Origin of the sequence: Planococcus wigleyi, assembly GCF_014836985.1 — a bacterium.
GTDB lineage: Bacteria > Bacillota > Bacilli > Bacillales_A > Planococcaceae > Planococcus > Planococcus notacanthi.
The window spans coordinates 1-57,671 of the sequence record NZ_JACSPU010000005.1 but is presented as its reverse complement, the minus strand read 5'-3'; the positions used below and the strand labels follow the sequence as shown (position 1 = coordinate 57,671).

The window sequence follows — 57,671 nt, the reverse complement described above, 5'->3', positions numbered from 1 at the left end:
TTCACATCCGTATAGATTAGCCAAAACTGGCCGTCGCTATAGGATAAAGCAGGTGCCCAAACGCCTCCTGAGTTTGGATTTCCGGACATGTTCAATTGGCTTAGGCGATTTAGTGGACGGGAAATCAAACGCCAGTTCTTTAAGTCTTTTGAGTGATAGATGCCGACTCCAGGAAACCACTCGAATGTAGAGACAGCAATGTAATAATCTTCCCCCACACGGCAAATTGATGGATCAGGGTTGAAACCGGTCAAAATCGGATTTTGGATTACGCTCATTCTTCTTCATCCTCCATTCAAATATGTAAGTGCTTACAAACTTTTAAATTTAACTTATATCCGATCATACCTTACTTAGTCTATTGAGTAAACTAAGTATTTGAAAAGTTGACTTAAAAAGATAAAAGGCGCTGCCCTATAAGTCTTTAAAAATAAAACAGCCGGAGAGAAAGAAAGCCTTTTTCTCCCGCTGTTATTTGATGGGGGAATACGTTTTCTGAGAACAGCTGGCTGATGGGAATGGAAGCGGCAGAAGCCGTGCCCGCGGAACGCGTCCGCCGCAATGGACATCTGCCGGGTCTTTCGGGAACGACAAAAGGGCTGTCACCAAAAGTCATTTTTCATGACCTTTTGGGACAGCCCCATAACCAACAACTCGGGTGTGCATTCTTAAACGTTCATGCTAATTTTCTGCTGAATACTGACACTGAGGAAGTTCTCGATAGAAAACGCGGAGGCCCCTAATGCGCTGGAAAACGTACTCAATTCAGAAAAACAGATAGTCAAATCATTCTGTTGGAACCACAGAGCCTGATTGGACACTCGCTCAGTCAATGTCTTATTGAGCCATTTGTAAGAAGAAGCCATTCGGTTGCCGATAATCACTTGCTGGGGGTTAAAGCTGTTGATGATATTATTGATGCCGACTCCAAGAAAATCACCTGCTTGTTCGAACAAAGCAATTACTTTTGGATCGCCTTGTTCGGCAAGGCTCAATAGGTCACTCAGCTCTAATTCTTTCTTTGTTGGAAGAGTCAACTGCATTTTTTCTGCAGCTGTCAACAACGCCTGTTCAGAAGCATACAATTCCCAGCATCCTTTATTTCCGCAACGGCAGGTAGGGCCATTTACTTGAATCGTCATATGCCCAAGTTCGCCTGAAAAGCCGTTTGAGCCTTTATACAATGATCCATTCAAGATTAGCCCGACACCTATGCCAATTCCTGCGCTTACATAAATGATATGCTCGGAATCTTTCCCTGCCCCGTATTTCTTTTCCCCGTATGCGCCAGCATTTGCTTCATTTTCGATAATGACCGGCAGTTGATACTTGTTTTCCAGGATCAGCTTCAAATTCAGGTTCTTCCACTTAAGGTTTGGAGCAAGCAGAATTTCGCCATGATTATCGACGATTCCCGGCACCCCGACACCAATTCCGACAATTCCGTGAGGGCTCTCAGGAGCGGAAGCCATCAAGTAATCGATCGTATTGAAAAGTTGGTTTTCAATTTCTTCATATGAAAGATTTTTAAAAGTGACTTCTTTTTCATGGCAAATCGTGCCGCTCAAATCTGTCAAAACGCCCAGCAGGTAATTGACTCCGATATCAATCCCGATAGAGTAGCCAGCTTTTTCATTGAAAAGCAGCATGACAGGACGCCTTCCGCCACTGGATTTGCCTGGACCGGATTCACAAATCAAATGGTCTTCCAGAAGATCATTTACTAAGGAAGACACTGTCCCTTTATTCAACCCGACTTCCTGGGCCACTGCTGCTCTGGAAATAGGTGAGTGGTTGATAATTTTTTTCAGTACAAGGGATTTGTTGCCTTCTTTGACTACATGATGATTCCAGGTTTTATTTACTCTAGGATTCATGGCCATCAACTCCTTCTGCGCAATTTTTTTAACATGACGATATTCCCCAATCGCGTTGACGGCTACTTCTTCAGAGCGGCACAATAAAAATCAACAATTGAACACGGGAATGGAATTATAAGTTTTAACTATTTCTACTAACATTGTAACGTGATTTCTTTAATTAATGTGAAAAAGCTTACTCTCGCCTGTAGTTTATCATGAAAATAAAACTTTGTTTAGCCACTAGACTAACAAAAATAATTTTGCTACAATGAAACCGCATACAACAATCTGAAAATTGTTGTAATAACAAAATTTGCAAGGGGGAGAGAAATATGGGGAAGAAGAAAACGCTTACACTTCTATCGTCTGCTTTAGCTTTATCAATGTTATTGGCTGGTTGTTCAGATTCTGAAGAAGCAGGGGGATCATCGGGATCGGCTGAAAAAGAGATAAAATTCATGCATTTATGGCCTGAAGGCAGTTCAAAAAAACATTTTGATGTAGTAAACGAAATTATTGCTGAATACGAAGCTGAAAATGAAGGGGTTTCAGTGGATCTTGAAGTATTAAGCAACGAACAATATAAAGATAAACTAAGAGTTCTCTCTACGTCCGGAGATCTTCCAGATGTCGGCTTGACTTGGGCTGCCGGATTCTTGGAGCCTTACGTTGGCGGGAATATGTTTGCGCCACTGGATGATGTAATCGAAGAAGACTTGAGTGACGCTTTTGTACCAGGAACCACAGAAGCTTATGCAATGGATGGCGCAACTTACGGATTGCCATTGGAATTGAACATTGTGTCGCTGTATTACAATAAAGCAATGTTCGAAGAACAAGGCATTACGCCTCCTGAAACCTACGAAGAACTTGAGACGGCAGTGAAAGAGTTCAACGATGCTGGAATCCAGCCGATTGCTCTAGGGAACCGTGATTCATGGACAGGGTCGATGTGGTATATGTACCTGGCTGACCGAATTGGCGGCGCTGATGTTTTGAATAAAGCAATTGACCGTTCCGGATCTTTTGAAGATCCTGCATTGGTTGAAGCAGCTGCAAAAACACAGGAACTAGTCGATATGGATGCTTTCGTCAATGGCTTTAACGGCCTCGCAGATGAAGAAGCTAAATCCATGTTCATGAGTGGGCAAACACCGATGTATTTGATCGCCACTTGGGATCTTCCTAACTTCACAACCAATGAAAGTGTGCCACAGGAATTCAGAGATTCCATCGGCTATCTGAACTTCCCGACTGTTGATGGAGAAGGCGATACAAGCAGCTTTGTCGGTGGACCTGGAGTTGGATTATTTGTCGCTGAGGAATCAGAAGTAAAAGAAGAAGCAAAAGATTTCGCTTCATACTTTGTTAAAGCCTGGGGAGAAGAAGCAGTAACCAAAGCAGGCGTTATTCCTGCTACTAAAGTGGATGCTGGATCTTTAGATCTTCCAGAAATGTATGTAGATATCCTTGATGAATTGAATGGCGCAACGAACATTACATTGTTCGCAGATGTTCAGATGAGCCCGGATGTTGCTCAAGTGCACCTGGATTCAATTCAAGCCCTTTTCGGCAATGAAATAACGCCGGAAGAGTTCGCTAAAAATCATGAAGAAGCTCTGTCGAAAGAGTAATAAAGCTTCTTAAAAAAATCTAATTAAAAAGAGGGGACATATCCTAACTTGTGGAATGTCCCCTTCTATTTTCTAAGATGTGGGGTTGAATGGTATGAACAAAGTAATGTCCAATAAATTCTATATCGCTTTCTATATTGCACCGGCTCTTCTCCTGCTTCTGATCCTCGTTTTCATCCCCTTGGGTTTATCAGGGTATTATGGCTTGATGGATTGGGATGGCATAGGAGAAAAAACCTTTATCGGGTTAGAGAATTACATCCAAGGAATTCAAGACAAGCTTTTCTGGAACAGTGCCTTCCATTCGTTTTTACTGGCAATCTTTTCTACGTTAAGTTTGGTCATTTATTTGACGGTCTCCTTTATATTGGCTTCCAAAATTAAAGGAGCAGATTTGCTGCGCAAAATCTATTTGATTCCCATGCTGTTGTCTTCGGTTGCCATTGCACAACTATGGGTAAAAATCTACAATCCTTCCAATGGTATTCTAAACGTCTTCCTGATGAGCATCGGGGTGGAGAATCCGCCATTGTGGTTAGCGAATCCTTCTATTGTATTGTTTGCCATATTCGTTCCGATCCTATGGCAATATGCCGGCTTTTATATCTTGATCTATTATGCGGCATTAAAGAATATTCCCGAGTCGTTGATAGAGGCTGCCCGAATCGATGGGGCTTCTGCTTTCCAGATTGCGACACGCATTAAGTTGCCGCTGATCAAAGAAGTGGTCAGTGTGACAATTGTGTTAGCCATTGTGGGATCACTGAAATACTTCGATTTGATTTATGTAATGACTGCAGGCGGACCGAACGGAGCCAGTGAAGTTATGGCATCTTATATGTACAAACTCGCTTTCTCCAATTATAACTTTGGATACGGCAGTGCCATCGGCTTCCTGTTATTGATCATTACGTTGATCGTTACACTGATCATCCGCAAACTGACCGAAACCAAAGACAAGCTCGAATACTAAAGGAGGCATGAAAATGCGCCGCATTGGTTATTTCTTTCTTTACCTGGCTTTGATCATCGTTGGATTGTTTCAAATCCTGCCATTGATTTGGCTGTTCCTATTCTCATTAAAAGACAATAATGAAATTTTTGCAGGTTCTCCATTCGCTCTGCCTTCAGAATTCAGATGGGAAAATTACGAAAAAGTCTGGAATGGCGGCATTGGAACCTACTTCTTCAACAGTGTCTGGATTACAGTGCTGGCCATCATTTTGACAGTCCTTTTTGCCAGTATGGCGGCTTTCGCGATTACGCGTTTGAAGTGGAAATTGAGCGGGTTGGTGCTCGGCCTTTTCATGGTCGGCTTGATGATTCCGATTCATTCAGCCCTGATTCCGCTTTACAGCATGTTTTTGAGTGTGGATTTAATCGACAATCCGATATCGATTGTCATTACGTATACGGCATATAATTTGCCCATCACCTTAATGATCCTGTTGGGCTTCTACTACACTTTGCCTCACGAAATAGAAGAAGCTGCCATAATCGACGGTTGCTCCATTCACCGGATGTTTTTCCAAATCATCTTACCGATGACGTCACCGATTTTGGCGACAACTGTGGTCATTAACATGATCTATAACTGGAATGAGTTTGTATTTGTCAATACGTTCATCAGTTCAGAAAAGTACAAGACACTGACAGTGGGAATCCAAAACTTCATCGGACAGTACATGACCGATTGGGGTGCAATTGGAGCGACGTTGGTCATCAGCGTCCTGCCGATCATTGTGGCCTTCATCTTCTTCAGCAATAAAGTGGTTGAGGGAATTTCCTCGAGTGCAGTAAAAGGATAAATGAAAAAGCTTCACACTTTAAGGAAGAGATCCCCTTTGGTGTGAAGCTTTTTTATGGGTTTTTCCGAAGGCATACATCGCCATCCACATGGTCAGAAAAGCGTATAAGCTTCCGCCGAACAGAAAGGCCAGGGCTGGAAACAATCTCATGATAAAGAATAATGGAACAAAGCATAGAACAATGACTGCAGTGGCTACTGGATTGACGAGCATAAGAAGAAAAGCATTTTTGATGACTTGGGGCACCTTGACATCAAAGTGCACAAAGGACGGGAACAGATAAAACAGAAAAAAAGTGAATAGCAGGATGAATGCAAAAAGCGGAACATACGTCCAATCCAATTGTTCATTCGGGCTTGTTTGGATGTAGAAGATATCCAACGCAATAAGCAAAAGCAGTACATTGATAAAGACGCCAAGAAGATTGCTTTTCAGAAACTCTTTCTTATAGAATTCCCAGAAAGAGTTGAAAAGCGGAAGATCCGCATTGCCTTTCAGCCATTCACGGCAAATGGCAAACATGGAAGTAGTGGCAGGATAAAATCCGAACAAGACCCCCCCTAATAGGGTAAAGACAACCCATAGTAAATTCAAATAAGCGAAACGGGTGATCCATTCCAATGCCGTATAGATATAATTGCTTACAGTATTCATTAACAACCGCCTCTATCCTAAATTTCAATGATTTATAAAAGCATACCTCACGTGCCAAAAAAACTCATTTAAAAGCTTACAGAAACTTTGTTTAATCAATAGACAAACTAATTATAACTTGCTATAATCCTTAATGAAAGCCTTTTCACTAACAAGTCTAAATATTAGTACATATTCGTAGAACTAAAATTATATTGGAGGTATGGAACATGGCACATTTCACAGGAATTGAAAAGATAAAATTTGAAGGAGCAACTTCAAAAAATCCATTCGCTTTCAAATTCTACAACCCGGAAGAAAAAATCGGCGGAAAAACAATGGAGGAAACTCTTCGCTACGCAGTGTCTTATTGGCATACATTTACAATGGACGGTTCTGATCCATTCGGTGCCGGAAGTATGGTCCGTTCATGGGATCGTTTACAAGGGATGGACTTAGCAAAAGCGAGAGTTGAAGCTTCTTTTGAATTTTATGAAAAAATGGATGTACCATTTTTCTGCTTCCATGATGTTGACATTGCACCGGAAGGCAGCAATTTGAGAGAGTCCAATAAAAACTTGGACGAAATCGTTGGGATGATCAAAGATTACATGAAAGACAGCAAAGCGAAATTGCTGTGGAATACAGCTAACAACTTTACGCATCCACGCTTTGTTCACGGAGCAGCAACTTCAAGCCATGCAGACGTCTTTGCCTATTCTGCGGCGAAAGTGAAAAAAGGTCTTGAAGTCGGCAAGGAACTTGGTGCTGAAAACTATGTATTCTGGGGCGGGCGTGAAGGCTACGAAACGCTGTTGAATACCGATATGAAACTGGAGCTGGATAACTTGGGCCGCTTCTACCACATGGCTGCGGACTACGCGAAGGAAATCGGTTTTGATGCCCAATTCCTGATCGAACCAAAACCGAAAGAACCTTCTACACATCAATATGATTACGATGTAGCGACAGCACACGCATTTTTGCAGAGCTATAACCTGGACGATAAATTCAAATTCAATATCGAGGCCAATCACGCGACGCTTGCTGGCCATACATTTGAACACGAACTTCATTATGCACGCATCAACAATATGCTGGGATCTGTCGATGCCAACCAAGGCGATCCACTATTGGGCTGGGATACCGATGAGTTTCCGACTGATCTGTGGTCAACCACTTTGGCGATGTATGAAATCCTTAAAAATGGCGGACTTGGGCGCGGCGGCTTGAACTTTGATGCCAAAGTAAGAAGAGGATCATTTGAACAGGACGATTTGTTCCATGCGCACATTGCAGGAATGGACGCTTTCGCTGTCGGCTTGAAAGTCGCGCAGCAGCTGATTGACGATAAAGTGCTTGAAAATGTAGTGAGCAGCCGATACGAAACGTATACATCTGGAATTGGATTGGATATCGTCAACGGCAACACTGATTTCCACCAACTTGAAGATTATGCATTTGGCATTACCGATATCAAGCAAACGTCTGGACGCCTTGAACAGATCAAAGCGACAATCAACCAATACTTGCTGCAGGCTTTCGCAAAATAAGAAAGTTTCCAGAGTGGGAGAGCTGACTTTATGAAATATGTAATTGGCGTCGATTTGGGAACAAGCGCTGTAAAGATTTTATTGGTGGACCAGCAAGGGGCGGTTGTTGAAACTGTATCGAAACCGTACCCGCTGATCCATGAAAAGAACGGCTACAGCGAACAGGATCCACAGCATTGGGTGGATCAGACGGCTGCTGGGCTAAAAGAATTGCTGGGCATCTTCGGCGGAAATGCAGAAGATATCGAAGGCATCAGTTTTTCCGGTCAAATGCACGGACTGGTTTTGTTGGACGAGAACAATGAAGTGCTGCGTCCGGCCATCTTGTGGAATGATACGCGGACAACAGCTGAATGCCAGCAGATTTATGATGTGATTGGACAGGAAAAGCTGCTGGAAATTACAAAAAACCCGGCATTGGAAGGTTTTACTTTGCCGAAAATCCTGTGGGTTCAGAAACATGAGCCGGCAATTTTCAAAAAGGTAAAATCCTTTGTGCTGCCGAAAGATTATTTGCGCTATAAGTTAACAGGCAAACTCCAAATGGAATTGTCCGATGCAGCAGGGACGCTTTTGCTGGATGTCACTCGCAAACAGTGGAGCCGGGAAATCTGTGATTTATTGGAACTGGATTTTTCGATATGCCCTCCGTTAGTCGAGTCGCATGAAGAAGTGGGAACTGTCGTAAGCGAATTCGCTTCAGCTTCCGGGTTGTCCGAATCCACTCGCGTTTTTGCTGGTGGTGCCGATAATGCTTGTGGAGCGATCGGAGCGGGGATTTTAGAAGAAGGCAAAACGTTATGCAGCATCGGGACTTCCGGCGTTGTCTTATCTTATGAAGCGCAAGGAAATAAGGATTTTGGCGGCAAAGTCCATTATTTCAATCATGCTGCACCGAATGTATTCTATACAATGGGTGTGACTTTAGCAGCCGGGTATAGCTTAAGCTGGTTCAAAGAAACTTTCGCGCCGGAAGTGTCATTTGATGAGCTGTTGTCTGACATCGACCAAGTACCGGCCGGATCTAATGGATTGGTGTTTACACCGTATCTGGTTGGGGAAAGAACTCCACATGCGGATGCTGTGATTCGCGGCAGTTTTATCGGAATGGACGGCTCACATCGCCGGAAAGATTTTGCGCGTGCAGTTCTGGAAGGAATCACGTTTTCGCTGCAAGAGTCCATTTCGATCTTCAGAGAAAACGGCAAAACGATTGATACCATTGTATCCATCGGAGGCGGAGCACAAAATGCAGACTGGCTTCAAATGCAAGCCGACATCTTCGATGCGAAAATTGTTCGCCTGACCAGTGAACAAGGCCCAGGGATGGGGGCAGCAATGCTCGCAGCTTTTGGTTGTTCCTGGTTCCCGACATTGCAGGAATGCGCGGATGCATTTTTGCAGGAAGATAAGCAATATCTCCCGATCGAAGAAAATGTTCTGGCTTATAAAAAGCTGTTTCCAATTTATCAGCAAGTTTATGAAAACACGAAAGATTTGAATAGCAAACTTTTGGAATTTCGCAAGTGACTGCCAAAATAGAACCTCAACTAAACAGTTGAGGTTTTTTGGGTAATAAAACCCCAATCTTAAGAAGAGGTGACTGGAATGAACTATCGCGAACTGGGCAAGACAGGCATGAAAATCAGTGAATTGAGTTTCGGGACTTGGGCAATTGGAGGGTCTTGGGGAAATACCAATGATCAGGAATCTTTAAAAGCATTGGAATACGCCATGGAACAAGGTGTAAATTTCTTTGATACGGCAGATGTCTATGGCGACGGACACAGTGAAGAGTTATTGGGAAAAGCGACTAAAGGGAAACACGAAGAAATCCATATCGCCACTAAGTTTTGCCGGGCTGGAGATATTCATGACCCTAAGACTTACTCGATGGAACAAGTTTCAAAATACACTGAAGCGAGCTTGAAGCGTCTAGGGCGTGAGCAACTTGACCTGCTTCAAATTCATTGCCCGCCAATGGAAATTTTACAGGATGGCAGTGTATTTGAAGTGCTGGATAAACTGAAAGTGCAAGGGAAAATCCGTGCATACGGAGTCAGCGTTGAAACCGTGGAAGAAGGGCTTCTCTGTCTGGAAAATCCGAATGTCAGCAGTCTGCAGGTGATTTTCAATTTATTCCGCCAAAAACCCCTGGAAGAACTCTTTCCAAAAGCAATTGAAAAGAATGTCGGCATACTGGCACGTGTTCCTCTTGCCAGCGGATTATTAACTGGTAAATTCAAGGTGGATTCACAGTTTGAAGCTGACGATCACCGAAACTTCAACCGTGACGGCGAGGCGTTCAATGTCGGAGAAACGTTTGCGGGACTTGAGTTTGCTAAAGGCGTAGAATTAAGCGACGAGCTTGCATGGATTGCAGAAGGCCGTGGAAACCGGACGCAAGCTGCATTGAAATGGATCTTGCAGCAGGAAGCGGTCACTTCCGTCATTCCAGGATTCCGAAGTGTTGCGCAGGCAGAAGACAACCTGAAAGCATTGGATGCCCGGGAATATACCCCTGAAGAAATCGACCGATTGGCGCAATTCTATAAAGAACGCGTCCATCCGGAAATCAGAGGCGTATATTAATAGAAGAATCTTACCGCTAAAGGGCAAAAGTCCCTTTAGCGGTTTGTTTGAATACCTATACGTTTAAAAGGAGAGAAGGATATGAAGAAAATTCGATGGGGAGTCCTCAGTACAGCCCAGATTGGAAGAACGCAAGTCATTCCAGCGATTTGCCGCGCTGACAATGCTGAAATTATCGCCATAGCGAGCCGAACCAGCAAAGTGCATGCGATAGCTGAGGAACTGCAAATACCCAAAGCTTACGAAAGTTATGAAGAACTGTTGGATGACCCTGAAATTGATGCGGTTTATATTCCGCTTCCCAACCATCTGCATAAAGAATGGGTGATCCGCTCGGCACAAAAAGGCAAGCACATTCTTTGTGAAAAACCGATCGCATTGTCTGAATTGGAAGCAGATGAAATGTTTGCCGCTTGCAAGGAAGCTGGCGTCAAATTGATGGAAGCCTTCATGTACCAATTGCACCCGCAGCATGCCCGTGCCAAAGAAATCATTGCTTCAGGAGAAATCGGCGAAATCAAATTGATGAAATCCAGCCACTCGTTTTATTTGGAGAATCGTTCATCGGATATCCGGATGGATGCCGCAATGGGAGGGGGCAGCATCTATGACGTCGGATGTTATGCCATACAGGCGATCCACCATTTGACAGATGCTGAACCAGTGGAAGTACAGGCAGAAGGCGATATTGATCCGTCAACTGGAATCGATTTGACTGGAATTGTGCGCATGAAAATGAGCAACGGCGTCCATGCCTTGTTCGATTGCAGTTTTGATATGGTCAGCAGAAATGACTATGAACTGATTGGTACTGAAGGCAGCCTTAAAGTGCCATTTGCTTTCCGTCCGGATCTCAATGGCCATATCGGCACCGTACTGGTTCATAAAAGTGGCGTTACACGCGAAGAACGAATTTTAGGCGATAGTTACAGGCTGGAAATTGAACAGTTTTCAAATGCGATTTTAACGGATACGGATCCGGCCATCACTGCGGATTCGACATTAAAGAACATGCGGACCATTAATGCCTGCTACCGTTCGTTGGAAACTGGAGAAAAAGTCCATATTGAAGAAACGGAAGAAACCTTCTACTAAAAGAAGGTTTTGTCCGTTCTGATTGAGTTCAGGCGCAGAGCTTTTTAAAAGTCACTGTCCAGCCAGGTTTACGGAACATAAAGTTCTCCTTGCCCTACCACAATAGCGGAACCGCCAATTTTCACTTCTCTGTATTTCTGTTTTTTCTTCACTACCGTAATGTCGATAAAACTCGGCCTCCCCATTTCGATGCCTTGCTCGCTGCGGATTGTGTAGAGCCCTTCTTCCATGTGGCTAACAGCACCATGCTCGACTAGAAATGCGCCGAGAGGTCCTGAGGCGGCACCTGTTGCCGGATCTTCAGAAATGCCCATGGCAGGAGCGAACATCCGGCAGTGCACAGTGGAATTGTCTTCTTCCGTTTCATTAGTAAAGGCGAAGATATGCTGGCGATCGGGATCTCCGCTAAAATGGCGTTCCCATACATCGGTGCGGAAGTTGATTTCCCGCATAGCAGCAAGTGAACGGATAGGGACAAACAGGAAAGGCAACCCAGAAGAAACGGTCTGAATCGGATAACGGAAGTCCAGTTCGCTCTTTGGCAGTGACAGCAGATCCGCGACGAGAGCTTGCCGCGTCAAGGTCTCGCCAAAAACAGGGAGAGGCTGAATCATTTCAATTTTGATGATTTTCTCAGCTTCTTTTTGCACAGTGACGTTGATATCTCCGAAATTCTCTTCGATGGTCCATTCATTGATTCCATCCTGTGTAGGCAGCATTTTCAAATACGCCAGTACATAAGCTGTTCCAATGGTGGGGTGGCCCGCTATCGGCAATTCAACCTGGGGCGTGAAAATTCGGAGACTGACCTGATTTTGCGGTTTTTGGGGCGGACAGATAAAGGCTGTCTCCGATAAATTCAGTTCATTGGCTATTTTTTGCATGGTCTTTGATTCCAATCCTGATCCATCATGGAAAACCGCTAATGGATTTCCACCAAAAGCCTTTGCAGTGAAGACGTCGACTAAAGTATACTTCAAGGTTTGCATAGATACCCTCCTTTGTTAGAATAGTGAGACTTTAGAGTTTCTTTGTATCAATTCGCCATTTAAAAGTCCAACACCTTTTATTGCAATCTTTTCAATTTGAGAATACAGTGAATGTAATGAACTGGAAAAGAAAAGAGGAAAACGTGTGAAAAAACAGATTGTGGTAATTGGGCTAGGCCGTTTCGGCAGCAGTGTTTGTAAAGAATTGCACAGTATGGGACATGAAATCATGGCCATCGATACAGATCCGGAGAAAGTCGATACTTTAAGAGATTATGCGTCTTTTACCGTCATTGCAGATGCAACGGACAAAAATCAGCTGAACTCTTTGGGAGTCCGCAACTTTGAGCATGCCATTGTTGCAATTGGAGACAACCTCCAGGCCAGTGTTTTGTGCACATTGATGTTGAAGGAACTCGGATTGCCCAAGGTCTGGGTGAAAGCTCGCGATCTCCAGCATGAAAAAATCCTTCACAAAGTCGGGGCTGACCGTGTTATTCAACCAGAAAAGGAAATGGGAATACGTGTCGCCCATCATGTGGACTCGGAAAGCATTGTGGATTATATCGATCTTTCACATGATTACAGCATCATCGAGCTGGTCGCCTCTAAAAAAATGGCCAATAAAAACTTAGTGGACTTGAACATCCGCAAAGAATTCAATTGCATTGTATTGGCAATCAAAAAACAGGAAGAAGTCAATATCGCACCGGCGATTGATGAAGTGATTGAACAAAGTGATGTTTTGATTGTCATGGGGCATAAAGACGATTTGAAACGCCTGGAAGACAAAGCTTAAGAATGCTTAAGCAGAATAGGCAGGAAATGGGGACTGAGATTGAAAATCCGAATTGAGTGGACCTATAAGGTTCCTAAAAGCCGGGAAGCGGTTTTTGTTTCTGAAGAAATGGCGGCAGCTGAAGCATTGGTGATAGCAGAGGATTTGGAGCGTACCGGACGTGTCAAAAATCTTCATTTTTCCGATCAGTTCGACAGCAGCTGGACCGTTAAGGAACTCAAGGCTTATTTGAAGGGGATTGAAACCGAACCGCATAATATCACTGTCTATTTTGATGGAGGATATGAGCGGACAACCCGGACTGCAGGTCTTGGCTGTGCGATTTATTACGAGCAGAACAGCAAAGCGTATCGCTTGCGGACCAATGCCAAACTGGATGGGCTGACATCGAATAATGAATCGGAATACGCTGCCCTCCATTTCTGTTTGCAGGAGCTCGAATACCTGGAAGTCCATCATTTGCCCGTCCGTTTTATGGGAGATTCACGCATCGTCATCAATGGACTGACAAATGAATGGCCTACAATTGAAGAACAGCTGATTCCTTGGGCCAATCGAATTGAAGAAAAAATAACGAAGTTGGGTATACAAGCCGAATACGAGTTAATTCCGCGTAAAGAAAATGCAGAGGCTGACAAATTAGCCACACAGGCTTTACATGGCGTAACGATTGCGGCAACCAGTGAAGTTATCCGGTAAGGCATCTCATACGGTCTGCAGAACCAGAGCATATAGCTCTGGTTCTTTTTAAATTCTTCTTCAATAAATTACGGTAAGTGCTCCAGGTTTGTATAGTTTACTGCGCCTATTTAATTAAATATCTAAATAGTCAGTTTATTGCTTGCGGAATGATTGTGTATAGGTTATAAATGATTTGTACAATAATTGTGCAAAAACTATACACATGAAGGAGAGGAAGAAATGAAGAAGATTCTGGTTTCATTCTCAGTCGCAATGGCCCTCGTATTTTCGCTTCTCGCTGCTGGAGTTATGGCAGATAGTCATACTGCTAAAGTACGGGTGCTCCATGCTTCACCGGATGCTCCTGCTGTCGATGTTTACGTCAACGGAGATTTAACGCTTGAAGAGGTACCGTTTAAAACAGATTCAGGTTATTTGGAAGTACCAGCCGGTACACATGATGTAGAAGTTTTTGCTAGTGGAACAGAATATGCAGCAGGCGAAGGGGTATTGCAGGCGGATCTTGCAGTAGAAGCCGGCAAAGCGTATACCGTTGCTGCAGCAAACTTATTGGAATCGATTGAATTTGTTGTTGCAGAAGACTCGATGGAAGTCACTGAAGGAAAAACAAAAGTCCGTGTTGGCCATTTGTCACCGGATGCACCGGCAGTTGATGTCGGCTTGATCGGTGGAGACGCTTTATTCAGTGGAGCAGAATTCCCTGGAATTACGGATTATGCAGAATTGGATGCCGGTACTTATGATTTGGAAATCCGTTTGCCGGACGGAACACAAGTATTGCCGTTGGAAGGCACTGAATTAGCCGCAGATACTGTCTACAGTGTTTTTGCAGTAAACACAGTGGATTCGTTGGAAGTCATCGCGTTGGTTGATTATGAAGCTGCGGGATCTCCTGATGGGATGCCAACTACTGGACTTGGAACACCTGACCAGTCACAATCCATGTGGTTGTTAATCGGTGGAGCACTCGTTCTTTTTGGAACAAGTACCCTTGTTTGGAAAAGACGGTTTCAATAAGCAGCTGATGGCACTCCTGCTTCTTTTCTTATTGGCGGGGTGCCAACAGCCTGTTGATGAAGTGAGTATCCGTTCAGAAAATGTGGGCTTTACACTGGATGAACCGGCTGCCGTCACTATTCAACAGCCGGCTCCTCTCAGCAATCCCATCAACGGATTAAAACGTACAGGTATTCAACCCGACACTCTGAAAATTCCTGCAATTGATGTGGAAGCACAAGTCCAGCATCTTGGAATGACAAAAACAGGTGAAATGGCAGTTCCGGACAATATCGAAGACGTCAGTTGGTTTTCTCCAGGCTACCAGCCAGGCCAAAACGGCCGCGCTGTTATTGCCGGACATGTGGATGGTGTCGAAGGGCCCGCAATTTTCTGGGACCTTTCCGAGCTCCAATTAGGGGACGAGGTATTGGTGCAGGATGAAGACCGAACCTTGACTTTTAAGGTTCACACAATGGAATCCGTACCGTTAGACTTGGCGGATGTTTCGGCAGTCTTCGGTTATACATCATCTCCGGAACTGGTTCTGATCACTTGTTCAGGCACCTACGATTTTGACCGGGGGACACGGGAAGAGCGTTTGATCGTTTATGCCAGCCTTATAGAAAATGAATAGAAAAGATGCTCCGCTTTCCTGGTTAGGGAAAGCGGAGCATCTTTACATTAAAATGGGTTTTCCAGTTTAAAGATGGAATCCGTTTCTGCTCTTGATGTCTGGTAAAACAGGATGTGAATCAGCTGGTCTGCCATCTCTTGAGGAGTGAACTTGAAATCGCCATTCACCCATTCAATGATCAAGCCGAAAAGGGCGTAGGCATTATAGCTGCTCAGCAAGCTCGGATCAATATCAGGATTCGGCAGGGGGGTGAGCAGGTCTTTCTGGACTAGTTCCTTCAATACCTGGCATATCCGGTTTTGAAATCCGGGAAGAACATTGGAGTTGATGATGATGGTATAGAAACGGGAATAGCATTCGACATGATCAAAAATTTTGATCGAAGAGGAGGAAAGTTTGCCAACTTTGAAGTCTTTTATTTTTGCGTACGGTTCGCGGTAGGAATGGATCAGGTCGATTAAGACATCGTCAATCAATTCATTCAGAAGTTCTTCCTGTGTCTGGTAATGCTTATAGAAAGTTCCGCGATTCAGATTAGCGGACTGGACAATTTCTGTAATGGTGATGCTTTTGAATTCTTTTTCATCCATTAAGAAAATCAATGCTTCTTTCAAAGCAGATTTTGACTTGTCGATTCTTCGGTCTTTTTTCATCGAGCATGACCTCACTTTCGTCATTTGTTTTGCAATACTGCACAAAATCAAACGCGGATGTTCGTTAATCAACATTTAGAGGTTGATTTGCTGATTGCTAACTAAATTATAGGACAATATACTGTGACTGTATAGGTGAGGACATCTGTTCATGCCAGAAAATAATCGATGAAAAGAGGAACTGAAAAATGAAACTTGAAGGAAAAGTAGCTATCGTAACAGGAGCAGCATCCGGTATGGGTAAAGCAGTTGCAGAACTTTACGCGAAAGAAGGCGCAAAAGTAATCGTTTCCGATATTAACGAAGAAGGTGCACAAACAGTAGTTGCCGGCATCAAAGAAAATGGTGGTACTGCAGTATCGGTGAAAACCAATGTAGGAGATCTTCATGAAATCGAAGCGATGATCGACTTGGCAGTAAGCGAATATGGAACTTTGGATATTCTCGTAAACAATGCAGGCATCATGGATAATTTTGAGCCTGCTGGAGAAATTGAAGATGAAAAATGGGAACGGATTTTTTCTATCAATACAACGAGTGTCATGCGTGCAACACGTAAAGCATTGCCAATTTTCCTTGAGAAAAATAAAGGCATCATCATTAATGTCGCTTCAGCAGGCGGATTGTATGGCGCTCGTGCAGGCGCTGCTTACACAGCTTCTAAGCATGCTGTTGTCGGCTTTACGAAAAACACTGGTTTCATGTATGCAAATGAAGGAATCCGTTGTAACGCCATCGCACCAGGCGGCGTAGAAACCAACATCAGCTCATCGATGACTTCCATCAGCGAAATGGGAATGGGACGCATAAGAAATGGATTGGCTTTAAACCCACGCAACGGAAAATCCGAAGAAATCGCAAAAGTAGCTTTGTTCTTGGCTTCTGATGATTCAAGTTTCGTCAATGGTACAGTAATTACGGCTGATGCCGGATGGACGGCTTACTAATCAATAGAAACCACTCAGCCCGCTGCATGAAAATGCAGCGGGTATTTTTATTGCATGCATGATGGCTGTTGTGCAATATGTGTTTAAGGTGGGGGCGTTTAGGCTATAATGAGGTGGAAGTGAAACAAGAAAGAACGGCTGGAACCACCAATTCACTGAAAGGGCGTGCGTTTGATGAAAGTGGCAATTATTGGAGCAAACGGAAAAGTGGGCAGCAAGTTAGGGAGGATTTTGGCAGAAAACGGCGATGAGCCTATCGGGTTCATCCGTAAGGCAGAGCAGGCGAAGCAATTGGAAGCACAAGGGATTCAAACGGTAATAGCTGATTTGATCGAGACGGATATTGAGGAGTTTACTCGTCTGCTGAAAGCATGCGACGCTGTAGTGTTCACTGCAGGTGCCGGTGGGGCAGGAGACGAGCTGACCACTGCTATTGATGGGGAAGGCTTAGTGAAAGTCGCCAAGGCTGCTGAAATGGCAGATGTCCGCCGGTTTTTACTCGTATCGGCATTTCCAGACGCAGGACGGGGAAAAGACATGCCGGCTAGTTTTGAACATTATATGAAAATCAAACGCCAGTCGGAAGTCGATTTAGTGAAAACAGCTTTGGATTGGACGATTTTGCGGCCGGGCACTTTAACGGATGATGCTGGGAACGGAAAAGTGAATCTAGGCTATACATTGATGTATGACACGATTGCCCGTGAGGATGTGGCCGCAGTATTGGTGGAATTGCTCAATTACCCGGAAACAGCTGGGCAGATTCTGGAAGTGGTGCAAGGTGACGAGCCGATTGCATCTGCTGTAAAAATAAAAGCAGGCAAATAAATAGGAGGAGGCAGCCGGTCTAAGCGAAATGGCTGCAACCTTTTGGCTAACAGAGCGTTCTAGTAGATTCAGGACTTATTTTATTATAGAAAGCAGGATTAATGGACATGGATTGGTTTGATTTGCTTAAGGCATTAATTTTAGGGTTTGTAGAAGGCATGACAGAATTTGCACCGGTTTCTTCTACGGGTCACTTGATCATCGTTGATGATATGTGGTTAAAATCGCAGGAATTTCTAGGGAAATACCCTGCTAATACATTTAAGATTGTCATCCAGCTGGGGTCGATTCTGGCGGTTGTCGTAGTATTTTGGAAACGATTGTTTAGTTTGGTCGGACTTTATAAAATTGAAGGGCAGCAGGCAAGCTCAAGCTTTAATCTCCTGCATGTCATCATTGGAATGTTGCCGGCAGTGGTTTTTGGATTTGCTTTCAAGGACTTGATAGATGACCATTTGTTTGGTGTAGAGACCGTTATCTATGCATTGGTGGCCGGAGCAATCTTAATGATCGTTGCAGATAAGTTCGGACCTAAAAAACCGACCGTCAACTCGTTGGATGAAATTACATATTTTCAGGCGTTGAAGATCGGCCTCGTGCAATGCCTTTCCCTATGGCCTGGATTTTCACGCTCAGGTGCAACCATTTCAGGTGGGGTGCTCTTCGGCTTGAACCACCGGGTTGCAGCTGATTTTACCTTTATTATGGCGGTTCCGATCATGTTCGGAGCGAGTCTCGTCTCGGTATTGAAGAACTGGGATACCTTGTCAATGGACTATCTATCTTTCTACATTGTGGGATTTGTATCCGCCTTTGTGTTTGCATTGATCTCCATCCGATTCTTCCTGAAACTGATCTCACGCATCAAGCTGATGCCGTTTGCCATATACAGACTAGTATTGGCAGCTGTGCTGGCAATTATTGTTTTCCTATAATCAGTAAAAGGAGCTTCCATTGGAGGCTCCTTTTGCATTACACGAATTTATTGTTTTTAATGAGTTCAAGTGCGATATCCGCTTTTTTAAGATCATGTTCAATTTGCTCATCGACATTATAGGCATGGTACATTTCATTTTTGATCATGTATTGGGCTATTTTATCATGTGTATCGATGGCGGTATCCAATTCGCGGCGCAATAATTTTTTCACTTCGGGAGTTGCGGTTTCCGTGATGGCAACGGCAAGATTTCGCACAGCTGCTTTTGCTGTTATCAGGAAATCTGTGGCAATGGCCATATCATCAAGCATCGATCCGGGAATCGCTAAATTATCCTTTTTGGCTTTTTTCTTTATCGCGCTATTCTTATCCGTTGCTTTCTTTGTTTTGGTGTCATTTTTCTTTGCCATGAGATCCATCCTTCCACATTGAATGCTGTCTGTTATTTCTCTGAATCGGCCAATAGTTTGCGGAAATCTTTAATGGCTTTTTTGGATAGTTCCAAATCTTCTTCCAGAATCGCTTTTAATTCCGGATCTTTTACAAGTCCACTGAATACTTTATTTTTAGCCACACAGGCTGTTTTAAAGGTCAATACTTCATGGACTTCCAGTTTTTCGTGCATTGCCAATTGCTTCGCCATGTTTTTCCTCCTCCATAAATGGATAATGGTAAATGCTAATTACCCTTTACCCGTTTACTCATTTTTAAATCATCAGAAGCCGTCTTGTGAAACCGGAGCTTTTGACATGATCTATTCGAGAAAGTTGTCTACAACTGCAAGAAACAACTGGGCTTGTTCTACATTTGGGCCATGCCCGGATCGCTTAAATTCCATAAAAGTGGCATCAGGTATGGCGACCGCTGTTTCACGCCCTTTTTCGGGCGGATTCAACCCGTCGAATTTCCCGCTGATGACTAAGGTTTCAGCAGTAATTTGAGAAAGCTGGTTGCGGAAGTCGAATTCCTTCAACGCTTCAGAAGCGGTGATCTGCTCCTGCATCGTCAGTTGGCGGCTTTGTTCGGCTGTTTTGCTGAGCCACTCATCAATCAGCGGTTGGTTATGGTAAATGTAACTGGAGGAAGCAGCGAATTTCTCCAGCATGCTCAATCCTTCGAAAATCTCCTTGTGGCGTTCAAAAAGCTCAGCCATGGATGATTGCCTTCCGTGGGATTTTGTGGCGACCAGTATCAGTTTACTTACTTTTTCTGCATATTTGATAGCTAACCCCTGTGCGATATAGCTGCCCATCGAAACCCCTAAAACGTCAACAGTCTCCAGTTTTAAATAAGACATGAGGGCGTAGGCATCTTCTATATGATCTTGTAATGTATAAGAGTCTTGGCGGCTCGAATTTCCATGGCCACGCGAATCCATTGCTATGATGCGTTGCTTATCTTTGAAAAATTCAATTTCACGGTAAAACATCGCAGAGTTGCTGGTCAATCCATGCAGCAGCAAAAGCGGCCGTCCTTCACCAATATCTTCATAATATAATTCAATCCCCTTACGTGTGAATGTAGGCATAAATAATCCTCTTTTCCTCAAACAGTTTGAACTTCTCTTGTAACGTTATACCCTGTACTGAAAGAAATTAACTTTAGGGAAAAATAAAAAGCACAACAAAGAGTTGTGCTAAAAATTTTCGGGGGTTCAGTAACAGTTCGTTGACATGAACGCTTTTTATTCAATTGGACTGTGTCCTGGAATTTTGCCATTTCTCGATAAAGCTGAAGATGGCGGCAAGCAATAGGAACATGCTGACAGTCGTGTACCAGGGGAATTCCGAGATGGCTTGGCCGAAAGCCGTGTAAAGTATGGCTGGGGCGATCAGCCCTAAAGCAGAGATTGCCATATATTCTTTTCGAGATTTGGTCATTTCAATCAAATACAAGGACAGCAAGTGAAAGTGAACAAACGGCATGATGCGCAAAATCATGACTTGCGCGACCGACAAAGTGCGGTCAGGAAAAATCTTCTCTTTCAGCCGTGACATTTTCCCGCGGAATTTCGGGAATTTATTGACCAGCAGGTAAGAGATCCAGCTCATTAATGTCAATCCGATAAAGGATAAAAAAGCGCCTTCGAGAAAACCGAAAAGGTAGCCGCCTGCAATACACACAGCAATAACCGGCAAAAACAACAAGGGACGCAATAAATGCAAGAGAATAAAGAGAAACGGTGCCAGCCAGCCGACATTGTCCATAAATACTTCGAGGGATTGATCGAATTGCTCCATACGGTTCCGACCTCTCTAAATGTGATTACTAATAAGGAAGGATAAGCCAAAAAGACTTTAAAAGCAAGGAGTATGACAGACATCTCTTGAATTTTGGGTTTATACTTTAAACAGACGGGGAAAGAGAAGAAGTGGCTTTATTTGAAAATAAGGAAATAGCTTGAATGAGAGCGATTAGAAACGCGCTATTAAAAATGAAAGGAAGAGATGATGAATAGAAGTTTAAAGATTGCAAGTGCTTTTATCGGTATTGTAGTAGGAGCAGGTTTTGCTTCCGGGCAGGAAATCCTTCAGTACTTCACAAGCTTTGGTTATTGGGGATTGGCCGCAGTTTTGGTTGCCGGAGCCCTGTTCGGTTATATAGGAATGATTTTGACGCGCCTTGGCAGCCGGATGAATACAAAATCCCATGAAGATGTAATCTATGCCATAAGCGGAAAAACACTTGGAAAAGTGATTGATTATACTTTGATTCTTACCTTATTCGGAATCCTGGTTGTGATGATAGCCGGAGCAGGTTCGATTTTCTCCCAGCAATTTGGTCTCGCACCAGCATTTGGCCGAAGCATTATGATTATCCTCGTTGTTCTCACCATCATGCTGAATGTTAAAAAAGTTATTACGATCATCAGCAGCATCACCCCATTTTTGGTCTTATTGGTCGTTGGAATTACCATCTACAGTTTGTTTACTATGAATTCGAGTTTTGCCGAGCTTGAACCGGTTGCCAGAGAACAATTGTCTTCAACACCTCATTGGCTGCTATCTGCCATCAACTACGTTGCATTAGCAATTGCGCTTGGCGCTCCCATGGCTTTGGTAATGGGTGGGGCAGAGAAGAACGAAAAAGTAGCGGCACGCGGCGGCTTGCTCGGTGGACTTGGCTTCGGAGCTTTGCTGTTGCTGAGTTATTACGCGATTTTCTCAAAAGTCGATGTGATCGGCAGTTCGGACTTGCCGATGCTGGCGCTGGCCGATACTATTTCACCGATTTTAGGGATCGTTATGGCAATTGTCATATTCGCGATGATCTACAATACGGCCGTTAGTTTATTGCTGTCATTTTCAGCTCGTTTCATGAAGATGGGCACAGGTCGTTTCCGTCTATTTGTCATCATTACAGGAGCTGCCGCATTTTTGTTGAGTTTTCTCGGATTTACCGCGCTCGTCAACTGGTTCTATCCGGTTGTCGGCTACTTGGGCTTATTATTAGTGGGAGCCCTGATAGTCGCAAATATCCGCGAAGTCGGAAAGAAGTAAGTTTCTAAACCAGCTGCTCGGCTATGGAGGCAGCTGGTTTTTATTGTGCTCGCCACCAGAAGAGATGATGAAAAATCCGCTGCTAGTATGGTATATTCAAGCTAACCGGCAGTAGTGAAACTGCTTGAAAAGAGGGGTTCTATGAAAATACTGGTGATTGGTGCAGGGGCCATGGGTTGTTTGTTTGCTGGCCGCTTGAAAGCACAACAAGCTGACGTTCTTCTATATAATAGATACAACCCGCATATAGAGCAGATCAATCAAAGCGGATTGGTGATTGTCGAGCGCGACGACAAGGAAACAACCATACCCTTAAAAGTTGTACAAGCTGTTTCCAAAGAGGATGGCTATGATGTTGTCTTGGTGCTGGTGAAAGCACATGCCAATAAAGCCGTATTAGAACCTATGAGAGATTCCTTTTCTCCGGATGCCTTGCTTATTACGATGCAAAACGGCCTTGGAAACCTGGAAACGATCAAAGAGTTTTTCCCGAAAAATCCATCGGCGGCAGGGACGATGGGCTGCGGTGCCAGTGTCGAAAGTGAAGGGCGAATCCTTCATCGGGGCTGGGGGAAAAACTACATCGGCCCGGTTGAAGAGGCAGCTGCGCAGGAAAAACTGTTGGACTTTATTGCCTTGCTGAATCGTTCGGGGCTGCAGACGGATTTGGCTGATGATGTCCAAACTGTCATCTGGAATAAATTATTCGTAAACCTTGCTTATAATTCGCTGACCGCATTGACCCGGTTGCGAAACGGTGACATCCTCAATACCGATGAAGGACAGGACTTGTTGCGGAATGTCGTGAGGGAAGCGGCACAAGTAGCGGAAAGGATAGGCGTTGCGGTGGATGCGGAACAAATTATCGCCAATTGCCTGCGGATGGGCAGGGAAGATATTGGCGCCAATAAATCGTCGATGCTGATGGACGTCATGCATAAACGGAAAACGGAAATCGATGCCATCAACGGAGCTGTAGCAAAACTAGGCAAGCGGCATGGCGTTGAAACGCCTTACAATGATTTGATAACAGGAATCATAAAAGTCATTGAAGCGAATTATGATCTTCAAGTCGACTAACTGCCAACAAATTCTGCTATACTTAAGGGATATTGTCCTGCACAAAAGGGCAGATAAGGACGGGATGAATTGAATCGATTAACTGCAACAGGTGATTATCTTTATACGTATGCCTACACAAATGATGAAGAAGCTTTATGCCAATTGGAAATGCGGTCTTTTTTCGGAAAAGACACGACTGAAAAAATCATCAAAAGCGGAGTGGCCATCAATCCCAGCCGAAGCCCGTTCATTAAAGAACGCATCGAATTGTTTTTTGAAGCCGATACCCTTCAGGCGATCATTGAAAAATCCACGGAAATAGACATGAGCGAAACGACGTTCAAAGTGATTTTTCTAAAGATCAATGGATTGTCTGAACAGGACCAAGTCGATTATTCAGGGAAACGGGATGTTGAACGACAGATCGGTTCGGCTATTACAGGAGAGGCGGATGTTCACAATCCGGATGTGACATTCGGTTTGATTCCTTTTGAAGGGCGTTGGTATTTCGGGCGTTATCTTCAAAGTGAACCGATTTGGTTTAAGCATATGAAAAAGCCAAGGGAATATTCAACGGCACTCAGTACACGAGTCGCACGGGCAGTGGCAAATATTGCAGTGCCGGAACCGAAAGGCGTTAAAGCGATCGATCCATGCTGCGGCATCGGCACGGTTTTGGTGGAGGCATTATCGATGGGCATTGACATTGTTGGTCGTGACATCAATCCGCTGGTGGTTGAAGGATCACGTGAAAATATCGCTCATTTCGGTTTGTCAGGCGACGTCAATCTCGGTCCGATCGCGGAAGTCGAAGAGCGGTACGATGTAGCTATCATCGATATGCCCTATAATTTATACACACATGCAACCCCTGCAGACCAATTGGCGATCTTGAAAGATGCCCATCCGTTTACGGAGAAACTGCTGGTCGTCACGATTGAGACGATGGACCATATGATCGAAGAAGCCGGATTTGTCGTCACAGACCGCTGCATCGCAAAAAAAGGGATGTTCCTGCGTGAAATTCTGGTCTGCCAGAAAGCAGTTTAACGGAATAAAGGCAACGCCGCGATTTGCGGCGTTTTTTTGTTGACTGAATGGTGATGGAATCAGCTGTTTTATGCATTGGACTGTATTTAAGCTTAAACGGACTGTATTTCAGGCGCAATGGATCGTATTTGGTCTCAAATGGATTGTATTTCATCCTGAACGAATCGTATTCTGTAAATCATCCAAAAATAAAGGAGATTCGAATGGAAAATTGAATACGTTAACAGTAACTTAATGAAAAAGGAGCTGCAGACAATGAAAACCACCAAAACGACTTTTCCAATCACCAAAGTTCGGGAACAATTCCCGGCTTTGTCCAGAACGTATAAAGGGAGACCCGTAGTTTATTTTGATGGCCCAGGAGGATCACAGGTCGTCAAGTCAGCAATCGAGGCAATTGCCGGCTATATGGAAAGAGGGGGCGGCAATCTTCATGGGACATTCCCATCCAGCTGGGAAACCGAGGGAATCATTTCAGAGGCAAGGTCGGCGGTCGCTGATTTCCTCAATGTCCAAGCAAAGGAAGTGGCCTTCGGTGCCAACATGACGACTTTGACGATTGCCATTGCCAATGCGCTTGGCAAGAAATTCAAAGCGGGTGACGAAATCGTCGTCACCGAAATGGATCACCGTGCCAATGTCGATCCGTGGATTATGATGGCAGAAGATCGCGGATTAACCGTTCGTTGGGTCAAAGTCGATACCGAAACAAAAACCTTGGATCTGACGGACTTGGATAATTTAATTAATGAAAAAACGAAAATTATTGCGGTCGGAATGGCTTCCAACGCCATTGGCACGGTCGTCGATCTCCAGCCTTTCGCTGAACGGGCGAAAAAAGTCGGTGCCTTGATGGTAGCGGATGCTGTACATGCGGCTCCGCATCTGCCGATTGACCGGGACCAGCAGGCGATTGATATCTTATTGTGCTCCGCCTATAAGTTCTTCGGTCCGCATATCGGCATTGCAGCCATCAAAGAAGAAGTTTTCGAGGACCTTGAACCTTATAAGCTGACCACTTCACCGAGCTATTATCCAGATAAATTGGAGACCGGAACGCAAAACCACGAAGGCATCGCAGGCATTCGTCCAGCTATTGAATTTTTCGCGGGACTCGGCGAAGGTGAAACCCGTCGGGAACGAATCTTAAGTGGAATGGAACACATTGAAGCTTATGAAAACAGATTGGCGAATCAGTTGCGGGAGGGTTTGGCAGCGATTCGAGGCGTGACGGTAACGCAGGCGGCGGCCGATGTCCTGAAAACACCGACCGTCGCTTTCCAGGTAGCCGGCATTGAACCGGGAGAAGTTTGCAGACGGTTAGCTGAAGAGTGCAGCATTTTTGTCGCGGCCGGCCATTTTTATGCATCAACTTTGGGCGATGTACTGGGCGTCAATGGCAGCGGCGGCTGGGTACGGGCTGGGCTTGCGCCTTACAGTACAGAAGAGGAAGTGGAGCGGTTGATTGCTGGAGTTGAAGAAGTAGTCAAACTGTAGTATGAATAGTCGACCTTTTTCTTTTTGCCCCGATTGGTGGTATACTGGTGGGAACTTGTTCCGTCAACGGAGAGCATTACATCATTTCCCGCAAAGGGAGATGAAAAAAGGAGAATGAATTTTTTGAAACAACCGAACAAAAACATACCGAATTTACCACCGAATTACGACGAATTGAAAAAAGCGGCGAACCGGACAGCCAACTGGAAAGAACGTTTGGCTGCGGTTGAAGAGCTTGGCAAGTGGAAAAGCGATCCAACGATCGACCTTTTGACACATCGCATGAACCATGACCCTGTCTATCAGGTACAAGAAGCAGCTTATGAGAAGTTAAAAGGTTTTGGAGAAAACGTCCATATGCCGGAACGGAAGAAATTTGATTTGATCAAAGACACTTCTAAAGTGCTTGTGCGCATCAAAAAAAGTTTGCCTGCAGACCACAGCTATGAAGACTTCAAAGTGAAGCTGCAAAAAATGCGTGTGGATATCTACGATACGTATAAAGGCGATAAAGGCGAGGATTTCGAAAAATGGTTGGAAGACCAGTGGAAATCTGCACCAACTAAATAAACAATAAAAAACCGGAGGCCTTTGAGGCTTCCGGTTTTTTCTAGCGGTATTTTTGGATGATCGGCCGTAAACGGTAGCCAAATAATCCAGCGAGTACTGCGAGTATCAAATCTTTTGGAAGCGGCACGGCCATCCAGGCCCAAGCCAGCTGGTAGGTGAAACCTTCAGGAGCAGCAAACCAGAGCTTATAGGCTGCATACATCCAATTGGTGCCGAATAAATAATTGATGGCTGTCCCGGTCAGTGCCGCAATGATGAAGCCTTTTTTGGAAGGCCACTTCTCCACAATCAATCCGACAATATAAGCAACGAAAATATAAGAAAGAATAAAGCCGAATGTCGGGCTGATCAAGGTATCCATGCCGCCTGAGAATTTTGCGAAGACGGGTACGCCGGCAAGGCCGATAAATGCGTATACAATCATGGAGATGGCCCCAATCCGGCTGCCGAGCAAAATACCTGCCAAAATGGAAAAGAAAGTCTGGAGGGTAATCGGAACGCCGCCGATAATTAAAAAAGAAGCGATATTTGCGCCAATAGCCATCAAGGCTGCGAACATGGCGATATGTACCAATTGCAAAGTGCGGGAATGATTGGCCGATCGGGCTGTTGTGGTCGTCATCAATATGCCTCCTGCTATTTATTATAAATTGAGTATAATCAGATAAAATATTTAAGTCAACCTATTTTTTATTTTAGTTAACACAAATCAAACACCAAAAAAGCTGACCCCTTGAGGTCAGCTTTTATTTATTACATTAAAATCCAGGTTTGTTCAATAGTTTGAAGATGTTGTTCTTGTAATCTTCTACTCCTGGCTGATCGAACGGGTTGATATCGAGCAGATAGGCACTGTAGGCACATGCCAGCATATAGAAATACAGCAAGTGGCCTAGGTGATATTCGTTGATTTTAGGAATCGTCAGGCTGAGTTGAGGGACGCCGCCATCCAAATGTGCGCTCGATGTGCCTTTGTATGCTACATGATTGAATTCCTGCAAGGAAAGTCCAGCCATGTAATTCAATTCATCATCATCGTTTTCGGCTTCAAAGATTGTCAGGTCTTCATTTGCTTCCTGGACCAGCAGGAAAGTTTCAAATAAATTGCGTTTGCCATCCTGGATGTATTGCCCCATGGAATGAAGATCTGTGGTAAAGGAGACCGATGCAGGGAAAATCCCTTTACCTTCTTTGCCTTCGCTTTCACCGAACAATTGCTTCCACCATTCCTGGACGAAAGAAAGTTTCGGTTCGAAAGTTGCCATCACTTCTGTGGTATAGCCTTCCACATAAAGCTGGTGGCGGACTGCTGCGTACTGCAATGCTGGATTTTCGTCAGCATCAGTGTTGTTGTACAGTTCTTCAGCATTGGCTGCTCCAGCGATCAGCTCGCGAATGGAATAACCAGCCGCCGCAATCGGCACCAACCCGACAGCGGTGAAAACAGAATAACGGCCGCCCACATCTGCAGGTACCACAAAACGTTCATAGCCGTTCTCCTCAGCAAGTGTCAGCAAAGCACCTTTTTCAGCATCAGTTGTGACAATGATCCGCTCAGCAGCTTCCTGGCCATAGCGTTTTTCCATATAATCCTTCAGGAAACGGAAAGCGATAGCCGGCTCTGTTGTTTTCCCTGATTTGGAAATGACATTGACCATAACGCGTTTGCCTTCAAGATGGGCAAGCAATTGCTTTAAGTATTCACCGCTGACCTGATGTCCTGCAAATACGACTTCCAGCCCCGATTCCTTACTGAAATAAGGATCCAATGCTGATAATACAGCTTTGGCGCCGAGGTATGAACCGCCGATGCCGATGACGACCAGTACATCCGCATTGTCACGAATTTGGGCAGCAGTTTTTTCGACTTTTGCCAAGAATTCCTCATCAAGCGTACTTGGCCAATCCAGCCAGCCAAGGAAATCCGAGCCTTTTCCTTCTTTGTTATAAAGGTTTTCATGAATCTGCTTTAACTGAGTTCTTTTTTCAAGTGTTAGTACAGAGCCAATAGACTCTGAAAATGTAACATTAACCATATTCACCCTCCTGTCTTTTGTTAAACAGTTTACCATATTGAAAAGGGAAATAGCAGAAGTTTTATGCTTTGAATAGAGCGTTCAAAAACTCTCCAAGAAAAGTCCACTGCCCATTACTCAAAGTGATCAGTAAACAACCCGTTTTTTCTTCTAAACTGTAGAGATGACTGCAAGAAACAAGGAGAATATCGGCTTTTCTAATTCAACTTTCCAATTAAAGTTTTTATTCTTTCACCTTGCTGTTGTTTATTGGTAAAATAAAGAAAACAACTGGGGGTTATTGTATGGCAAAGAAATTTTCAATCATCTTGGCATTGGCTGTGCTGCTTTTTTTGGCTGGTTGCCAGCAGCAGGCGACGCCTGAAGACAGACTGAAGGAATACATAGAGCATTGGAACAATGGAGAGTTTTCGGAGATGTACACCGCTTATTTAAATAGCGGTACGAAAGAAGCCTATGCTTCGGAAGATTTTGTCGAACGGCAGCAAAAGCTTTATGAAGATCTGGCGATTGAGAATGTTGAAGTGACTTATACGAATCCGGATGAGGATGCAAAATGGGATACGGAAAAACCGGCAGACTTTCCTGTGCAAGTGAAGATGGATACACTGGCAGGGCCTGTTGAATTTGAAAAAACGATGACTTTGTTATTTGAAACGAAGGAAGAAACTGAAGATTGGTTTGTTGAATGGGATCCATCCTTTATCTTTGAACAGCTGGAAAAAGGAGATGAAGTACAGGTATCTACAACAAAATCAGTGCGTGGAGAAATACTGGACCGCAACGAGCAGCCGATTGCCATCAATGGAACGGGCTTTAACATCGGAGTGGTTCCTGAGAACTTTACAGAAGCCTCTGCCAAAGATGATCTGGCAAATGTTCTCGGAATTTCTGTGGCTTCTATTGATGAAAAATTAGGGCAAAGCTGGGTTCAGGACAATCAGTTTGTCCCGATTTCGAAAGCGGCTAAAAACGATACGGAGTTATTGGAGAAAGCGACAGCAATTTCAGGCGTCACTTATCAGGAAACCGCGATGCGTGAATATCCCTACGGGGAAGCTCTTGGCCATTTAAGTGGCTACATTGGACCTATCACTGCTGAAAAGTTAGAGGAATTGAAAGATCAAGGTTATACAAACACTGACTCGATCGGCAGAAGAGGGCTCGAGCAAATCTTGGAAGAGCGTCTTCATGGTGCTAATGGCGTAAAAATTGTTATCGCCAAGCAAGGTGAAAATGGAGAAAAGGTGACAGTCGCTGAAACACCGGCTGAAAATGGGGAAACAATCATCTTGACGATTGATGCCGAACTCCAGAAATCGACCTATGAGTCGATGAAAGGGGAAGCGGGCACCAGTGCAGCGGTCAATCCGGAAACGGGAGAAACGCTTGTCTTGGCCAGCTCACCGGCTTATGATCCGAACGAATACATGCTGGGCATCAGTGAAAGCCGCTTCAAGGAACTGAGCGAAGATCCCTTGAATCCGCTTTTCAACCGTTTTGGCGCAGCATATGCACCAGGTTCGACCATCAAACCCGTGACAGCCGCTATCGGCATGGAAGCGGGAGCGCTTGATCCCGCGCAAGGTCTGCAGATTGATGGAGCAACCTGGCAAAAAGACGGTTCTTGGGGAGATTACCGGGTATCCCGTCTGCATCCGGAAGCCCCTAATCCCATCGATTTGAATAAAGCATTGGTGTATTCGGACAATATCTATTTTGCCCGCCAAGCGCTCGAAATGGGTAACGAAACATTTGTAGCAGGTTTGAAGAACTTCGGGTTTGGTGAGGAAATTCCCTTTGCCCTGGAATTGCAGCCTTCACAGATTTCCAATGAAGGCACTTTAGGATCTGAAGGCCAACTGGCCGATACTTCTTTCGGCCAAGGACAGATGCTGACGAATATTCTTCATCTGGCTACGATGTATCAGCCCTTCCTGACAGACGGCATCATGTATAAGCCGCTGCTGTATATGGAAGAGGAGAAAGGGCAGGTATGGAAAGAGGGAGTGCTGAGTGCAGAAAATGCTGCGATACTGCGCAAAGGGATGCGTAATGTTGTAGTGGACGGCTACGCCCAGTCAGCCAATAGCTCTTCCGTAAAAATTGCCGGTAAAACGGGTACTGCTGAATTGAAAGGTGCAATCGGAGAAGAAGGTCAGGAAAACGGCTTTTTCGTTGCGTATGATTCCGATCAGCCGGACTTTATTCTTGCAATGATGATTGAATCTATTGAAGACAATGGCGGAAGTGATTATGTCGCCGGATTTGCAGCGAAAGTCTTTGAAGAGTATAAGCAGAATCGATAACCGCAGCAGCTACCCTTTCTTCAGGTAGCTGTTTTTATTTTTGTATAGCGAAGTATTTGGAATTATCCGAAAAATAACGGAGTTAATTGCAGGAATTCCCATATGAATATTGAATAGAAAAGGTAAAGGAATTGCTGCGGAATTACGGACCATAAGCGTTAGGGGGGATTGGGTGGAATACAGACATTTAGGGGAAACGGGAATGAAGATTTCAGCGATAAGTTTGGGCACCATGGCTTTTGGGCGTTGGATAGATGAACAGGCTTCATTTGAAATCATGGATGTAGCGATGGATCGAGGAATCAATGTAATCGATACCGCCAATTTTTACGGCAAGGGACAGGATGAGCCGTTTAAATATGGGACAGGAGAATGTGAAGAAATTGTCGGCAAGTACTTGAAAGGAAAACGGAATCAGACAATCCTAGCCACAAAAGTCGGGTTGCCGATGGGCAAAGGCCCAAACCAGCAAGGGCTTTCAAAGCTTCATATCATGCAGCAGGCAGAAGAGTCGTTGAGGCGTCTTCAGACCGAGTGGATTGATTTGTACCAAGTGCACCGCTTTGATGAAACGACTCCATTGGAAGAAACTTTGTCTGCGCTGACGGATTTGGTGAGACAGGGGAAGGTCCGCTATATCGGCTGTTCGAATTTTGCTGCATGGCAAATGGCGAAAGCAAGAGGGATCAGTGATTTTCATAGTCTCGAGCATTTCGTTTCGAGCCAGTCCGAATATAATTTATTATCGCGCGAATTGGAAAGAGAGGTAGTTCCTTATTGCGCAGCTGAGAAAACGGGTCTGCTGGTCTACAGCCCTATGGCACGGGGCATGCTGTCCGGAAAATACAAAGCAAAAGGCGATATGCCCGAAGGCAGCCGTGCAGCAAAAGGAGAAGATCTTATTCAGCGTTATTTTACGGAAGCTAATTTTGAACGGGTCGCTGCTTACAACGATTTGGCAGTTGAGCAGGAGTGTCAGTTGTCGCAGTTTGCATTGGCATGGACGCTGAACCAACCGGCAGTTACTTCCGCAATCGTGGGTGCAAGCAAACCGTATCATGTCTCAGAGGCTGCGGACATCAGTGGTTGGAAATGGCCAGAAAATCTAAAAGCGCAAGTGGCAAAAGTAAATTAGAAGCTGATCAGGAAAAATGAACCGATAATAGCGATTTCCAATGTTAGGAAGAGGGAGAGGAACTTGAAAAAAACCTGGTGGAAAGAAGCCGTAGTCTATCAAATTTATCCACGGAGCTTTAATGATTCAAATGGGGATGGCATCGGGGATTTAAATGGCGTGACAGAAAAACTGGATTATTTAAACGACTTGGGCATCAGCATCATCTGGATTTGTCCAATGTATAAATCCCCAAATGTAGATAATGGGTATGATATCAGTGATTATCAGGCCATTATGGACGAAATGGGAACGATGGAGGATTTTGACCGTTTACTCAAAGAAGTCCATAAAAGAGGAATGCGACTCATCATCGATCTGGTTATTAATCATACAAGTGACCAGCATCCGTGGTTTGTGGAATCCCGTTCTTCAAAAGATAGTCCGAAACGAGATTGGTATGTCTGGCGGGACCAGCAAACCAATTGGGAATGTATTTTCGGGGGACCAGCATGGACTTTTGACCCGAAATCCAATCAATACTATCTCCATATCTTCACCAAAAACCAAGTGGATTTGAATTGGGAAAATGAAGATATGCGCAAAGCCGTCTATGAAATGATCCGCTGGTGGCTGGATAAAGGAGTTGATGGTTTCCGTGTAGATGCTATCAACCATATAAAGAAAGAATACAGCGATATGCCAAATCCTAAATACCTTCCGTATGTTCCAGCTTGGGAAAAATTCACGGAAGTGGAAGGTCTGCAGGAAATGCTGGCAGAATTGAAAGAGAAAGCTTTTTCGGGTTATGATATTGTCACAGTTGGCGAAGCAAACAGCGTTAAATCACATGACATGGAACAATGGATCAGTGAGCATGAGGGTAAATTCAATATGATTTTCCATCGGGAAGCCTTGGAAGCAGCCAGTGATGAAGTTAATGGCGGATTGGACGTAGAAGATTTAAGAGAAGTTCTGGACCGCTGGCAAAAAGCAGCCCACGGTGTCGCATGGAACTCCCTGTATCTTGAAAACCATGACCGCCCAAGAACGGTTTCCATTTGGGGAAATGATCGGGATTATTGGTTTGAAAGTGCAACGGCTTTGGGATGCATGTACTTTTTCATGCAGGGCACGCCATTCATCTATCAAGGGCAGGAAATCGGGATGACCAATGCGCCGTTTGATGATATTGACATGTACAATGACATTGAAACCAAAAATATGTACCGGTACAACCGCAAAGAAGGCGTTCCCCATGAAGATTTGATGAAAATCATCAAAAAAATCAGCCGAGACCATGCCCGTACGCCGATGCAATGGAACAGCAGGAAATACGGTGGCTTCTCAACTGCCGAACCATGGCTGGCAGTAAACCCAAATTATAAATGGCTGAATGTAGAAGCTCAGAAAGACGACCCGAAATCCATTTGGTCTTATTATAAAAAGATGATTCACCTGCGGCAAAACTGGGATGTGCTGGTATACGGAACGACCAATTTGACGGATTCCGGTTGCCCCGATGTCTATGCTTATGTACGGGAAGACCGCTATACCAAAATGCTGATTGCTTCCAATTTAAGCGAACGCCCTTGCACATGGAATACGCCGTATGATGCTGAACTTCTTCTGACCAATTACGAAAAACGGGTTAAAGGGGTGCTTCAACCTTATGAAGCATGCATCTATTTTATGAAAAAAGAAATTTATGGATAGCATAGCAGGTAAATTAAGCCTCCTCATTGTTTTACTTAACAATGAGGAGGCTTTTGATGTGGAAAATAAATAGGCACAAATGTATGAGTATATAAGCTCATAATCGTTTTATGGTCGGAATTTTCTTGAGAATTTCCCAATTACGGAAAAACGGATGTTCTGCTAACGTAAGTGTATGGCAGGTTCACCAACCGGGATTACGTTAAGGTGCGGGACGCCGCTCCTGGATCCTAACAGCCATATACCATATTGGAAAAGGGGATTGAACGATGAAGAAATCAGCAAAATTCATTACGACGGCAATGTTGGCAGCTACTTTGCTAATACCGGCAATGGGCGTCAGCGCCAACGGGGAATCCACTGAAACAGCGAATGGCAATGAGAAATTCCGTGTACTCGTCGATTCGGCGAATCAACAGGACCTGAAAAATGCTAAAAACCAATACGGGGTCCAATGGGATTTTAAAGGTGAAGGATTCACCACCAATATGAACGCAAAGCAATATGAGGCTCTCCAGAAAAACAAAAATATAAAAGTAGAAAAAGTTCCTGAATACAGCATTGAAGCCACATCTTCTGAACCGCTTGCCAAATATTCAACAATGGCTGCTTCTCAAGCGACGCCATGGGGCATTAAAGCAATCTATAATAATTCCAGCCTGGCCAAGACATCAGGTGGTGCTGGCATCAATATCGCCGTTCTGGATACTGGGGTTAATGTGAATCATCCCGATCTATCGGGCAATATTGAACAATGTAAAGACTTTACTCTAGGCGCGAGCATCACAAACGGCACCTGTACAGATCGTCAGGGGCATGGCACACACGTAGCCGGTTCAGCTCTTGCGAATGGGAATGGAGGATTATATGGAGTTGCTCCTCAATCCGATCTTTGGGCTTATAAGGTATTAGGCGACGATGGTTCAGGTTCTTCCGATGATATTGCTGCAGCTATTCGCCACGTTGCAGATCAGGCTACTGCTTTAAAAACGAAAGTAGTCATCAATATGTCTCTAGGATCTTCTGCGGAAAGCAGCTTGATTACAAACGCAGTCAACTATGCATATAACAAAGGGGTATTGATTATTGCAGCAGCTGGCAACTCAGGTCCTGCACAAGGATCAATCGGCTTCCCAGGCGCATTGCCGAATGCAGTAGCAGTTGCGGCACTTGAAAACGTGATCCAGAACGGCACATACCGTGTGGCGGATTTCTCTTCACGCGGCTATAGCTCTACAGATGGCGATTATTCAATCGGCAAATACGATGTTGAAGTTTCAGCTCCTGGAGCAGCGGTATACTCTGCTTGGTATACAGGCGGCTATGCAACAATCAGTGGAACTTCAATGGCTTCGCCGCATGCAGCAGGCCTTGCAGCAAAAATTTGGGCAACGACTCCAAATTCTTCAAACGTCCAAATTCGTGCGAATCTGCAAAATCGCGCCAAAGCATATGACATCCTTTCAGGATCAGGTGCTGGTGTTGGTGATGATTACGCATCAGGCTTTGGATTCTCACGTGTACAATAAACAGTAATAACTTTAAATGCCAAACAATCCCTTCAAAAATGTCGGGATTGTTTTTTTATGGTATATTTCTTTTAATCTGTAAAAAAGGGTGAAATTATGAACGTCGGCTCGATTATCAAATACTACCGCTCGAAAAACAATTTGACGCAATCTCAATTGGCAGATGGCATCTGTTCGATTTCTCATTTGAGCAAAATCGAATCCAATGCTTATTTGCCGCACGAATCCACTATCAAGGCATTGTTGTTGAAAATGGGCGTCCAATTGAACAAAGAACTGGAAAAGCATAAGCGGCTGGAAAAACTGCTCGGGAGATTTGTTGACTGCTCTCTTCATTACGATCTTGAAACCATGCGCAATTTGTACCAGCAACTTGAAGTGGAAAATGATTATATACAATCCACCGGGTTGGTGAACCAGTACGAATTGTATAAATTCCGTTTTTATATTTATGACAATGACAGAGTCAAGGCAGAACGGCAGAAAAAGCTGCTGGAACGCATGAAAGCTTCTTTTTTAGCAGCAGAGCTTTGGGTACATCAGTTTTTTCAATCGCTGTACTCCTCTATGATGGGGGACAACAGCCGGTCCCTCGAATTCCTAAACAACCTGGATTCAGGAATCCAGAGCATTCCTCAAAAGTTTGAAGGGGAGTTTTATTACCAGAAGGCACGCATGCTGGTGCTGGCTGACCGCTATGAGTTGTCTGCGCATTACGCAGAACTGGCGGTACGATCTTTCCAGCTTCACCATAATTACATCCGGCTCCTGCATGCGCAAATGCTGTTGGCCATCAATTATACCCGGAGAAACCTGCTGGTACAGGCAGAAAGCATTTACGAAGTGCTGATCCGCAACACGCACTTGACGAAACAAATGGAATTGCATAACCAAACACTCTACAACTACACCGAGTTGCTGAAAATCAAAGGCGAGCATGGGGAAGCCTTAGAAATACTGCATGCATTAAAAGACAAAATAACTCCCGACAGTTATTTCTACAAAGCTGTACTATTAAGTTTATTGGAAGCAATGGTTGAAACAGGCCAAAATGCCACGCTGCTGATTGAGGAACTGAAAGCAATCAGCAATCCATTAGAGGATAAATACTTTCATATTTATGCCAATTACTTCGATAAAAGAAATTTTTCCCAACCAGATCTTTTGACCTATTCTGAAGAAAAAATGTTTCCATTTTTCAGAAAACATGGTTATATAAAGGAAACGAAAACTATTGCAGCTGAATTAGCAGATTATTACCAAAAACAAGAAGATTGGGAAAAAGCTTATTTTTACCAATCTTATCGGGAAGAGAATGGCGGTGAATTGAAATGATGAAAACAAAACTGTTTCTGCTATCAGCCTTGTCCACTGGTTTATTGGGTGTGATGGTCATCGGCGGTCCAAATATCCTGCCGCCAATTTAATCGGTTCAATAAATAGCAGCTCAACTTTGAGCATTTTTCAGGCTACAGGCAAACTCATTCTAACTGAGTTTGCCTGTAGCCATTTTCATGGAAAAACTCCCGTTGCCAGGAAGCATGGTGGTTTCTGTAAGCAGCGATATCGTATGATAGAGATTAAGAAAGGGGAGAGGAATGTGTATAGCAAGAAGCAATATGTCTTTGACAATGACAAGCCGGTGAAGGCAGAGATCCGTAATTATGGAAAGTCTGATTTTCCGGATTTGATTGCCATTCAAAAGGAAAGTTTTCCGCCCCCATTCTCTTCAGATCTCTGGTGGAATGAACAACAATTGGCGAGTCATGTAGCTCTGTATCCAGAAGGATCACTGTGCATTGAAGTTGAAGGAGAAGTAGTGGGTTCGATGACGGCATTGTTGACGGATTTTGATCCTGCTCATCCGGAGCACACATGGCAAGAGGCGACGGACAACGGCTATATCCAAAACCATAAGGCGGATGGTGCGACATTGTATATCGTTGATATCTGTGTTCATCCGAAATACCGGTCGTTGAAATTGGGGCAGCTTCTGATGCAGGCGATGTATGAGCGAGTGGTGCACGATGGGCTGGAACGTCTGCTTGGCGGGGGCAGAATGCCCGGATACCATAATTATTCTGACCGGTTTACAGCCGAACAGTACGCAGAACAAGTCATCGGCGGAAAGCTGAAAGATCCCGTGATTTCGTTTCTTCTGCGTTGTGGGAGAACGCCGGTAGCAGTGGTGTCCAATTATGTAGAAGACAAAGAATCTGCCGATTACGCATTGCTGATGGAGTGGAAAAATCCATTTCGCCAGTAAAACTGGGTAGCTATAAAAAACAAGCCATAGAAATTATGGCTTGTTTTTTTATAGCTATAGATTATAACGAAACGCTTGAACGACGATGCCGTCATCAAGAGGAGCAAAGTCAAGTTGAGGTACACGCTGGAATCCCATTTTTTCATAAAGTGCAATGGCGTTTTCCATAAAACTGCCGGTATGGAGACCCACGAACTTTTGCCGGCGAATTTTAGAAATATCGATGCAATGCTCGACTAAAGTTTTGCCGACGCCTCGGGAACGGAATTCTGCACTGACAGCCAACATGCGGATTTCAGGATATTCAATCTTTTGGGTATCCCATCCATATGCAATGGACTCAGCTGGAAACAGGGCCACACTGCCAGCAATGTGGCCATCAATTTCTGCGACGAATACTTCAACACCAGGATCCTGGTCGTTGGTGGAAGCTAAATTGGCTTTCAGCATTTCCCAATGTTCTGGTGTAAGGACTTCTTTATATGGCTGATAGGAAGACAATCGTTGTTCTTTCAATAAAAAAAATTCACTGCTTTTAGCTTGTCGGATCAACACATGATCATCTCCTTTAGCTTGCACTTCTGATTCTTTTAAATTGTTCGGGGAATAACGTGATTCCAAGTGTGTTCATAAAAACGCGGATTCACTAATGCTTCAGACAGTGAATGAAACTATATTGCTTTCACAAAGTTATTGTAGACAAGGTAATTATAAAGAAATATATTGCATACAGCAAGAAAGGAATTTAGAAGCTATTGATGAAACCGCATACATGTGTAAGTTATTTGACGATTATAAAAATAATGAAATTATTATTTTTTTATTCGTTGAATTCTGACAAATGTGCTCTATAATAAATAGAAAAGAAAGGATAGGATAATTATGAAAAAAGATTTGCGCATCAACAGTAAGGTTTTTAGTGAAGGGGCAATGAAAGCACCGAACCGTGCCATGCTTCGTTCAGTGGGTGTAACAGATGAAGATTTCAAGAAACCGATGATTGGTGTCGCGAGCACATGGAGCGAAGTGACACCGTGTAATATACATATTGACGACTTGGCGATCAGTGCAAAAAAAGGTGCTAGAGAAGCTGGGGGTGTCCCATTCATATTTAATACGATTACAGTGTCTGACGGAATTTCCATGGGAACCGAAGGCATGAAATATTCTCTTTCAAGCCGCGATGTGATTGCCGATTCGATTGAAACTGTAGTAGGGGCGGAAAGTTTGGATGGTTTAGTGGCCATCGGCGGATGTGATAAGAACATTCCGGGTTGCTTGATCGCCATTGCCAATTCAGAGGTTCCAGCTGTTTTTGTGTACGGTGGTACGATTGCGCCTGGACGCCACAATGGGCAGGATATCGACATTGTTTCGGTATTTGAGGGTGTCGGCCAGCATAATAATGGAGACATCAACGATGACACGCTTCGCAATATCGAATGCGGTGCTTGTCCAGGAGCAGGATCATGCGGCGGCATGTATACTGCAAATACAATGGCATCTGCGGCTGAAGCGATGGGCATGAGTTTGCCGGGGAGCGCTTCGAACCCGGCAGTATCTCCTGAAAAGCTAGCGGATTGTGAAAAAGCTGGAGCAGCAGTACATAACTTGCTTGAACTGGGAGTTTATCCGAAAGACATTATGACGAAAGAAGCGTTCGAGAACGCCATCACCGTTGTTATGGCGCTTGGCGGTTCAACAAATGCTATCTTGCACTTACTGGCTATTGCGCATGCAGCGGAAGTTGATTTGACAATCGACGATTTCAACCGCCTGCAGAAGACGGTTCCGCATTTGGCCGATTTGAAGCCGAGCGGCAAATACGTCATGCAGGACTTGCACGAGGTTGGCGGAGTACAGGCAGTCATGAAAATGCTGCTTGAAGCAGGCTATATTCATGGAGATTGCATGACGGTCACAGGCAAAACAGTGGCTGAAAATCTTCAGGAGTCGCCTGGATTGCAGGAAGGGCAAAAAGTCATCATGCCTTTCGATAATCCGAAACGCAAAGATGGTCCCCTGATCGTCCTGAAAGGGAATCTTTCGCCGAACGGCGCAGTAGCGAAAGTGTCCGGCGTAAAAGTGAAACGGCACACAGGTCCTGCTCGCGTTTATAATAACGAAAAAGAAGCAACGGCAGCCGTTATGGCCAATGAAATCAACGATGGAGACGTATTGGTCATCCGCTATGTAGGACCAAAAGGCGGTCCGGGAATGCCGGAAATGCTATCGGTATCTGCAATTCTGGTTGGTAAAGGCATGGGCGCATCCGTCGCTTTGCTGACTGACGGGCGTTTTTCAGGGGGAACCCACGGTCTTGTAGTTGGACATATTGCACCCGAGGCACAAGTTGGCGGGCCGATCGCCTTTTTACAGGAAGGCGATCTGGTGACAATCGATTCGGAGTTGCAGGAAATTTCCATGGATGTTTCCGAAGCAGAACTGGAAGAGCGCCGCAAACAATGGGTAGCGCCACCGCTTCATAAAAAAGGTGTTCTTGGAAAATACGCACATAACGTGTCATGTTCTTCAAAAGGAGCAGTTACAGATTATTTGAATCGATAAGTTTACTCGGTGGGAGTTCACATTCCCGCTGAGTTGTTCTGATCTAAATAGACGAAATATTGAATAAAATATTGTTTTGGAGCTGTGCTCTTATCATAGGCCTATCTTGCTTAATCTAATGCTATTTCTGCTGGAAACTGAAGAAGTCAGCTGGATTATGAAATTGCTGATTACCAGTTAAATTAAAAAGCTCTATTCTGCAGGGGTTTATATTCCGCAGAAATGTAACGCACCATATGGACTTTCACGAGGAATGGATGCCCAACTTCCATAAGAGCATTCAATTCATCGGTAAAGCGCGATAAAAAAGGGGGAAGCAAAAGTATGGCAAAGAAGAAGTTCGGATTTATTTCGGTGATGATGGCCAGTGTTTTAGCATTAACGGCATGTGGAGGTTCCGATAGCAGTTCATCTTCAGAAGAAGGAAGCTCAGGAGAAACCTATGTCCTTCAAGCTGGACATTCGCTGCCAGATGACCACCCTTACCATATCGGCTTTTTAGAGATGGCTGAAGCGGTAGAAGAACGTACAGATGGCCAAGTAAAAATTGAAGTGTTCGCGAACAGTGAGATTGGTGCGGAACGTGAGTTGACTGAAGGAATGGGACTGGGGACAGTCGATTTGGTGGTCTCTTCAACCGCACCAGTCACTAACTTTGTGCCGGAGTTGGGCGTATTGGATGTGCCATTCCTTTTTCAAGATCGTGAATCCGCAGTAGAGGTTCTCGAAGGCGACATTGGAGACGAGTTATTCGCCAAAATGGAGGAAAACGGCATTATCGGCTTATCATGGGGAGAAAATGGTTATCGCCACATCACCAATGCAGTACGTCCAGTCGAAACTCCTGAAGATTTGAAAGGCCTGAAGATCAGAACACAGGAAAATGAAATTCATCTAGCTGCTTTTGAGGCATTAGGTGCGCAGCCGACACCAATGGCTTGGACTGAAGCGATTACAGCTTTGCAACAAGGGGTTGTTGATGCACAGGAAAATCCGGCAATTGTCGCAGATCAGTTCAGTCTTTACGATGCCAATCAGAAATATATGAGTTTAACAGGACATGTTTATTCCGTTGCCATCTATATGATGAGCCAGCAAACATACGACGAACTGCCTGAAGATTTGCGTGACATCGTTGTCGAAGAGGGGCAAAAAGCAGGAGCGAAAGAACGTGATTTGATTGTCGAAATGGAGAAGGAATCCATTCAGAACTTGAAAGATAACGGTGTGGAAATCATCGAAGACATCGACACTGCACCTTTCCAGGAAGCGGTTCAACCGGTTTATGAAACCATCGAGCACCAGGATCTGCTCAATGAAATTCTGGACGCCCAATAATTGAACGAGGAAAACTTTTAACAGAAGTTTTCTTTATCTTTATTGTTCGTTAAAGCATGGAGATATAAGGAAATCTGAAAAAGAGAGAATCTATTCTCTCTTTTTTCTATCGGGGGAAAGGCGATGAATAAATTAGTCGATTACATGAACTGGGGCATCAAGCACGTATTGAACCTTTTGATGGCTTTGTTGGTCGTTGTGGTTTTTCTGCAGGTGATTTTCCGCTTTGCACTTGATTCACCGCTTGCCTGGACTGAAGAATTGGCACGTTACAGCTTGATTTGGCTGACTTTTTTAGGAGCAGCTTATGCAATGTCTTCAAAGGCGCACATCGGGATGGAATTTTTTGTGAATTTATTTAGCCTCTCTATCCGCAAAGCACTCTACATCATCGCGACATTTGCCAGTCTGCTTTTTTTCCTGTTGATGGTAATAGAAGGCTATGACTTGGCGATGCAAGGGATGTCACAATTATCGCCGGTGTTACGAATTCCTATGGGGATGATTTATATGGTCATTCCAGTGAGTGGTGCGATTTTAATTATCAATATGGCCTCGCAGTTTTCAAAAGACTTTAAAAGCGGGGGTGTCTGAAGATGGCATTGGTACTGTTTATCTTATTGATGGTGTTATTTTTAATAAATGTTCCAATTGCAGTAGCTCTTGGGCTTGCCTCTACTCTTGTCTTCTTTCTCGATGGCAATGTATCGTTGATTGTGATCATTCAACGGATGTTCAACTCTGTAGATTCATTCCCTTTGATGGCTATTCCCTTCTTTATTTTGGCAGGGAAATTGATGGAAAGCGGAGGGATCTCCCAGCGTTTGATTCATTTGGCCAATGTTATTTTCGGCCGTGTCAAAGGGGGACTAGGCATTGTCTCAATTGTCGCTTGTGCGTTTTTTGCGGCTATTTCAGGTTCGGCTGCTGCCACTACAGCAGCAGTCGGAGCATTGATGATTCCGGCAATGGTCAATAAAGGCTACGACAAAAGTTTTGCAACAGCAATCCAAGCTGCAGGGGGAACTATCGGGATTATGATTCCTCCGAGTGTGCCGCTCGTCCTTTATGGAGTAGCAGCCGGTGTTTCGGTGAGTGACTTATTTATCGCTGGAATTGTTCCTGGACTGTTCGTTATGGTGTCGCTCATTCTGTTGGTTTATTTGATCTCTTTGAAAGAAGGGTATGGCGGAGGCGAAAAATTCGGCTTCAAAGATTTCTTTAAAGCGTTTTTCGATGCTTTCTTGGCCTTGATGATGCCGGTCATCATATTAGGCGGGATTTATGGGGGGATCTTCACTCCGACGGAAGCAGCCGTTGTGGCAGTTGTCTACGGATTGATTGTCGGGATCTTTATCTACCGGGAAATCAAATTTAAAGACCTTATCCATATATTTTCTTCCTCCGTCGTGGTGACAGCGGTCATCATGTTCATCATTGCGGGAGCTTCCGTATTCGGCTATTACTTGACGCGGCAACGGATTCCAGCTGAATTGACCGAGCTGATGCTCGGGGTTACCGAGAATTGGATCATCGCTTTATTGATCATTAACTTGTTATTGCTGATCTGCGGCGTTTTCCTTGAAACTTCAGCTGCCATCATCATTTTAACGCCGATTCTCGTGCCTATCGCCAGTGCCCTGGGCATTGACTTGGTCCATTTCGGAATCATTATGATTGTCAACCTTGGAATTGGATTCATTACACCGCCAGTAGGCGTCAATTTATTTGTTGCAGCTAATATCGCAGGAACAAAATTCGAAAGTCTCTTGAAAGCGATTGTTCCGTTTATTCTGATCATGATTGTAGATGTCATTATAATTTCGTTTATTCCAGGGATCAGCTTATTCCTTCTTGGAGATTAACTAATTGGGGGAGAGTTTATGACAACGTATAAAATAGCGGTTCTTCCGGGGGATGGAATCGGACCGGATGTAACTGCCGAAGCTATCAAAGTGCTGGAAGCGCTGAAACAGCAGGATCCTGATTTTAAAATCGAATTTCGGCCATTCGAATGGGGCAGTGAGTATTATTTGGAACACGGTCGGATAATGCCGGAAGATGGGTTGGATCAATTGAAAAGCTTTGATGCCATTTTATTTGGAGCAGTGGGAGATAAGCGGGTGCCGGATGAAATCACCATTTGGGAATTGATTATGCCCATTCGGAAAAACTTTCAGCAATATGTCAATATGCGCCCCATCAGACGCTTGGCGGGTATTGAATCTCCTTTGAAAAATGAACAGCCCATTGATTTTATGGTATTCCGTGAAAATGCGGAAGGAGAGTATTCAAATATCGGGGGACGGCTTTATCAACAGCAGTCCCAAGAAATGGCCATTCAAAACACTGTCATTACGAAGCAAGGTGTAGAACGCATCGCTAAATATGCCTTTGAATATGCCAGAAAAAACAAAAAATCAAAGGTGACAAGCGCCACGAAATCCAATGCCATTATCCATTCGATGAAGTTATGGGATGAAGTCGTGAAGGAAGTAGCAGAAGACTATGGCGAGATTGAACTCGAAAGCAATTTTATCGATGCGCTGGCAGCTTATTTCGTGATGCGTCCGGAATCGTTTGAAGTAGTGGTGGCATCGAATCTATTCGGAGACATATTGACGGATCTTGGAGCTGCTTTAGTAGGGGGCTTAGGTGTTTCGCCGTCAGGCAACATCAATCCGGACCGGACATTTCCTTCCATGTTTGAAGCGATTCATGGATCAGCACCGGATATTGCTGGAAAAGGAATCGCTAATCCGATTGCACAAATTTGGTCAGCCGCTCTAATGCTGGATCATCTGGGACGGCCGGATCTATCCACGGCAATTGTCGATGCCATTGAACAAGTATTGCAAGAAGGCCGGGTACTGACGCCGGACTTAGGCGGAACTTCAACGACGCAGGAGCTTGGCTCGGCGATTGCGGAAAAGGTTCAACAGCTGATTGTTAAATAGAAGCGGAGGAACTCAAATGAATGTAAATGAGAAAGTGGCGATTGTAACAGGCGCAGGAGGCGGAATGGGAAAAGTGGTTGTCGAACAATTTCTTGAACAAGGCGCAAAAGTGGCGGGGATCGATATTCAAACTGCCAGCCTAGTCGAACTGGAATCTCGATATCCTGAACAATTGCTGGTTATACAAGGAAATTTGGCAGACGAGGAAAGTGTCGAATCGGCTATAAAAAAAACAGCGGAAACTTTCGGTCAGATTGACGTATTGGCCAATGTCGCCGGCATTGCCCAAGCGGCAACAGATATCGAAAAAGTTTCATTGAAAGACTGGGAGCGTATCATGTCCATCAATTCGACAGCGGTCTTTTTAACTTCCCGAGCGGTTGTACCTTATATGAAACAGCAAAAAAACGGATCCATCATCAACATCGCATCGGTGTCCGTGGATCGGCCAAGACCAGGATTGAATGCATATGTAGCTTCTAAGGGAGCAACGATTTCTTTGACGAAAGCGCTGGCGATTGAATTGGCTCCGTATAACATACGGGTCAATGCCATCAATCCAGGGCCAGCCGATACTAAAATGCTGGGTGAATTCACCACAGCCGGCGGCAATGAAGGCGAAGCAAAAGAAAATATTTTCCGTAAAAGTGTGCCCCTCGGTGAATTGATTACACCTGAGGCTATTGCCAATTGTGTTCTATACTTAAGTTCTGATTTGGCGAAAATGATGACGGGCAGCGTAGTGAACGTTGATGGAGGACGCGGAATTTAATTGGAAAGAGGTGAAAAACGTGAAAAAACAACAGATGTATATCAATGGCCAGTGGCTGGACAGTACCGAAGAGGAACATTTTGAAACAATAAATCCGGGTACCGGCGAAGTGCTGGCGCAAATTCCAAGAGGCAAAAAACAGGACGTGGACGCAGCGGTCCAAGCGGCACGCAACCGGTTTGAATCAGAGGAATGGCAATCCTTTCCCCCGATTGAAAGAGGGAGGATTCTGCATAAAGTGGCTGACGCATTGAGGAGAGATGCGGAAGAAATCGCTTTGCTGGAGACCTTGGATACCGGAAAACCATTAACGCAGGCACGTAAAGATGTAGAGGCATCGGCGCTGTATTTCGAGTACTATGCAGGAATGGCGGATAAAATTTTTGGGGAAACCATACCAGTTCAACCGGGGATTCTGGATTATACCTTGCGGGAGCCGATTGGCGTTACTGCCCATATCATTCCTTGGAATTATCCACTGCAGATCATTTCCCGCTCAACGGCGGCTGCGATTGCAACCGGCAATACCGTTGTTGCCAAACCAGCGGAAGATACCCCGTTGACTGCCATTAAACTGGCGGAGATCTTTGATAAAACTGCTTTGCCGAAAGGCGTATTCAATTTGGTGACAGGTTATGGTTTTGAAGCAGGGTCGGCAATTTCCGAACATCCGGATGTTGACCACATTACCTTCACGGGTTCTGTCCAAACAGGATCGGCCGTCATGATGGGTGCGGCTAAAAATGTAAAGCCGGTGACGTTGGAGTTGGGCGGGAAATCACCGAACCTCATCTTCGAAGATTGTGATCAGGAAGAAGCGGTGGATTGGGTTGTGCGGTCCATCATTCAAAATGCGGGACAAACCTGTTCAGCGGGCTCACGTCTTCTGGTGCAGCAATCGATTAAGGATGAATTCCTGAAAAAAGTTGTAGCAAAAATGCAGGCGATCCAAATCGGAAAAGGAGTAGATGACCCTGACTTGGGCCCGATTTTAAATGAAAAACAATTCAACCGAATTCTGGATTTCATGGATGTCGCCAATAAAGAAGGGGCAACTTTCCTAACAGGAGGACAGCGGCAGGAAACTGCCGGCCTTGAAAACGGCTACTTTTTCCAGCCGACCGTCATCGATGGCCTGGCTCCGAAAAGCTATGTCGCGCAGGAAGAGATTTTTGCGCCGGTGGTTGCTGCCTTTTCATTTGATACAGAGCAGCAGGCGATTGATCTGGCTAATGGCACAGACTATGGATTGGTAACAGGAATTTGGACAAAAGATGGAGCGCGGGCCCATCGTATAGCCAGCAAAATTCGTGCAGGCCAGGTGTTCATCAATAATTACGGTGCAGGCGGCGGGGTTCAAATGCCATTTGGCGGCTATAAGAAAAGTGGATTTGGCCGTGAAAAAGGGCTCGAAGCTTTGCGCAATTACACCATCTTGAAAAATGTAGCGCTGAAGTACTAACGCATGGAATTGGAAAAGGGATGCCCTCTGTGTAGAGGACATCCCTTTGTTTGTTTAAGGTAACTATAATTTATTTTGACTCAATTTTTCAACCCGTGTTATCGGGGAATCATTTCCATTGAAAGTGTTACTTCCAGTACCGCGGTCATTGTTCCACTGGTTGCTTTCTAACTTAAGCAACGTAAACCCTACCTTCTTTTACGTCCTTGCGATCCTTAAATCGCGCCAGTGTGAATAAGTATTCTCAAAAACTTCTATAGTAGAATGCCAGATTATCAAAATTTACCAGTTACCTTTGTGTTAACTAGTTCAGTATCTCACATTTATTCATGGGTGTCAAAGAGTTAGTCTGCAGGATGCTTACCAAAACTGTATAACACGAAATCGATTGCCTTTTGGTCATATGCCCTCAAACCAATTAAAAAGCAGGCAAATAGCTTTTATTTATTGTCACACCAGTATTGGTGTATAATTGTAGGCATTACGGATGCGGAAGAAGGAGATTCTTATGGATAAGCATTATACGGATGACAGTTTGGCGCTACATACAGATTTATATCAAATCAATATGTCGGAAGCTTATTGGGCAGATGGCATGCACAATCGGAAAGCGGTATTTGAATTGTTTTTCCGCAAATTGCCGTTTGGCAATGGCTATGCACTTTTTGCTGGGTTGGAACGTGTGCTGGATTATTTGAAGAACTTCAAGTTTACAGAAAGTGATTTGAAATATTTACACGAAGAGCTGGGCTATAAAGAAGATTTTATTGCGTATTTACGTACCATTCGATTTACGGGTACTGTCTATTCGGTTGTTGAAGGTGAATTGGTTTTCCAAAACGAAGCGTTGATTCGTGTGGAAGCTCCGCTTGTCGAAGCGCAGTTGATCGAAACGGCCTTATTAAACATCGTCAATTACCAAACTTTGATTGCGACGAAAGCGAGTCGCATCAAGCAAATTGTGAAAAAAGAAAAGGTAATGGAATTTGGAACAAGACGCGCACAGGAAATGGACGCGGCTATTTGGGGAACGCGTGCAGCTTACATTGGCGGTCTTGAAGCGACCAGTAATGTACGTGCAGGGAAAAAATTCGGAATTCCGGTAGCAGGAACGCATGCCCATTCAATGGTGCAGGCTTACAAAGATGAATACGAAGCATTCCGTGCATACGCAAAGCGACATAAAAACTGCGTCTTTTTAGTCGATACATACGATACCTTGAAATCAGGCCTGCCCATTGCCATAAAAGTGGCACAGGAACTTGGCGACCAGATCAACTTCCAGGGAATTCGCCTGGACAGTGGAGATATTGCTTTCTTATCTAAAGAGGCAAGAAAAATGTTGGATGCGGCCGGTTTCCCTGACGCTGAAGTCGTGGTATCCAATGATTTGGATGAATACACAATACTGAACTTGAAAGCGCAAGGCGCACGTGTTGATGCATGGGGAATTGGGACAAAGCTGATCACTGCTTATGACCAGCCGGCTCTGGGCGCTGTTTATAAACTTGTGGCTATTGAAAATGAAAACGGCGAAATGGAAGATACCATTAAAATTTCGGGAACTGCAGAAAAAGTTACCACACCCGGATTGAAAAACGTTTACCGAATCATAGATAGGGAAAATGGGAAATCAGAAGGTGATTACATTGCCATGCAAGATGAAGATCCTGCTTCTGAGGAGCGCTTGAAAATGTTCCATCCAGTCCATACATTTGTCTCGAAATTTGTAACGAATTTCGATGCAGTCAACATTCATCAGAAAGTCATTGAAAATGGTGAAGTTATCTATGACAATCCAAGCCTTAAGGAAATGCAGCTCTACGGGATTCAAAACATGGAACTGTTATGGGATGAATACAAGCGCTCATTGAACCCTGAGGAATATCCAGTAGATCTCAGCCAGAAATGTTGGGACAATAAGATGAAGAACATTCAAGAGGTTCGGCAGGCGGTTCATGACTATATCGGAGACTGAGGAGGAGTCAAATGTCTACTTTACAGCAGCAAATCATTGAAGAGCTGAAAGTTCAGCCTTCCATTCAAGCAAAAGAAGAAATCGAGCGTACCGTTTCATTTTTGAAAGAATACCTGAAGCACCATTCGTTTTTAAAAGGATACGTATTGGGGATTTCTGGTGGACAAGATTCTACATTAGTTGGAAAGATGGCTCAGATGGCTGTCGATCAGTTGAATGAAGAAACAGGGGATAATACGTACGGATTTTACGCAGTGCGATTGCCGTACGGCGTCCAATTCGATGAACACGATGCGAAAGATGCGCTGGAATTTATTCAGCCGACGAAAGTGTACACGATTAATATCAAAGAAGCTGTTGATGCCAGTGACCGCGCATTGGAAGCGGCCGGTATTGAATTGACCGATTTTATTAAAGGCAACGAAAAAGCGCGTGAACGGATGAAAGCCCAATATTCAGTAGCGGCGATGCATAATGCAGTGGTATTGGGAACGGATCATGCTGCGGAAGCCATCACTGGATTTTACACGAAATTCGGAGATGGCGCTGCTGACGTGACGCCGTTAGTCCGCCTAAACAAACGCCAAGGGCGGGCAATGCTGAAGGAACTTGGTTCTCCGGAACATCTGTACACGAAAATCCCGACTGCGGATCTGGAGGAAGACAAACCCGCAATTCCAGATGAAGTGGCTCTTGGATTAACCTACGACATGATCGATGATTATTTGGAAGGCAAAAAGATCCCAACAGATGCTCAGGAAAAATTGGAAGGTTATTATTTGAGAACGCAGCATAAACGTCATTTGCCAATTACAATATTTGATGATTTTTGGAAAAAGTGAAGAACAGCAGGGATCCTTTGGGAGTCCCTGCTTTTTCTTTGGGAAAAAGGTCCGATGAAACAATCCGTGTAGTTGAGTTCTTGTCCATTATTCGTTATGATTACGATAAGATTGTGACAATTCAAACATTTTCTGATTTATATTGGGGGAACCATAGATGAACGCAAAAGAGCGATTGGAACAGGTAATTGATAATATCGAAAAAGTCATCATCGGCAAACGCAATATTGCTGAACTCAGCATTGTCGCGATGCTGTCGCATGGCCATGTCCTGCTTGAGGATGTTCCCGGTGTTGGAAAAACGATGTTGGTCCGTGCATTGGCAAAATCTGTAGGAGCAGATTTTAAGCGCATACAATTCACACCCGATCTTCTTCCATCGGACGTAATCGGTGTCTCCATTTATAACCCGAAAGACATGGAATTCCATTTTAGGCCCGGTCCAATTATGGGCAACATCATTTTAGCCGATGAAATCAACAGAACCTCCCCGAAAACACAATCTTCCCTACTCGAAGCGATGGAAGAAGCTTCTGTGACCATTGATGGTGTCACAATGCAGATTCCTAAACCATTCTTTGTCATGGCCACACAAAACCCTATCGAATATGAAGGGACCTATCCGTTGCCGGAAGCGCAGCTCGACCGCTTTTTGCTGAAAATCAAGATGGGGTATCCTACGCCTAAAGAAGAAATGGAAGTGTTGAACCGCGCGCAGTCTGCTGCTCCGATTGAAGAACTGACTTCCGTCATTTCGCTCAATGAATTGCTGGAACTGCAGGAACAGGTGAAGACGATCAAAGTGGACGAAACCATCCGCAGCTACATTGTTGATTTGTCCAGACAGACCCGTCAAGATTCCTATGTTTATTTGGGGGTAAGCCCGCGTGGATCCATCGCACTCATGAAAGCTTCCCAAGCCTATGCTTTATTGAAAGGACGAAATTACGTAACGCCTGATGATGTGCAATATTTGGCGAAGTTTGTTTTCGGCCATCGCATCATGCTGCGGTCGGAAGCTCGTTATGATGGAATAACCGCCGAAGAAATTACTGAACGTATTTTAGCGAAAACCCGTGTGCCTGTCCAAAGGCTTGTTGGCCAATGAATCGGTTGAAAAAAATTACGGGTCTTTCAGGCCGGCTGATTCTTGTGGTGTTCATTCTTTTCCTTACTTTTTCTTTTGCCATGTTTCAAGGAGGATTTGTCAGCTGGTTCATTTTTTATATGGCGCTGCCATTTATTTTGTATTCGATTTTGCTTACTTTCTATCCTTTGCAGGACGTTGAAGCCAATCGGGAAATACATACTGCCCAGGTTAGACAAGGGGGGGATTTTTCCGCCACTGCTACCATTTACCGAAAGTACCCTTTCCCTTTGCTTTATACAGTGGTAAGCGAACAAACCAATTCGCCTTCCTTGAATAAGAGGCTGGCTGGCCAACAGCAAAAAATGATTGTCCCTGGATTTCGGAAAAAGGTTTCCTGGACATATGCTGTGGAGCAGATGCCGAGAGGTGAGCATGTGTTGGAAGGTGTTCATCTGGAAATTGCTGATTTTTTTGGATGGGTGAAAAAAAGCCGCCTTTTGCCGATTCAACAAACGGTGCTTGTGTATCCAAATACTGTGGAAATCGCTTATCGTCCAATGGAATCCCGTTATGATCAAGGATCGACGGCTGCTCCTTTTACGCTGGTAAAAGATACCACCATGGCAAGCGGAATCCGTGATTATCAGCCAGGGGACCGAGTGTCCTGGATTCATTGGAAATCATACGCGCGTACCCAAACTTTGCGGACGAAAGAATTCGAAGACCGCCAGTCGCAGGACTTATTTTTGCTGGATGACCGCAGAAGTTCAGAAAAATTCGAGTTGCAGGTGGAGCTTGTGGCATCAATTCTGCAGTCAATCGTCCGCGCCAATTCGAGCGTCGCTTATCTATCGGTCGGACACACTCGAAATTATTTCCCGATTATCCAAACCGAAGAGCATTTGCAGCGGGTCATGTATCATTTAGCCAAAGTACAAGATGACTTGGACAAGTCGGCAGAACAGGCCATTGGCCGCGAGCTTCAGCGGATGAATACATCAAGTTTGCTCTACGTGACCAGCGAATTGTCGGTAGACATGGTTCAGGCCATCCGAAAAAATGCGAAAAGCCTCAGCAATTGTACCTGTCTGGTCATCGCCAATAAAGGTGAACCTTTAAGTAAGAAAGAGGAAGACGTGCACCAGTTTGCCCGCTCGAAAGGATTTATTGTCAGGCGTGTGAGTCCAGAGAACTTTGCAGCGGTGTTTACGGAGGTGAGCAGACAATGACTTCCATAAGAAAAAACAAACTGTTCATGGCTGTTTTGTATGTGCTGGTTTTTCTGATGCTTGCCGAATGGCTGACGCCCGTCATTGTACTGACTGAAACGGGCCATAAAGCATTGTTTCTGTTTTTCATCGCTGCCGGTTTATTAATGGCTTTCTTGAGAGCGCCTTGGTGGTTTTCAGGACCCATCAAAATTCTCTATATTCTCTGGTTCATTGTCTACGTCTATACAGGGAATTTGTTCTTTACCGGCGAAGCCATTTCATTTCTCCGAACGGATTTCAGTGTTAATTTTACTGCTCTGATGTCTCAAAATTGGGCACAGACAACGGATGTTTTCCGTACGGTATTATTTTTCACTTTATTATGGATGGCTATTTATTTGATTCATTACTGGGTAAGTTTCAGATTAAGCATCTTTTTATTTTACTTGCTGACGGTCATTTTCATAGCAGTCCTGGATACGTTCAGCCCTTATTCCGGAGACGCGGCAATTGTCCGCATCATGGTGATCGGCCTGCTTTTAGCCGGATTATTGCATTTGGCCCGTTGGATGGAAGGGCACCGCATTCTGGAGCGGACGGAAAAATTGGCTGCCTTTGCCGTGCCCCTGGTTTTAGTGGTGGCAGTATCGACGGCTTTAGCCTTGTACCTGCCTAAAGCCGGCCCGATTTGGCCTGATCCTGTGCCGTTTATCACTTCATTCTCCGGACAAGGAGGCGCGGGGATGGGGGGCAATGTTGGCCGTATCGGATACGGAGTCGATGATTCGCGTCTCGGTGGATCCTTTATTGGTGACGATACTGTAGCTTTTCATGCAGAGGTATCAGAAGGGCAGTACTGGAAAGTCGAGTCGAAAGATGTGTACACGACAAAAGGATGGGAATTAACCGAAAACGTAGATGAGTCCATCTTCTATGGCAATGACGAAACGGTTGATACCGGCTTTGATCCGGCTGAAGAAGAACTGGATTTGGCTATCTTGTCGATGGAGCAAGATTTTCCGTTTGTTCTTTATCCTTATGGGACTGCTTCTTTTTTCATGGAAGAATCACCGGATTATCAATACAGCCCGGCAGATCAACGATTTGAAACCTATCAGAATGGACAGGAATTTGAGCCTGAAGTGTATGAAATAGCTTTCAATGAGCCCAGTTATAGTTTAACTGCATTACGGGAAACGAGCGATGAAGATTTAGCAGAGCTTTCGGGCGATTTCGACCGTTTCTTGCAATTGCCCAATGAACTGCCGGAACGCGTCAGAAACCTGGCTGCTGAAATTACGGCAGGGGCAGAAACTGTCTATGATAAAACACGTGCTGTAGAACGTTATTTCAGTATCTCCGGATTTGAATACAGCCAATCCGATATTCCTGTACCTGAAGCTGATCAGGATTATGTAGATCAGTTCTTATTTGAAACCAAAAGAGGGTATTGCGATAATTTTTCCAGTTCCATGGTAGTGATGCTGCGTTCTTTGGATATTCCTGCCCGTTGGGTCAAAGGCTTCAATGAAGGAGAACTGATCGGGACCACTGGCGAGATTGATACGTATCAAGTGACGAACAATAATGCCCATTCTTGGGTAGAGGCCTATATGCCTGGGGTCGGGTGGATGCTGTTCGAACCGACTATCGGCTTTACTGGCGCTGCTTCCATCGATTTCGATTTAGAGCTGGATGCGGAAGATCCGGTACAGCCTGAACCAGAAGAACTTCCCCTTGAAGATAATCCTCAAACAGCTGAGGAAGAAGAAACGGCTGTTGCAGCCGGTCCTTCATTTGGAGAACGCGTTGCAGATTTCATTTCAGAAAATCGCTGGAAATTGATTTGGGGATTGCTTGGAGTGAGTGTTGCTGCATCCGTTCTCTTTAAGATTCGCCGTAAATGGATGCCCAAGCTACTGGTTTCCTATTACCGGAAAAGCGGTGGTGGGAGTGGACAATTTGAAAAAGCGTATTTGCGGCTTTTGAAGCAATTGGATTTGTATGGCATCCATAGAAGGCCGGGCCAAACCTTGAAATCCTATGCCGCATACATTGATTCGTTTTTTGGAACACGGGAAATGACTGAGCTGACCGAAGCATATGAACGTGCAGTTTATGGAGGCAATGCTGAATCTGTTGACTGGCTTAAGTTAAGGGAAAGTTGGGAAAATTTAATCAATCGGACAAGCGGTTGATTTTACAGCATGTAGCTTGTACAATTGAGAAAATTAAAGATTACAGGTGCCCTCATATATGTCCGGTGATATGGATCGGATGTCTCTACCAAGTCCCCGGAAATGACTTGACTATGAAGGTGGATGACGCATGCTTTTTGACATGTGCATTCGCCTTTTTGATGTAGAGCAGAAGAACGCGAGGTCCAATTTTCGCGTTCTTTTGCTATTTTGAGACCTGAATTGAATAGAAGAGGTGAAGGTTTTGCCAGTTAGTCCAATGTTGAAAGAACAGAAAAAAATCGTCGTTTTGGATTTCGGAAGTCAATACAATCAGTTGATCACTCGCCGCATCCGTGAAATTGGTGTTTATAGTGAGCTGCATCCACATACTGTCACAGCTGAAGAAATCAAAGATATGAACGCTACGGGGATCATTTTCTCTGGCGGCCCGAATTCTGTTTACGATAAAAACGCTTTTTCTATCGATGAAGCGATTTTTGAAATGGGCTTGCCGATTTTGGGGATTTGCTATGGCATGCAGCTGATGGCGTTGCACTTGAAAGGAAATGTGGAGAAATCCCAAAACCGCGAGTACGGTAAAGCAGAGCTTAAGTTGACGAAAGAGAGCAAGATTTTCAAAGACCTTCCGGAAGAGCAGATTGTCTGGATGAGCCACGGTGACTTGGTCACTGCTGCACCTCCGGGATTTGATGTGATTGGAACAAGTGCTGGCTGTCCGATCGCTTCAATGGCTGACGAAAGCCGCGGATTCTACGGTGTTCAATTTCACCCGGAAGTGCGTCACTCGATTTATGGAAACGATCTTCTGCGCAAGTTCGTCTACGATGTTTGTGGCATGACTGATGACTGGTCGATGGAAAATTACATCGATTTGGAAATTGAAAAGATTCGTGAAGAAGTCGGCGACAAAAAAGTTCTTTGCGCACTTAGTGGTGGAGTAGATTCATCCGTAGTGGCTGTCTTGATTCATAAAGCGATTGGTGATCAATTGACGTGCATGTTCGTGGATCACGGTTTACTTCGCAAAGGAGAAGCCGAGAGCGTTATGAAAACTTTTGCTGACGGATTCAACATGAACGTCATCAAAATCGATGCACGCGACCGCTTCATGAAAAAACTTGAAGGCGTTACGGATCCAGAGAAAAAACGCAAAATTATCGGCAATGAATTTATCTATGTCTTTGATGACGAAGCTTCGAAGTTGGAAGGCATGGATTTCCTTGCACAAGGAACTTTGTACACCGATATCATCGAAAGTGGAACAACAACTGCACAAACCATCAAATCTCACCACAACGTAGGCGGATTGCCTGATGACATGCAGTTTAAATTGATCGAGCCATTGAATACATTATTCAAAGATGAAGTACGTGTTCTAGGGACAGAGCTCGGCATGCCGGACGAAATTGTTTGGCGCCAGCCATTCCCAGGTCCTGGCCTAGGCATCCGCATCATGGGGGCTGTCACTGAAGAAAAATTGGAGATTGTCCGTGAATCCGATTGGATTTTACGCGATGAAATCAGCAAAGCTGGTCTCGATCGTGATATTTGGCAATACTTTACTGTGTTGCCGGATCTGCGCAGTGTAGGTGTTATGGGCGATGCCCGGACGTACGATTACGCTATCGGTATCCGTGCAGTCACATCAATTGACGGAATGACTTCTGACTGGGCACGCATCCCTTGGGAAGTGCTTGAGAAAATCAGTGTCCGATTGGTCAACGAAGTCGACCACATCAACCGTGTGCTGTATGACATTACGAGCAAGCCACCTGCAACTATTGAATGGGAATAAACTACAAAGGATGTCAGCTAACTAAGCTGGCATCTTTTTTACGAACTTTATTTGCTTATTTTATATAAATGTTCGTGTTTAATCTTGTTAATTCATTTTATACATGATATATTACTAATGAAATTAAATAAGCTTGTCGTATAATGTCGGGGATATGGCCCGAAAGTTTCTACCGAGTTACCGTAAATGACTCGACTACGATTTTAATCCGCTCAAGTGAAGAGTAGGGTGCCTTTCAGTTTTCAAGTGAAAGGATAAATCGAACGCATACGGCAATCTGCTGTATGCGTTTTTCTTTTGTAGAATTTATACGCAGGCATTCGGAGGAATCAGAATGAAAAAGTATTTTCAGTTTGAAGAACTGGGGACGAATTACCGCCGCGAAATTATCGGAGGTTTAACAACATTTTTAGCGATGGCTTATATACTTGTCGTCAACCCGTTGACGTTAACGCTGGAATCAGTTCCGGATCTTGATGATGCTTTACGGATGGATTACGGCGCTGTCTTTATGGCGACAGCTTTGGCTGCAGCGATTGGTTGTCTGGTTATGGGGATCCTGGCAAAGTATCCAATTGCGCTTGCTCCAGGAATGGGTTTAAATGCATTCTTTGCTTATACGGTTATTCTGACTTATGGGATTCCATGGCAAACAGCTTTGACAGGCGTACTGTTTTCCGGTCTTATATTTATTCTCATTACGTTAACCGGTCTTCGCGAATTGATCATCAATGCTATCCCTGCTGAATTGAAATATGCGGTAGGTGCCGGCATTGGGCTTTACATTACATTTATCGGGTTTCAGAATGCGGGAATTATTGTGGGCAATCCCGATACCTTGGTCGGGCTCGGAGATCTTTCGGCTGGCTCAGCGTTGCTGGCGATCTTTGGTTTGGTGGTCACAGTCATTTTTATGGTCCGCGGCGTTCAAGGCGGAATCTTTTTTGGAATACTGATTGCAGCAATAGTTGGAATGATTTTCGGAGTCGTCAATTTGCCGAGCGCTATTGTAGATTTCAACGTACCGAGCATGGCGCCGACTTTTGGTGTAGCGCTTGAGCCGATTTTCAACGACTTCGGTTCATTGATGAACATTCAGTTCCTTGTAGTAGTATTGACTTTCCTCTTCGTCGATTTCTTTGATACAGCTGGCACATTAGTAGCTGTAGCCAATCAGGCAGGGTTAATGAAAGACAATAAACTGCCGAGAGCGGGCAAAGCGCTGATGGCTGATTCAATTGCTACAGTAAGTGGAGCAATTTTCGGAACGTCAACAACAACTTCCTATATTGAATCCACTTCAGGAGTTGCGGCTGGTGCCCGTTCAGGATTCGCCGCTGTTGTTACTGGCCTGCTTTTCCTGGTTTCGATTTTCTTTTACCCACTGCTTGAAGTGATCACAAGTGCAGTCACAGCACCAGCATTAATCATTGTAGGTGTATTGATGGTTTCGGCTTTAGGGAAAATAGATTGGACGAGATTTGAAATTGCCGTTCCAGCGTTTCTGACGATGATTGCTATGCCTCTTGGTTATAGTATTGCCACAGGGATCGCAATCGGTTTTATCTTCTACCCGATTACGATGATTGTAGCTGGGAAAGGGAAGCAAGTTCATCCTATTATGTATGGGTTGTTTGTGATTTTCATTCTCTATTTCATTTTCATAGCGTAAGCAAAAAAAGTCTGCCGGTTTTAACGGCAGGCTTTTTCTTTTTAAGTTGACTGAATTTCTGAGCTTTCTACTATATAGAAGGAGCTTTAAATCTATTGAGGTTTTAATTGAGGAAAGTTTATTGGAAAATAGGTTTGAAGACTTAGAAGCTGAAGATTTTAGAGGGCTTTCTATAGAAGGAATTTCAATTGCGGACCAGCTGTGGGAAGCTATTGAAAGTTAGGGGGAAGATTGAATGTAAAGAGTGGATTTCCTTTCAAATTTGTAACGTTTTTGTAATCTTTTTATTAAGAATTTTCTGTTATAATAAAGTTGTGCGAAAATCTATTTTATAGTGTTGACTCTTAAATGCAAGCATGGTATATTAATTGAGTCGCAAGTGAGCGCGACAAACTGAACCTTGAAAACTGAACAGCAAAACGTCAACATACAGCAACGGCCGCGCAAAACGGCCCGCGCAAAACTTACTGA

General features: G+C 44.4%; 51 protein-coding genes and 2 riboswitches (1 of these 53 running past the window's edge). Of the genes, 39 read left to right on the top strand and 12 right to left on the bottom strand.

Features of this window, described 5'->3' with window-relative positions; all coding sequences use genetic code 11:
* Both H9630_RS14055 and H9630_RS14050 read right to left on the bottom strand, forming a co-directional pair.
* Positions 1-278 carry the 5' end (the start) of a glycoside hydrolase family 43 protein gene (locus tag H9630_RS14055; RefSeq protein WP_191716126.1) on the bottom strand. The gene continues 1,336 nt to the left of window position 1, outside the view, so 278 of the gene's 1,614 nt are visible here — the first part of the coding sequence; the start codon lies at positions 276-278; the stop codon falls past the left edge of the window.
* Between the two features lie 390 nt (positions 279-668).
* Positions 669-1,877 carry an ROK family protein gene (locus tag H9630_RS14050; protein ID WP_191716125.1) on the bottom strand — a complete coding sequence of 403 codons (1,209 nt, stop codon included), beginning with the start codon at positions 1,875-1,877 and terminating at the stop codon, positions 669-671.
* Between the two features lie 317 nt (positions 1,878-2,194).
* Between H9630_RS14050 and H9630_RS14045 the strand changes: the two genes are divergently transcribed.
* From H9630_RS14045 to H9630_RS14035, 3 genes are all read left to right on the top strand, one after another.
* On the top strand, positions 2,195-3,496 hold the full coding sequence (locus tag H9630_RS14045) for an extracellular solute-binding protein (RefSeq protein ID WP_191716124.1): 1,302 nt from the start codon (positions 2,195-2,197) through the stop codon (positions 3,494-3,496).
* A 94-nt stretch (positions 3,497-3,590) separates the two neighbouring features.
* Positions 3,591-4,469: a carbohydrate ABC transporter permease gene (locus H9630_RS14040; protein ID WP_191716123.1), complete on the top strand. Its 879-nt coding sequence runs from the start codon at positions 3,591-3,593 to the stop codon at positions 4,467-4,469.
* Between the two features lie 13 nt (positions 4,470-4,482).
* On the top strand, positions 4,483-5,304 hold the full coding sequence (locus tag H9630_RS14035) for a carbohydrate ABC transporter permease (protein WP_191716122.1): 822 nt from the start codon (positions 4,483-4,485) through the stop codon (positions 5,302-5,304).
* 18 nt (positions 5,305-5,322) lie between these two features.
* Here H9630_RS14035 and H9630_RS14030 read toward each other — a convergent pair whose 3' ends face one another.
* Positions 5,323-5,958: a YesL family protein gene (locus H9630_RS14030; protein WP_191716121.1), complete on the bottom strand. Its 636-nt coding sequence runs from the start codon at positions 5,956-5,958 to the stop codon at positions 5,323-5,325.
* 209 nt (positions 5,959-6,167) lie between these two features.
* On the opposite strand from H9630_RS14030, the gene xylA reads away from it, so the two are divergent.
* From xylA to H9630_RS14010, 4 genes are all read left to right on the top strand, one after another.
* Positions 6,168-7,490, top strand: a complete 1,323-nt coding sequence (gene xylA, locus H9630_RS14025; RefSeq protein WP_191716120.1) for a xylose isomerase — start codon at positions 6,168-6,170, stop codon at positions 7,488-7,490.
* 30 nt (positions 7,491-7,520) lie between these two features.
* Positions 7,521-9,020: a xylulokinase gene (xylB, locus tag H9630_RS14020; RefSeq protein WP_191716119.1), complete on the top strand. Its 1,500-nt coding sequence runs from the start codon at positions 7,521-7,523 to the stop codon at positions 9,018-9,020.
* 78 nt (positions 9,021-9,098) lie between these two features.
* The gene (locus H9630_RS14015) at positions 9,099-10,082 is read left to right on the top strand and encodes an aldo/keto reductase (RefSeq protein ID WP_191716118.1); all 984 of its coding nucleotides are present in this window, start codon (positions 9,099-9,101) and stop codon (positions 10,080-10,082) included.
* Positions 10,083-10,163: 81 nt separating this feature from the next.
* Positions 10,164-11,177: a Gfo/Idh/MocA family protein gene (locus H9630_RS14010; RefSeq protein WP_191716117.1), complete on the top strand. Its 1,014-nt coding sequence runs from the start codon at positions 10,164-10,166 to the stop codon at positions 11,175-11,177.
* A gap of 68 nt (positions 11,178-11,245) precedes the next feature.
* Here the strand turns inward: H9630_RS14010 and H9630_RS14005 are convergent, their stop codons facing one another.
* Positions 11,246-12,166: a PhzF family phenazine biosynthesis protein gene (locus tag H9630_RS14005; RefSeq protein ID WP_191716116.1), complete on the bottom strand. Its 921-nt coding sequence runs from the start codon at positions 12,164-12,166 to the stop codon at positions 11,246-11,248.
* Positions 12,167-12,311: 145 nt separating this feature from the next.
* On the opposite strand from H9630_RS14005, the gene H9630_RS14000 reads away from it, so the two are divergent.
* The 4 genes from H9630_RS14000 to H9630_RS13985 all read left to right on the top strand — a co-directional run bounded on the left by H9630_RS14000 (position 12,312) and on the right by H9630_RS13985 (position 15,300).
* A complete protein-coding gene (locus tag H9630_RS14000; protein ID WP_191716115.1) occupies positions 12,312-12,965 on the top strand; it encodes a potassium channel family protein in 654 nt (217 codons plus the stop codon).
* Between the two features lie 39 nt (positions 12,966-13,004).
* Complete coding sequence (locus H9630_RS13995) at positions 13,005-13,664, top strand: reverse transcriptase-like protein (RefSeq protein WP_191716114.1); 660 nt, start codon at positions 13,005-13,007, stop codon at positions 13,662-13,664.
* 222 nt (positions 13,665-13,886) lie between these two features.
* Entirely contained in the window at positions 13,887-14,684 is a 798-nt protein-coding gene (locus H9630_RS13990; protein ID WP_191716113.1) for a DUF4397 domain-containing protein, read from the top strand.
* Positions 14,644-15,300 carry a class F sortase gene (locus H9630_RS13985; RefSeq protein WP_225218572.1) on the top strand — a complete coding sequence of 219 codons (657 nt, stop codon included), beginning with the start codon at positions 14,644-14,646 and terminating at the stop codon, positions 15,298-15,300. Before H9630_RS13990 ends, H9630_RS13985 begins: the two co-directional genes overlap by 41 nt.
* 47 nt (positions 15,301-15,347) lie before the next feature.
* Here H9630_RS13985 and H9630_RS13980 read toward each other — a convergent pair whose 3' ends face one another.
* Positions 15,348-15,953 carry a TetR/AcrR family transcriptional regulator gene (locus H9630_RS13980; RefSeq protein WP_191716112.1) on the bottom strand — a complete coding sequence of 202 codons (606 nt, stop codon included), beginning with the start codon at positions 15,951-15,953 and terminating at the stop codon, positions 15,348-15,350.
* A gap of 188 nt (positions 15,954-16,141) precedes the next feature.
* On the opposite strand from H9630_RS13980, the gene H9630_RS13975 reads away from it, so the two are divergent.
* The 3 genes from H9630_RS13975 (at position 16,142) to H9630_RS13965 (ending at position 18,663) form a co-directional block, all read left to right on the top strand.
* Positions 16,142-16,900, top strand: coding sequence for an SDR family oxidoreductase (locus H9630_RS13975; protein WP_191716111.1), 759 nt, complete (start codon positions 16,142-16,144; stop codon positions 16,898-16,900).
* Between the two features lie 174 nt (positions 16,901-17,074).
* Positions 17,075-17,728, top strand: a complete 654-nt coding sequence (locus tag H9630_RS13970) for an SDR family oxidoreductase (protein ID WP_225218571.1) — start codon at positions 17,075-17,077, stop codon at positions 17,726-17,728.
* 107 nt (positions 17,729-17,835) lie between these two features.
* Positions 17,836-18,663 (top strand): undecaprenyl-diphosphate phosphatase, encoded by an 828-nt coding sequence (locus tag H9630_RS13965; protein ID WP_191716109.1) that lies wholly within the window; start codon positions 17,836-17,838, stop codon positions 18,661-18,663.
* Positions 18,664-18,700: 37 nt separating this feature from the next.
* Here H9630_RS13965 and H9630_RS13960 read toward each other — a convergent pair whose 3' ends face one another.
* The 4 genes from H9630_RS13960 to H9630_RS13945 form a co-directional block, all read right to left on the bottom strand.
* Positions 18,701-18,976 (bottom strand): spore coat protein, encoded by a 276-nt coding sequence (locus H9630_RS13960; RefSeq protein ID WP_191716450.1) that lies wholly within the window; start codon positions 18,974-18,976, stop codon positions 18,701-18,703.
* Positions 18,977-19,107: 131 nt separating this feature from the next.
* Positions 19,108-19,308, bottom strand: coding sequence for a YvdQ family spore coat protein (locus tag H9630_RS13955; protein WP_191716108.1), 201 nt, complete (start codon positions 19,306-19,308; stop codon positions 19,108-19,110).
* Between the two features lie 111 nt (positions 19,309-19,419).
* The gene (locus H9630_RS13950) at positions 19,420-20,193 is read right to left on the bottom strand and encodes an alpha/beta fold hydrolase (protein WP_191716107.1); all 774 of its coding nucleotides are present in this window, start codon (positions 20,191-20,193) and stop codon (positions 19,420-19,422) included.
* A 160-nt stretch (positions 20,194-20,353) separates the two neighbouring features.
* A complete protein-coding gene (locus tag H9630_RS13945) occupies positions 20,354-20,905 on the bottom strand; it encodes a TVP38/TMEM64 family protein (protein WP_191716106.1) in 552 nt (183 codons plus the stop codon).
* Positions 20,906-21,115: 210 nt separating this feature from the next.
* Here H9630_RS13945 and H9630_RS13940 point away from each other — a divergent pair, with 210 nt between their 5' ends.
* From H9630_RS13940 to H9630_RS13920, 5 genes are all read left to right on the top strand, one after another.
* Positions 21,116-22,165: a YkvI family membrane protein gene (locus H9630_RS13940; RefSeq protein ID WP_191716449.1), complete on the top strand. Its 1,050-nt coding sequence runs from the start codon at positions 21,116-21,118 to the stop codon at positions 22,163-22,165.
* Between the two features lie 141 nt (positions 22,166-22,306).
* A complete protein-coding gene (locus H9630_RS13935; RefSeq protein ID WP_191716105.1) occupies positions 22,307-23,245 on the top strand; it encodes a ketopantoate reductase family protein in 939 nt (312 codons plus the stop codon).
* A gap of 69 nt (positions 23,246-23,314) precedes the next feature.
* Complete coding sequence (locus H9630_RS13930) at positions 23,315-24,277, top strand: TRM11 family SAM-dependent methyltransferase (RefSeq protein WP_191716104.1); 963 nt, start codon at positions 23,315-23,317, stop codon at positions 24,275-24,277.
* Positions 24,278-24,532: 255 nt separating this feature from the next.
* Positions 24,533-25,774, top strand: a complete 1,242-nt coding sequence (locus H9630_RS13925; protein WP_191716103.1) for a cysteine desulfurase-like protein — start codon at positions 24,533-24,535, stop codon at positions 25,772-25,774.
* Positions 25,775-25,897: 123 nt separating this feature from the next.
* Entirely contained in the window at positions 25,898-26,344 is a 447-nt protein-coding gene (locus H9630_RS13920) for a HEAT repeat domain-containing protein (RefSeq protein WP_225218570.1), read from the top strand.
* 40 nt (positions 26,345-26,384) lie between these two features.
* Here H9630_RS13920 and H9630_RS13915 read toward each other — a convergent pair whose 3' ends face one another.
* Complete coding sequence (locus tag H9630_RS13915) at positions 26,385-26,966, bottom strand: biotin transporter BioY (RefSeq protein WP_191716101.1); 582 nt, start codon at positions 26,964-26,966, stop codon at positions 26,385-26,387.
* A 136-nt stretch (positions 26,967-27,102) separates the two neighbouring features.
* Positions 27,103-28,380 (bottom strand): glucose-6-phosphate isomerase, encoded by a 1,278-nt coding sequence (locus H9630_RS13910; protein ID WP_191716100.1) that lies wholly within the window; start codon positions 28,378-28,380, stop codon positions 27,103-27,105.
* Between the two features lie 284 nt (positions 28,381-28,664).
* On the opposite strand from H9630_RS13910, the gene H9630_RS13905 reads away from it, so the two are divergent.
* The 6 genes from H9630_RS13905 to H9630_RS13880 all read left to right on the top strand — a co-directional run bounded on the left by H9630_RS13905 (position 28,665) and on the right by H9630_RS13880 (position 37,314).
* Positions 28,665-30,689, top strand: coding sequence for a penicillin-binding transpeptidase domain-containing protein (locus tag H9630_RS13905; RefSeq protein WP_191716099.1), 2,025 nt, complete (start codon positions 28,665-28,667; stop codon positions 30,687-30,689).
* A 172-nt stretch (positions 30,690-30,861) separates the two neighbouring features.
* The gene (locus H9630_RS13900; protein ID WP_191716098.1) at positions 30,862-31,824 is read left to right on the top strand and encodes an aldo/keto reductase; all 963 of its coding nucleotides are present in this window, start codon (positions 30,862-30,864) and stop codon (positions 31,822-31,824) included.
* A gap of 63 nt (positions 31,825-31,887) precedes the next feature.
* Positions 31,888-33,519 (top strand): glycoside hydrolase family 13 protein, encoded by a 1,632-nt coding sequence (locus tag H9630_RS13895; protein WP_191716097.1) that lies wholly within the window; start codon positions 31,888-31,890, stop codon positions 33,517-33,519.
* A gap of 269 nt (positions 33,520-33,788) precedes the next feature.
* On the top strand, positions 33,789-35,048 hold the full coding sequence (locus H9630_RS13890) for a S8 family peptidase (protein WP_191716096.1): 1,260 nt from the start codon (positions 33,789-33,791) through the stop codon (positions 35,046-35,048).
* A gap of 96 nt (positions 35,049-35,144) precedes the next feature.
* Positions 35,145-36,383, top strand: coding sequence for a helix-turn-helix domain-containing protein (locus tag H9630_RS13885; RefSeq protein WP_191716095.1), 1,239 nt, complete (start codon positions 35,145-35,147; stop codon positions 36,381-36,383).
* 265 nt (positions 36,384-36,648) lie between these two features.
* Positions 36,649-37,314, top strand: coding sequence for a GNAT family N-acetyltransferase (locus H9630_RS13880; protein WP_191716094.1), 666 nt, complete (start codon positions 36,649-36,651; stop codon positions 37,312-37,314).
* 54 nt (positions 37,315-37,368) lie between these two features.
* Here the strand turns inward: H9630_RS13880 and H9630_RS13875 are convergent, their stop codons facing one another.
* A complete protein-coding gene (locus H9630_RS13875; protein WP_191716093.1) occupies positions 37,369-37,869 on the bottom strand; it encodes a GNAT family N-acetyltransferase in 501 nt (166 codons plus the stop codon).
* Between the two features lie 327 nt (positions 37,870-38,196).
* On the opposite strand from H9630_RS13875, the gene ilvD reads away from it, so the two are divergent.
* From ilvD to H9630_RS13805, 14 genes are all read left to right on the top strand, one after another.
* Positions 38,197-39,882, top strand: coding sequence for a dihydroxy-acid dehydratase (ilvD, locus tag H9630_RS13870; RefSeq protein ID WP_191716092.1), 1,686 nt, complete (start codon positions 38,197-38,199; stop codon positions 39,880-39,882).
* Between the two features lie 324 nt (positions 39,883-40,206).
* A complete protein-coding gene (locus tag H9630_RS13865) occupies positions 40,207-41,220 on the top strand; it encodes a TRAP transporter substrate-binding protein (protein WP_191716091.1) in 1,014 nt (337 codons plus the stop codon).
* A 123-nt stretch (positions 41,221-41,343) separates the two neighbouring features.
* Positions 41,344-41,814: a TRAP transporter small permease gene (locus H9630_RS13860; protein ID WP_191716090.1), complete on the top strand. Its 471-nt coding sequence runs from the start codon at positions 41,344-41,346 to the stop codon at positions 41,812-41,814.
* A gap of 2 nt (positions 41,815-41,816) precedes the next feature.
* Positions 41,817-43,085, top strand: a complete 1,269-nt coding sequence (locus H9630_RS13855; RefSeq protein ID WP_191716089.1) for a TRAP transporter large permease — start codon at positions 41,817-41,819, stop codon at positions 43,083-43,085.
* Positions 43,086-43,103: 18 nt separating this feature from the next.
* Positions 43,104-44,177, top strand: coding sequence for a tartrate dehydrogenase (locus H9630_RS13850; RefSeq protein ID WP_191716088.1), 1,074 nt, complete (start codon positions 43,104-43,106; stop codon positions 44,175-44,177).
* 16 nt (positions 44,178-44,193) lie between these two features.
* Positions 44,194-44,949 carry an SDR family NAD(P)-dependent oxidoreductase gene (locus H9630_RS13845; RefSeq protein WP_191716087.1) on the top strand — a complete coding sequence of 252 codons (756 nt, stop codon included), beginning with the start codon at positions 44,194-44,196 and terminating at the stop codon, positions 44,947-44,949.
* A gap of 19 nt (positions 44,950-44,968) precedes the next feature.
* Positions 44,969-46,411, top strand: coding sequence for an aldehyde dehydrogenase family protein (locus H9630_RS13840; protein WP_191716086.1), 1,443 nt, complete (start codon positions 44,969-44,971; stop codon positions 46,409-46,411).
* Positions 46,412-46,919: 508 nt separating this feature from the next.
* Positions 46,920-48,389 carry a nicotinate phosphoribosyltransferase gene (locus tag H9630_RS13835; protein ID WP_191716085.1) on the top strand — a complete coding sequence of 490 codons (1,470 nt, stop codon included), beginning with the start codon at positions 46,920-46,922 and terminating at the stop codon, positions 48,387-48,389.
* Between the two features lie 11 nt (positions 48,390-48,400).
* Positions 48,401-49,231, top strand: coding sequence for an ammonia-dependent NAD(+) synthetase (nadE, locus tag H9630_RS13830; RefSeq protein ID WP_191716084.1), 831 nt, complete (start codon positions 48,401-48,403; stop codon positions 49,229-49,231).
* 157 nt (positions 49,232-49,388) lie between these two features.
* Complete coding sequence (locus H9630_RS13825) at positions 49,389-50,339, top strand: AAA family ATPase (RefSeq protein WP_191716083.1); 951 nt, start codon at positions 49,389-49,391, stop codon at positions 50,337-50,339.
* A complete protein-coding gene (locus H9630_RS13820; RefSeq protein WP_191716082.1) occupies positions 50,336-51,550 on the top strand; it encodes a DUF58 domain-containing protein in 1,215 nt (404 codons plus the stop codon). Before H9630_RS13825 ends, H9630_RS13820 begins: the two co-directional genes overlap by 4 nt.
* Positions 51,547-53,730 (top strand): transglutaminase domain-containing protein, encoded by a 2,184-nt coding sequence (locus H9630_RS13815; protein ID WP_191716081.1) that lies wholly within the window; start codon positions 51,547-51,549, stop codon positions 53,728-53,730. Before H9630_RS13820 ends, H9630_RS13815 begins: the two co-directional genes overlap by 4 nt.
* Positions 53,731-53,762: 32 nt before the next feature.
* Positions 53,763-53,864, top strand: a riboswitch (purine riboswitch).
* 125 nt (positions 53,865-53,989) lie between these two features.
* Entirely contained in the window at positions 53,990-55,528 is a 1,539-nt protein-coding gene (guaA, locus tag H9630_RS13810) for a glutamine-hydrolyzing GMP synthase (RefSeq protein ID WP_191716448.1), read from the top strand.
* A gap of 116 nt (positions 55,529-55,644) precedes the next feature.
* Positions 55,645-55,746: riboswitch (purine riboswitch) on the top strand.
* 116 nt (positions 55,747-55,862) lie between these two features.
* Positions 55,863-57,200, top strand: coding sequence for an NCS2 family permease (locus tag H9630_RS13805; RefSeq protein ID WP_191716080.1), 1,338 nt, complete (start codon positions 55,863-55,865; stop codon positions 57,198-57,200).
* Positions 57,201-57,671: the final 471 nt, after the last annotated feature.

Coding starts and splice junctions, on each gene's coding strand:
- H9630_RS13945 (WP_191716106.1), bottom strand. CDS start 20,905: ATGGAGCAATTCGATCAATCCCTCGAAGTATTTATGGACAATGTCGGC.
- H9630_RS14005 (WP_191716116.1), bottom strand. CDS start 12,166: ATGCAAACCTTGAAGTATACTTTAGTCGACGTCTTCACTGCAAAGGCT.
- H9630_RS14035 (WP_191716122.1), top strand. CDS start 4,483: ATGCGCCGCATTGGTTATTTCTTTCTTTACCTGGCTTTGATCATCGTT.
- H9630_RS13955 (WP_191716108.1), bottom strand. CDS start 19,308: ATGGCGAAGCAATTGGCAATGCACGAAAAACTGGAAGTCCATGAAGTA.
- xylB (WP_191716119.1), top strand. CDS start 7,521: ATGAAATATGTAATTGGCGTCGATTTGGGAACAAGCGCTGTAAAGATT.
- H9630_RS14015 (WP_191716118.1), top strand. CDS start 9,099: ATGAACTATCGCGAACTGGGCAAGACAGGCATGAAAATCAGTGAATTG.
- ilvD (WP_191716092.1), top strand. CDS start 38,197: ATGAAAAAAGATTTGCGCATCAACAGTAAGGTTTTTAGTGAAGGGGCA.
- H9630_RS13835 (WP_191716085.1), top strand. CDS start 46,920: ATGGATAAGCATTATACGGATGACAGTTTGGCGCTACATACAGATTTA.
- H9630_RS13805 (WP_191716080.1), top strand. CDS start 55,863: ATGAAAAAGTATTTTCAGTTTGAAGAACTGGGGACGAATTACCGCCGC.
- H9630_RS13815 (WP_191716081.1), top strand. CDS start 51,547: ATGACTTCCATAAGAAAAAACAAACTGTTCATGGCTGTTTTGTATGTG.
- H9630_RS13935 (WP_191716105.1), top strand. CDS start 22,307: ATGAAAATACTGGTGATTGGTGCAGGGGCCATGGGTTGTTTGTTTGCT.
- H9630_RS13915 (WP_191716101.1), bottom strand. CDS start 26,966: ATGACGACCACAACAGCCCGATCGGCCAATCATTCCCGCACTTTGCAA.
- H9630_RS13860 (WP_191716090.1), top strand. CDS start 41,344: ATGAATAAATTAGTCGATTACATGAACTGGGGCATCAAGCACGTATTG.
- H9630_RS14045 (WP_191716124.1), top strand. CDS start 2,195: ATGGGGAAGAAGAAAACGCTTACACTTCTATCGTCTGCTTTAGCTTTA.
- H9630_RS13845 (WP_191716087.1), top strand. CDS start 44,194: ATGAATGTAAATGAGAAAGTGGCGATTGTAACAGGCGCAGGAGGCGGA.
- H9630_RS13885 (WP_191716095.1), top strand. CDS start 35,145: ATGAACGTCGGCTCGATTATCAAATACTACCGCTCGAAAAACAATTTG.
- H9630_RS13970 (WP_225218571.1), top strand. CDS start 17,075: ATGAAAGTGGCAATTATTGGAGCAAACGGAAAAGTGGGCAGCAAGTTA.
- H9630_RS13975 (WP_191716111.1), top strand. CDS start 16,142: ATGAAACTTGAAGGAAAAGTAGCTATCGTAACAGGAGCAGCATCCGGT.
- H9630_RS14050 (WP_191716125.1), bottom strand. CDS start 1,877: ATGAATCCTAGAGTAAATAAAACCTGGAATCATCATGTAGTCAAAGAA.
- H9630_RS13950 (WP_191716107.1), bottom strand. CDS start 20,193: ATGCCTACATTCACACGTAAGGGGATTGAATTATATTATGAAGATATT.
- xylA (WP_191716120.1), top strand. CDS start 6,168: ATGGCACATTTCACAGGAATTGAAAAGATAAAATTTGAAGGAGCAACT.
- H9630_RS14040 (WP_191716123.1), top strand. CDS start 3,591: ATGAACAAAGTAATGTCCAATAAATTCTATATCGCTTTCTATATTGCA.
- H9630_RS13820 (WP_191716082.1), top strand. CDS start 50,336: ATGAATCGGTTGAAAAAAATTACGGGTCTTTCAGGCCGGCTGATTCTT.
- H9630_RS13910 (WP_191716100.1), bottom strand. CDS start 28,380: ATGGTTAATGTTACATTTTCAGAGTCTATTGGCTCTGTACTAACACTT.
- H9630_RS14030 (WP_191716121.1), bottom strand. CDS start 5,958: ATGAATACTGTAAGCAATTATATCTATACGGCATTGGAATGGATCACC.
- H9630_RS14010 (WP_191716117.1), top strand. CDS start 10,164: ATGAAGAAAATTCGATGGGGAGTCCTCAGTACAGCCCAGATTGGAAGA.
- H9630_RS13940 (WP_191716449.1), top strand. CDS start 21,116: ATGAATAGAAGTTTAAAGATTGCAAGTGCTTTTATCGGTATTGTAGTA.
- H9630_RS13905 (WP_191716099.1), top strand. CDS start 28,665: ATGGCAAAGAAATTTTCAATCATCTTGGCATTGGCTGTGCTGCTTTTT.
- H9630_RS13965 (WP_191716109.1), top strand. CDS start 17,836: ATGGATTGGTTTGATTTGCTTAAGGCATTAATTTTAGGGTTTGTAGAA.
- H9630_RS13850 (WP_191716088.1), top strand. CDS start 43,104: ATGACAACGTATAAAATAGCGGTTCTTCCGGGGGATGGAATCGGACCG.
- H9630_RS13890 (WP_191716096.1), top strand. CDS start 33,789: ATGAAGAAATCAGCAAAATTCATTACGACGGCAATGTTGGCAGCTACT.
- H9630_RS13960 (WP_191716450.1), bottom strand. CDS start 18,976: ATGCTTGATGATATGGCCATTGCCACAGATTTCCTGATAACAGCAAAA.
- H9630_RS13855 (WP_191716089.1), top strand. CDS start 41,817: ATGGCATTGGTACTGTTTATCTTATTGATGGTGTTATTTTTAATAAAT.
- guaA (WP_191716448.1), top strand. CDS start 53,990: ATGTTGAAAGAACAGAAAAAAATCGTCGTTTTGGATTTCGGAAGTCAA.
- H9630_RS13980 (WP_191716112.1), bottom strand. CDS start 15,953: ATGAAAAAAGACCGAAGAATCGACAAGTCAAAATCTGCTTTGAAAGAA.
- nadE (WP_191716084.1), top strand. CDS start 48,401: ATGTCTACTTTACAGCAGCAAATCATTGAAGAGCTGAAAGTTCAGCCT.
- H9630_RS13865 (WP_191716091.1), top strand. CDS start 40,207: ATGGCAAAGAAGAAGTTCGGATTTATTTCGGTGATGATGGCCAGTGTT.
- H9630_RS13825 (WP_191716083.1), top strand. CDS start 49,389: ATGAACGCAAAAGAGCGATTGGAACAGGTAATTGATAATATCGAAAAA.
- H9630_RS13925 (WP_191716103.1), top strand. CDS start 24,533: ATGAAAACCACCAAAACGACTTTTCCAATCACCAAAGTTCGGGAACAA.
- H9630_RS13990 (WP_191716113.1), top strand. CDS start 13,887: ATGAAGAAGATTCTGGTTTCATTCTCAGTCGCAATGGCCCTCGTATTT.